The sequence below is a fragment of the Rhodovarius lipocyclicus genome (genome assembly GCF_009900765.1).
Lineage (GTDB): Bacteria > Pseudomonadota > Alphaproteobacteria > Acetobacterales > Acetobacteraceae > Rhodovarius > Rhodovarius lipocyclicus.
The window spans coordinates 1-56,105 of the sequence record NZ_JAAABL010000007.1 but is presented as its reverse complement, the minus strand read 5'-3'; the positions used below and the strand labels follow the sequence as shown (position 1 = coordinate 56,105).

The window sequence follows — 56,105 nt, the reverse complement described above, 5'->3', positions numbered from 1 at the left end:
CCTGGAGGCGACGGCATCCGGATGGTTCTCCCGCACCAGGCGCCGCCAGGTGGCGCGCGCCTGCGCGTCCGTCGCCTCCCGCCCGATGCCCAGCACCCGATAGGGGTCGGGGCCCGTGGGCATGGGGCGGGGGCGCTCGGCGGTGGTGTCGCGCGCGCGCATCCAGGCCGGCGCGTCCAGCCCGAAGCCGATCTGCACCCGTTGCAAGAAGGCGACCTCCCCATTCGTCAGCGGGCCGTCGGCGCGGGCGATGCTGAACAGCGCGGCCAGCACATCCTCCAGCATCTCCCGCCGGTCGGCGAAGGCCTGGCCCATGCGGTCGGCGAAGGGCTCGTAGCCCTCCGCATCCTCCCGCGCGCGGTCGAACAGTTGGGCCACCTCGGCCATGTTCTCGGGCGGGATGCGGAACTGGCGCTTGAAGGTGTCGATCTCGATCCGCTTCACCGGCCCGTCGCATTTCGCCAGCTTGGCCGAGAGCACCACCACCCCCACGGCGAACAGTTGCTCGCGGCTGCCCAGCATGGCCGCCAGCTGCGCCGGGTTCTGGCCCAGTCGCCCGGCCCCGCTGTCGGCCGCATGGCCCATCGCGGCCCCCACCAGCGCGCCGATCGGCCCGCCGGTCAGGAAGCCGGTGAAGCCCCCGATGATCTTGCCCCAGAAACTCAAACCCGAACCTTCCTTGCTGGCCCCGCAGTCTAGCATGGGCGCGCCCGATTGACGGCACACCCCTTGCGCGGGCGTCCACCAGCCTTCAAAGGCAAAGATGAGCGATGTGGCAGGCAAGACAATGGGCGCCGGCGTGAACAGCCTCGACAGGCAGCCGGAAATCGTCGTGACCCACCCGGGCGCGCCGGCGTGATCCGGCGGCTGCTGCCCGCTGTCGCCCTGCTGCTGGCGCTGGCCACCGGGGCGCTGCTGCTGCTGCCCGCCCGCATCGACTGGGACCGCTACCGCCCCGCCCTCGCCGAACACGCGGGTGAGCGCCTGGGCCGGCGCATCGCCATCAACGGCGCGCTGCGCCTGCGCTTCCTGCCGGAGACGGTGCTGGAAGCCGATGGCATCGAGGTCGGCCTTTCCGGCGACGAGGTGGAGCTGACGGCCGCCGCCCTGCGCCTGCGGCTCGACCCCTGGCACCTGCTGCTCGGCCGCATCTCGGTGCGGGAGGTGACGCTGGTCGGCGCCGATATCCGCCTGCCCTGGCCGCCCTCGCGCCTGCCCACCCTGCGCCCCCTCGGCAGCCTGACGGCCCTGGATGCCCGGCTGGAGGACAGCCGCGTCAGCATCTCCGGCGTCACGGTCGAGGGTGTCTCCGCCCGGCTGCTGGCCGGCGGGCCCACCGATGCGCTCTCGGCCGAGGGCCGCTTCGCCTGGCGCGGCCAGCCGGTGGCGTTCTCCGCCACGCTGGGCCGGGCGGGGGATGATGGGGTGGCGCCCTTCGACCTCTCCACCCAGCTTGGCGCCGCCCGGCTTTCCACCCGTGGCGTGCTGCTGGCCGAGGGAGGCTATGAAGGCCGGCTGGAGGCGAGCGGGCCGGACCTCTCGGCCCTGCTGCCCACGCCCCCCGGCGCCTTCACCGCCCAGGCCCGGCTGACCGCCACCGCCGAATTGCTGGCGGCGGACCAGCTGCAACTGGTGCTGGCCGGGCAGCAGGCGCGCGGCGGCATCTCCCTGCGCTACGCGCCCACGCTGCGGCTGGATGCCTCGTTGCTCGCCTCCAGCTATGAGCTGGATGCCTGGGAGCAGGCGTTCCGGCGCGGCGGGGGCACGGCGCTGCCGGTCTCCATCGACCTGTCGGCCGAATCGGCCACCCTGCGCGGCGTGCGGCTGCGGCAGCTGCGGGTGGGGGTGCAACTGGAACAGGGGCGCATCCTGGTGCCCGATGGCCGGGCCGAGCTGCCGGGCGACATGAAGATCGCCATCTCCGGCGCCGGCACCGCCGATGCCAGCGAATGGCGCATTTCCCTCGACGGCCCGCGCGCGGAGGCGCTGAACCCGCTGCTGCCGGCGCTCGGCATCGCCATCCCCGGGCTTTCCCTGCCGGAGGCCCCGCTGCGCGGCACGCTGCGCCTCTCCCTCGATGCCCGGCAGGCGGCGCTGAACGAGATGGCGCTGACGCTGGATGGCCAGCCCGTGCGCGGCGGGGCCACCTGGCGCTGGGGCGCGCGCCCCTTCCTGGGCGCGGGGCTGGAGCTGGGGCGGCTGGAGGTGGAGCGCTGGGCCGGTGGCCTTGCGGCCCTGCCGGTGCTGGACCTGGAGCTGCGCCTGTCCGCCGCCACCGCCCGCTGGGCCGGCCGCGAATTCGAGAATCTGAGCATCGATGGCTCCGCCACCGCGGGCCGGGTGTTGCTGCGCCGCCTGCGCGCCCGCCATGCCGGGGCGGAGATCACGGCGGCCGCCAACCTCACCCTCTCGCCCTTCCGCGTGCAGGAGGCGACGCTGGAGCTGGAAGGCGGGCAGTTGGCCGCCCTGCTGGGCACCGCCCCCGCCGCCCTGCCGCTGGGCAGCGCCCCGGTGCGGCTGCGCGCCAGCGTCTCGGGCCCGGTGGAGCAATTGGCCCTGCGCGCGGAGGCGGAGGTCGAGGATGCCCGCGCCGAGGCCCAGGCGACGCTGGACGCGCGCGAAAGCCGCGCCCAGGGCACCATGACCCTGCGCCACCCCGGCGCCGCGCGCTTCCTGGCCCCCTGGCTGACGCCCGCCATGGCCGAATGGATCAATGGCGGCAGCTTCGCGCTGATCGCCAATCTGGGGCTGCGGGGCGGCAATGTCTCGGCCGAGAGCATCGACATCGTGGCTGGCCAGCAGCGCGCGCGTGGCGCGCTGGGGCTGAACCTGGCGGGCGACCGCCCGCGCCTGACCGGCCAGCTGGCCGCCGAGACCCTGCGCCTGCCGGAGCGCACCAGCCTGCCTGACATCTCCGCCCTGCGGCTGCTGGATGCCGAGCTGGCCTGGCGGGCGGAGCGGCTGGAGATCGGCGCGCTGCCCGCCATCGCCGAGGCCCGGGGCGGGCTGCGCCTGGATGCCGGGCGCCTGGCACTGGAACTGGCCGAGGGGCAGTTGCAGGGCGGCGCCCTGCGCGGGCTGCTGGAGGTCGATCCCTCCGAGGGGCTGCCGCGCCTGAACCTGACGCTGAACCTGGAGGGCTTCGCCCTGTCATCCCCCCTGCCGCCCACGCCGCCGCATGTGCTGGCGGGCACGGCGGATATGGCGCTGCGGCTTTCGGCGCGCGGGGCCGCGTTGGCCGCCTGGCGGTCCAGCCTGCAGGGGGAGGGGCAGGTCTCGTTGCGCGACGGCGTGGCGGGCGGGCTGGACATGGCGGCGCTGGCCGCGGGCATCGCCCTGCCGGAAACCCTGGCGGCGCAGCGCGCCATCCAGGCCGCGCTGGCGGGCGGCACCACGCCGTTCCAGCGGCTGCTGCTGCCCTTCACGGTGCAGGCGGGGCAGTTCAGCCTGCGCGGCGCCAGCATCGCGACGGAGGCGGGCGAGGCCCGGCTGTCCGGCGGGTTCGACCTGCCGCGCGGCGTGGGCGAATTGCGGGTGACCATCCCGCCGCCGGAAGGGCCCGAGATCGGGCTGTGGTTCAACGGCCGCCCGGGCGCGATGCAGCGCCTGGCGGAAGCCGCGCGCTATCTGCGCTGGCGGATCGAAAGGGAGCAGTGAATGGCTGACCGGCAGGGCGCGCTGACGCGCGCGGCGGAATTCTTCGACAGCGGCGCCTTCAAGGAACGGCTCGCGGGGCTGATCGCCTACCGCTCCACCAGCCAGGACCCCGGCCACGAGGCCGATCTGCGCGCCTATCTGGAGGAAGGCCTGGCCCCCTGGGTGCGCGGCATGGGCTTCGAGGTGACGGTGCATGAGAACCCGGTCCCCGGCCTCGGCCCCATCCTGACCGGCCTGCGCATCGAGGACCCGGCGCGGCCCACCATCATCCTGTATGGCCATGGCGACACGGTGCGCGGCCTGGCGGACCAGTGGTCCGACGGGATCGACCCCTGGGCGCTGACCGAGATCGACGGCAAGTGGTACGGCCGTGGCAGCGCCGACAACAAGGGCCAGCACGTGCTGAACCTGACCGCGCTGGAGGCCGTGCTGGCCGAGCGCGACGGCAAGCTCGGCTTCAACATCAAGCTGATCGTGGAAACCGCCGAGGAGCGCGGCAGCGGCGGGCTGAAGCAGTTCGTGGCCTCCCACACCGATCTTCTGGCCGCCGACGCGCTGATCGCCAGCGACGGCCCGCGCGTGGTGCCGGAGGTGCCGACCATCACCACCGGCACGCGCGGCACCTATCACTTCGACCTGGTGGTGAAGCTGCGCCCGGGCGGCGTGCACAGCGGCCATTGGGGCGGGCTGACCACCGACCCCGCCATCATCCTGGCCCATGCGCTGGCCAGCATGATGGACCGCAACGGCAAGGTGCTGGTGCGCGGCTTCCTGCCGAAATCCGTGCCCAACTCCGTCCGCATGCTGCTGGCCGACTGCCCGCTGGGCGGCGGCGGAGAGGCCGCGACCATCGACGAGGGCTGGGGCGAGCCCGGCCTTTCCCCCGCCGAGAAGATCTATGGCTGGAACAGCCTGATCGTGCTGGCCATGATCAGCGGCCGGCCGGAAAACCCGGTGAACGCCGTGGCCCCCGACGCCAGCGCCCATTGCCAGATCCGCTACACGGTGGACAGCGACCCGGCCGTCTTCGCCCCCGCGCTGCGCCTCCATCTGGATGAGCACGGCTTCCAGATGGTGGCGATCGAGAACGCGGCGATCCGCATGCCCGCCAGCCGCACCGCGCCCGATAACCCCTGGGTGCAGTTCGCCCGCGCCAGCATGGAACAGACGCTGGGCAAGAAGGTGCAGATCATCCCCAACAGCTCCGGCGGGTTGCCCGGGGATGTGTTCGTGGACCATCTGGGCGTGCCGCTGGTGTGGATTCCGCACAGCTACAGCGGCTGCAAGCAGCACGGGCCGGATGAGCACGCGATCCCGGAGATCCTGCGGGAAGGGCTGCTGGCCTTTACCGGTATCTGGTGGGATGCGGGGGAGAAGTAAGGAAAAGGCCGAGGGGCGCCGCCCCTCGGGCTCCCCGCAAAGGGTTGTAGCAACCCTTTGAACCCATGAATTGGCGCCTTGCCTTGGCAGGTGGGGCGAAATTTTTATTATTAATATCAATAAGAAACGCCTTGGCAGGACCGGCGCCAAACTGAAGGGGGCCAGGGGCCTTTCGGCTCCTGGCGGGGGAGCGCGAGGGGGCGGCGCCCCCTCGCTGTGCCTTCACAGGATCTTCGCCTCAAACGGCGGCAGCAGGTCCGGCGCCTCGAATTCCAGCACCCACAGGTCCGGGTCGCGCTTCACCTGCCGCTCGACATAGGCATTGGCCACCTCTTCCTCGACCGCGCCGGGGCCGGTGCCTCTGATCCAGGCCGGCCGGCCCGCGCCGTCGCGGGTCTGGGACAGCACGGAGGCCCCGGCCTGGTTGCGCAGCACGCACAGGAAGCCGCCGCTGTCGGGGTCGCCGCGCCGCAGCTGCATGGCGGGGCGGCCGGAGGAGTTCGAGAGGCGCAGGGCCATGCTGGCCCAGATCTCGGCCTTCACTTTGGGTTCCATGCCGCCATTCTGCCCTGCCGGCCCCCCGGTTGCCAGCGGCGCCGCGCCGCGCCAGAAGAAGCCACCCACCGCCCGCGACGGAGACAGGCAGCACATGGACGCGAAGCAGCTCACGGAAGGCCAGCGGGCCTATGAGGCCAAGCGCGCGGCCAAGGCCGGCATGACGCTGGAAAAATGGCTGGCCGAGAAGGAACGCCGCGCCAAGGCCGAAGCCGAGGCCGCCGTGGTGAAGACCGAGGCGCCGAAGAAGCCCGGCTTCTTCGCGCGGCTGCTGGAAAAGGCGCAGAAGCCGCTCTAAACCTGCAGGAACCAGTCCAGGATCGCGGCGCTTTCCTCCATCGGGTAGTTGTGCCCGAGCCCGGCCGTGATGTGGCATTCCACCCGGGCCCCCACCTGGCGCAGCAGTTGCGCCGCGCTCAGCGCCACATCGGGCGGGAACATCCAGTCCCGCGCGCCGTGCAGGATGCGGATGGGCAGGCCCTGGGTGTGCTCGGGGTTCATGGCCATGGTCAGCACCGGGTGGAAATTGGCGGCCACTGGCGCCAGGTGGCTGAAGGCCGGCTCGGCGGACAGGCCCAGGGAATAGGTGAAGCTGCCGCCGTCGCTCATGCCCGTCAGCAGGCGGCGGGCGGGGTCGAGGTTCCAGCGCGCGGAAACCTCCGCGATCATGCGCGCGATGTTGGGCCCGTCCAGCTCCGGCTCCAGGATGGACCAGGTGGCGCCGAGGGCGGTGGGGGCCAGCACCGCCACGCCCTGGCCGCGGGCGGCGCGCACCCAGTTCCACAGGAAGCGGGCCCCATCCCCATGGCCCCCATGCAGCGCCACCACCAGCGGCCAGGGGCGGGCGGCGTCATAATATTCGGGCACGTACAAGGAACAGGCGCCGCGCGTGCCGGCGGGGGCGTCCAGATGCATCACGCCAACCCCGTCGCGCCCTGGCGGGGCTGAGGCCAGCCGGGCGGCCAGGGCCGCGTCGTCCCGCAGGGCGGGCTCCAGGAAATACCGGCTGATGGCGGGCAGGAAGGCCGCGAGGGGGTAGATCGCCTCCATGGCGCGGGGCAGAGCGCGCAGGGCCCGCCAGGCCTCGGGCATGGTGGTGGCTTCGGCGAGCGCGGCCTGGCCTTCGGCCATCGCGGTCGCGGCGCGTTCCAGGCAATCGCGCACCGGGGCCCAACGATCGGGCCAGGCGAAGGCGCGGGAGGCCGCCAGGGCCAGGGGCAGGGCGGCATCCGGTGCGGGGGGCGCGAATTCCGCCGGGTGCAGGTGGCGGGCCTGGGTGGTCATCGCCTCCATCGCCCGCAGGGTGGCCGTGGTCAGGGCCGCGATCATGCCGGCCGGCGTGCTGTCCTGGTCCGGCATGCGCGTGTCCCCCCGGGCGGCATTATGCGGCCCTGGTCAGGGGTGTTGCGCCAGGGAATTCAGCCGCTTGCAGAAGATGGTGGAATCGGCGAGGCGCCCGTCGGGGGTCAGGCTGTGGTCGGGCACGCGCCCCACCTCGGCCCAGCCGCAGCGGCGATAGAGCAGTTCGCCCGCGCTGCCCGTTTCGGTATCCAGCAGCAGCAGGGTGCGGCCGGCGGCCAGGGCCGCGTCCTCCGCCATGCGCAGCAGGCGCTGCCCCAGCCCCTGCCGCCGCAGGGCGGAATGCACCAGCATCTTGCCGATCTCCGCCCGGTGGGGCGCGTTGGGCTGGTGGGCCAGGGTCAGCACCACGGTGCCGGCCAGCCGCCCGGCGGCCTCGGCCACGAACAGCTGGCGGCTGCCATCGGCCAGGCCCGGCAGCTGCCCGCGCCAGAACCCCGCCGCCTGCTCCATCGACAGCCCCGCCAGGAAATTGACCGAGGCCCCGTGCTCCACCGCATCGACCAGGATGGCGGCGAGTTCCGGCAGCCGGGCCTCGGCCTCCGGCGCGGGCAGGGGGCGGAGAGTGATGGTCATGCCCGGTTTCCCTTGGCGCTGATGATGACGGCGTAGCGCACGGGCCGCGCCGAGGGGTTGTGGAACAGGATAGGGCGGTCGAGGCGCATCATCAGGCAGTCGCCGGTCTCCAGCCGGGTCAGGCTGTCGCCCAGCGTCACCTCCAGCGTGCCGTCCAGCACCCAGATGTGCTGGTCCAGCCCCTCCAGCCGGTGGTTGTCGAACGCCACGCTGCCGCCCGGGGGGAATTCGACCTCCACGATATCGACGGCGGCGCCGGTGCCGGGCGGCGAGACGGCGCGGCGCAGGTAATGGCTGGCCGGGTCGCGCCAGACCGGCTGGTCCGCGCGGCGGGCGAGGGGGTTGGGCGGCGTCTCCGCCCCCGCGAACAGGGTGGAGAGGGTGATCCCCAGCCCCGCGCAGACCTTATTCAGCAATTGCGCCGTGGGGCTCGATTCCCCGCGCTCGATGCGGGAGAGCATGGCGCGGCTCACCTCCGCCAGCTCGGCCAGCCTGTCCAAGGACAGGCCGCGCGCGCCGCGCAATTCCCGGATGCGGGCGCCGATCTGCTGGTCGATGCTCATATGCGCATCGTATATTCCACTATATTGGAGTCAAGCGCCCCCGGAAGGGGCCCTTACAGCATCCGCATCAGCGTCCCGTCCTTGCGGATCGCGTGGTGATAGATCGCGCCGCAGACATGCGCCGCCAGCAGGAAGGGCGTCAGCCAGCCCAGCACCTGGTGGATCGAGTGCAGCACCCCGGCCAGGCCTTCCCGCGCCTCCATGAATTTCGGCAGGTCGATGATGCCCCAGAAGGCCGTGTCCCCCTGCTGCGGAAAGCCATAGGCATTGGTGGTGAAGAACCCCAGCAGCGGCTGCAGGATCAGCACCACGTACAGCGCGTGATGCGTGGCCGTGGCCGCCACCCGCAGCGGGCGCGGCAGGCTTTCCGGCAGGGGCGGGGGCGGGTTGACCCGCCGCCAGCCCAGCCGCGCGACGGACAGCAGCAGAATGGTCAGCCCCGCACTTTCGTGCAGGGTGTAGAACAGGTTCTTCGCGTCATCCTTCAGATGCGGAATGACCAGCCCGGTGGCCAGGGCCAGGCCCATCAGCGGCACGGTCACCCAATGGAAGATCTTGGCGATGGACCCGTAGTCGCCATCTGGATGGGATATGGACATGAGGCGCTCCCCGTTTGTTCGCGCTGCACGCTGATTGGTCTGCTCACCCGGGCAAACGCTATCACGCGCTGGCCCGGCGCGAAGGAAAATCGTGGCGGATCAGCGCCCCCGCCTTGGTGGGGGACCCGCTGGCGCTGCTGGACCCGCTGCTGAAGGCCGGTGTGCCGGTGTGCATGGGCCTCGACCTGCCGTTGGGGGTGCCCCGCGCCTTCGCCCAAGGGCGGGCGGAGGCGGGGTTCGTGGAATTCCTGCGCGGCCTGGCGGCCCGCCCCGGCTTCTTCGCCGTGAACGACACCCTGGATACGGTCTGCCCCGACCGCCCCTTCTATCCCCAGCGCGGTATCAAGGGCATGACGCGGCTGGCCCACGCCCAGGCGCTGGGCTTCACGCAGGCCCGCGGCCTGAACCGCCTGTGCGACCTGGCGACCGCCGAGCGCCCCGCCGGCGCCCCGGTGTTCTGGACGCTGGGCGCCAACCAGTCCGGCAAGGCCGCCATCGCCGCCTGGCGGGATTGGCTGGCGCCCGCGCTGGCCGCTGGCGCGCCCTATCGCCTCTGGCCCTTCGCGGGGCCGCTGCACGGGCTGCTGGCCCCGGGTGCCGTGGCGCTGGCGGAGGTCTATCCGGCCGAGGCGCTGCGCCACCTCGGCCTGCGCATCCCCGGCAGCAAGCGTGCCCTGGCCCCGCGCCAGGCCCTGGCCCCCGCGCTGCTGGACTGCATGGCCCGCCTGCGCGCCACCCCCGAACCGGCCCTGCTGGCCGCCATCCGGGCCGGTTTCGGCGCCGACGCGGCCGGCGAGGACCGGCTGGATTGCGTGCTGGGCGTGCTGGACATGATCCTGGTGCTGGATGGCCACCGGGAGGACCGGGTGCCCCCCGACCCCTGGGTGCAAGGCTGGGAGGGTTGGGTGCTGGGGCAGCATGCCCTGCCCTTGGCTGCTCCCCTGGGCCTCGACGCGGCCCCCCCCGTGTGACAAGACGCGCCCATGCGCCGACCTTCGAGCAGCCTGGCGGGTTTCGCCCGCGTCCTTGTCGCCCATCGTGAACTCATCTTCCGCCTCGTGGTGCGGGAGGTGGGGAGCCGTTTCCGGGGCAGCACCTTGGGCCCGGCCTGGGCGGTGCTGACGCCGCTGCTGACGGCCGCCGTCTTCACCTTCGTGTTCAGCACCGTGTTCCAGTCCCGCTGGGGCGGTTCCACCGGGCGGTTCGATTTCGCGCTGCTGATGCTGTCGGGGCTGATCATCCACAACATCTTCTCGGAATCGGTGGGGCGCGCGCCCACCCTGCTGTTGGCTAATACCAGCTACGTCACCAAGGTGATCTTCCCCATCGAGATCCTGCCGGTGGTGGCCACCCTGTCCACGCTGGTGAATGCCGTGATCTCGGCCGCGATCGTGCTGGTGGGCGATGCGGCGTTCAACGGGCATGTCAGCGCCACGGCCTTCCTGTTCCCGGTGGTGCTGCTGCCCTTCCTGTTCTTCGTGGTGGGGCTGGGGCTGCTGCTGGCGGCCCTCGGCGTGTTCCTGCGGGACCTGACGCAGATCGTGACGCTGCTGATCACGCTGACCATGTTCCTCACCCCCATCTTCTACCCGCTGGAGGCGGTGCCCCCCGCCTTCCGCACCGCCATGCATTTCAACCCGCTGACCTTCATCGTGGGCCAGGTGCGGGCGGTGCTGGTGTTCGGGCAGTGGCCGAATTTCACCGGGCTCGCGCTGTATACCCTGGCGGCGCTGGCGGTGCTGGCCTTCTGCTACTGGGTGTTCCAGCGGCTGCGGCAGGGGTTCGCGGATGTCCTCTGAAATCGCTATCGAGGCCCGGGATCTTTCTAAGGCCTACCTGATCTACAATTCGCCGGCGGACCGGCTGAAGCAGGCCGTGGTGCCGCGGCTGCGCCGGCTGCTGCTGCCCCTGCTGCGCGCCGTCGGGCGGGGCAGGGGGGAGCGGCGCTACTTCCAGGAACACTGGGCCCTGCGCGCGCTGGATTTCGAGGTGAAGCGCGGCGAGACCGTCGGCATCATCGGCCGCAACGGCTCGGGCAAATCCACCCTGCTGCAGATCGTCTGCGGCACGCTGACCCCCAGCACCGGTGAGGCCCGCATCAACGGCCGGGTGGCGGCGCTGCTGGAACTGGGCTCCGGCTTCAACCCCGAATACACGGGGCGGGAGAACGTCTATCTCAACGCCTCCGTCCTCGGCCTGACGCGGGAGGAGACGGAGGCGCGGATGGCCTCCATCCTGGCCTTCGCCGATATCGGGGATTTCATCGACCAGCCGGTGAAGACCTATTCCTCCGGCATGGCGATGCGCCTGGCCTTCGCCGTGATCGCGCATGTGGATGCGGACATCCTGATCATCGACGAGGCGCTGGCCGTCGGCGACGCCTATTTCCAGCAGAAATGCTTCCGCTGGCTGCACCAGTTCCGGGAGAACGGGACCATCCTGTTCTGCGGCCATGACATGGCCGCCGTGGTGGGGCTGTGCGACCGCGCCATCTGGCTGGACAAGGGCGCGCTGCGCATGCAGGGCCCGGCCAAGCAGGTGGCGGAGGCCTATTCCAGCTTCATCGCGGTGGCGGCCATGGGGCTGAAGGACGACCAGGTGAAGCTGCTGGAAGGCGGCACCGTTGAGGCCGCCCCTGGGGCCGCCCCCTCGGCCCCGGCCGAGGGCTGGAACGCCATCCCGCCCAGCTCGGAATATGGCTCGGGCCTGGCGCGGATCACCCATGTCCGGCTGTCGGACGCCGATGGCAGGCAGCCCCTGCTGCTGCATGGCGGCGAGGAGCTGGTGCTGGAATTGCGGATCGAGGCGAAGGCCGATCTGGACCGCTGCGTGGCGGGCTTCATCATGAAGGACCGGCTGGGCCAGCCCATGCTGGGCGGCAACATGCAGGATGCGGCGCTGCTGCACGATTTCCGTATGGCGGCGGGCACGGTCGGCACGGCGCGGATGGGTTTCACCCTGCCGCATCTGGCCAGCGGGCCCTACATGTTCGCGCTCGCCTTCGCCTCCGGCACGCAGGACAACCATGTGCAGCACCATTGGGTGCATGATGGGCTGTCCGTCACGATCCAGAACCCGCGCAACTACGGCACGCAGCTGATCACCCTGCTGACCGAGGCGGCGCTGACGCCGCGCGACCCGCTGGCGGGGGGGTGATGCCGCGAGTCGCCGTCCTGCTGGCCACCTACAACGGCGCGGCCTGGCTGCCCGAGCAGCTGGAGAGCCTGGCGGCCCAGCAAGGGGTGGAATGGCGGCTGCTGTGGCGGGACGATGCCTCCCGCGACGCCAGCCGGCGGGTGCTGCAGGATTTCGCCGCCCGCCATCCGGGCCGGGTGGAGGAGCTGGGCGGGCCCGCCGGCCGGCTGGGCGCCACCGCCGGTTTTCTCGCGCTGCTGCGTGCGGCACCCGCCGCCGATGCCTACGCCTTCATGGACCAGGATGATGTCTGGCTGCCGGCCAAGCTGGCGCGCGGCCTGGCGCGGCTGGAAGCGGGGGCGGATGCCGTCTGCGGCCGGCTGTCCCTGGCCGATGGCGCCCTGCGGCCGCGGGGCCTGTCGGCCCTGCCGCGCATGGCGCCCGGCTTCGCCAGCCTGCTGGCGCATAATGTGGCGGCGGGCTGCACCATGATGCTGTCGCCCCGGGCCCGGGAATGGGCGCTGACCGCCCCCCCGCCGCCCGGCAGCCTGCATGATTGGTGGGCGGCGCTGCTGGTGACCGGCATGGGTGGGCGGCTGGATTTCGACCCGGAGCCGATGATCCGCTACCGGCTGCATGGCGGCAACAGCGTGGGCGGCGCGCCCGGGCTGCTGGAACGCGCCCGCCGCGCGCTGGGCCGGGGGGGCGCCGCCTGGTGGGCGATGCTGGAGGCGCATCTGGCGGCCCTGGCCCCACTGCCGCTGGCCCCCGGGCCCAGGGAGGTGGTGCGGCTGCTGGCCGGGCTGCGCGGCGCGGGGCCGCTCGCGCGGTTGCGTCTGCGGGCGCGGGCGGGGCTGCGGCACCATTCCCGCGCCGGGGATGCCTTGCTGACCGCCTGGCTGCTGAGGGGCTGACGCCTCCCCTGGTCTGGTCACTGCTCTGGCCCCTGGGCGGACCATGACCTATGATCCCGCCCCATGTCGCTGAAAAACCATCACCTGACCTGCCCGGTATGCGGCGGCACCTCCTTCACCGATCGCGCCGTTCTGTGGGATGGGCTGGCCGAGACCTGGGAGCTGTCCGCCGAGGAGCGGGCCTATGTGGACCGCCAGCAGGGGACCTGCTGCGACGATTGCGGCAGCAACCTGCGCTCCGCCGCCCTGGCGGAGGCCATCCTGGCCGCGCTGCGCGTGGGCGGCACCTTGCGGGACTTCGTGGCGGGACCGCGGGCCGCGGCGCTGGAGGTGCTGGAGATCAACGAGGCCGGCTCGCTCAGCCCCACCCTGGCGCGGCTGCCGCGCCACCGCCTGGGCGCCTACCCGGAGCTGGACATGCAGGCGATGCACCACCCCGATGCCAGCTTCGACCTGATCGTGCATTCCGACACGCTGGAGCATGTGCCGGACCCGCTGCTGGCGCTGCGGGAATGCCGGCGGGTGCTGCGCCCGGATGGCGTAATGTGCTTCACCGTGCCCACCATCGTCGGGCGGCTGACGCGCGACTGCGCCGGGCGCGCGCCCAGCTATCACGGCGGGCCCGAGGACAAGGGCGACGACCTGATGGTGCGCACCGAATTCGGCGCCGATGCCTGGAGCTGGCCGCTGAAGGCGGGCTTCGCCGCTGTCACGGTGACGGCGCTGGAATACCCGGCCGCGCTGGCATTGACCGCCTGGGTGGGGCGCCCCGTGGCGCCGGAACCCGCCCCACCGCCGCGCGGCCTGCTGGCCCGGCTGCTGGGGCGGTAACCCGCCCCCCTGGTTTCAGCCCAGCGCCGCCTTGATCGCGGCCAGGGCCTCGGCCAGCTTGTCGCCCTCCGGGCCGCCGGCCTGGGCCATGTCGGGTCGGCCGCCGCCGCCCTTGCCGCCCACCGCCGCCGCCGCCGCGCGCACCAGCGCGACCGCGTCGGCGCGGCCCTTCGCGGCCTCGGCCACGCCGGCTACGATGCTGGCCTTGCCGCCCTCATTGCTGACCAGCGCCACCACATCGGCGGTGCCGCCCTTCAGGATGGCTTCCGCGATGCCCTTCAGGTCGCGCGCCGGCGTATCGCCCAGGTCGCGCGCGGCCAGCTTCAGGCCGCCGATCTCCTCGATCTCGGCGGCGGCACCACCGGTGGCGAGCTTCTTGCGCAGCTCGGCCACGTCGCGTTCCAGCTTGCGCCGCTCCTCGACCATCGCGGCCACACGGGCCGGCAGGTCGGCCGGGCTCACCTTCAGGGCGGCGGCGGCTTCGCGCAGCAGGTGGGATTCGGCCTCGATGGCCGCCAGGGCGGCGGCACCCGTCACGGCCTCGATCCGGCGCACGCCGGCGGAAACCGCACTTTCGCCCACGATGCGCAGCACGCCGATATCGCCGGTGGCGCGCACATGGGTGCCGCCGCACAGTTCCAGCGAGTAGGCATGATCGCCGTCGCGGCCCATGCCGACCACGCGCACTTCCTCGCCATACTTCTCGCCGAACAGCGCCATGGCGCCCTCGGCCACCGCGGCCTCCGGCGTCATCAGGCGCGTCGTGACGGGGGAGTTCTCGCGGATGCGGGCATTCACCTCGGCCTCGACCCAGGCCAGATCCTCGGGCCCGATCGGCGTGGGCTGGCTGACGTCGAAGCGCAGGCGGTCCGGCGCGTTCAGGCTGCCCTTCTGGGCCACATGGTCGCCCATGCGGCGGCGCAGGGCCTCATGCAGCAGGTGGGTGGCGCTGTGATGGGCGCGGATGGCGGAACGGCGCGCATGGTCCACCTCGGCCTTCACGGCCTGGCCGGGGCGGGCGGTGCCGGCCTCGACCACGCCCAGATGCACGAACAGGCCGAGCTTCTTCTGCGTGTCGCGCACCACGATGCGCAGCCCCTCCGGGCCGGTGATGATGCCGGTATCGCCCACCTGGCCGCCGCTTTCGGCGTAGAAGGGCGTTTGGTTCAGCACCACCGCCACCTCGGTGTCGGGCAGGGCGGCGTCGGTCACGGCGCCATTGGCGACCACGGCCTGGATCTCGCCCTCGGCGGTCTCGGTGGCGTAGCCCAGGAACTCGGTGGCCCCGATCTTTTCTTTCAGGTCGAACCACAGCGCCTCGGTCGCGGCCTCACCCGAGCCGGCCCAGGCGGCGCGCGCGCGCTGGCGCTGCTCGGCCATGGCGGCGTTGAAGCCGTCGGTGTCCACCGTGCGCCCTTCGGAGCGCAGGGCATCCTGCGTCAGGTCCAGTGGGAAGCCGTAGGTGTCGTACAGGCGGAAGGCGACCGCGCCCGGCAGGGGCTGGCCCTCGCCCAGCTTGTCCGTCTCCTCGGCCAGCAGGCCCAGGCCGCGTTCCAGCAGGCCACGGAACTTCTGTTCCTCCAGCCGCAGCGTCTCGGTGATCAGCGCCGCCGCGCGGCCGAGCTCCGGATAGGCCACGCCCATCTGGCGCTCCAGCGCGGGGAACAGCCGGTACAGCAGCGGCTCCTTCGCGCCCATCATCTGGGCGTGGCGCATGGCGCGGCGCAGGATGCGGCGCAGCACGTAGCCGCGCCCCTCATTGCTGGGCAGCACGCCGTCGGCGATCAGGAAGGAACCGGCGCGCAGATGGTCCGCCACCACGCGGTGGCTGACGCGGAAGGGGCCGTCCGGGTCCTGGCCGGTGGCCTCGGCCGAGGCCAGGATCAGCGCGCGCAGCGTGTCGGTGTCGTAGTTGTCGTGCTTGCCCTGCAGGATGGCGGCGAAGCGTTCCAGCCCCATGCCGGTGTCGATGGAGGGGCGGGGCAGCGGGTTCCGCGTGCCGGCCGGCTCCTCCAGATACTGCATGAACACCAGGTTCCAGATCTCGATGAAGCGATCGCCGTCCTCATCCGGGGAACCCGGCGGGCCGCCCGGGATCTTGTCCCCGTGGTCGAAGAAGATTTCCGAGCACGGGCCGCAGGGGCCGGTGTCGCCCATGCGCCAGAAATTGTCGCTGGTGGCGATGCGGATGATGCGGCTGTCCGGCAGGCCCGCGATCTTGCGCCACAGCGCGGCCGCTTCCTCATCCTCATGGTAGACCGTGACCAGCAGCTTGTCCTTCGGCAGGGCGAAGTCGCTGGTCAGCAAGGTCCAGGCATGGGTGATCGCCTGTTCCTTGAAATAGTCGCCAAAGGAGAAATTCCCCAGCATTTCAAAGAAAGTGTGGTGGCGGGCGGTGTAGCCCACATTGTCCAGGTCATTGTGCTTGCCGCCGGCGCGCACGCATTTCTGCGCCGTGGTGGCCCGCACATAGTCCCGCTTCTCCTGCCCGGTGAAGACGTTCTTGAACTGCACCATGCCGCTGTTGGCGAACATCAGCGTGGGGTCGTTGCGGGGCACCAGCGGCGAGGATTCCACCACCTGATGCCCATTGCGCGCGAAATAGTTCAGGAAGGTGGCGCGGATATCGTTGCTGCTGGTCACGCGGAAACCTCGGGAGGGAAACGGGGGAAGATGAGTGTCTTTAACCCGGAAGTGGCGGCGGCGGAATGTGCTGCGCCAGCCAACCCGCGGCCGAGGCCAGATGCAGCCCCATCCAGCCCCACCAGGTGGCGGTGAAGACGATCAGCACCGGCTCCAGCGGCCGGGCCAGTTGCAGCACCAGCCCCAGCAGGAACAGCCCGCCCCAGTAGAAGACGGCGGCACTGGGCCCGCCGAGGGCGAGCCAGGCCTCCTGGCCCAGCGGCGTCATCAGGAAATCGGCCGCCGTGCCGGGCAGCCCGGCCCAGGCCGCGGCATAGGTCAGCGGCAGCACCAGCAAAGCCGCCAGGCTGATCCACCACCAGGCGGTGGGGCGGCCGAAAATCGGGTCCCGGCCGCGCCCGGCCTCCATCGCGCCATCCTGCCAGGCCGAAAGCTCGATGGCGGACATGGCGTGTTTCGGGCGCTCGCCGCGCCGGCCCATCTCATAGGCGCGCGCCGCCGCCCCGATGGGGATGCCCGGGGGGGTGTCATCGCTGGGCCGGGTGTGCTGGGCGGGGGCCATGGTGCGGAGTGCGGTCTCGGGGACAGGCGGGAAGTCTGCCACGGCCACGGGCCGCGGTGCGAGATTTTCCGCCGCATCAACCAGCGGTGGTGTCACCGCCGGCACCGGCATGGGCGTCGGGACCGGCAGGCGCGAGGGGCCGGGCACCGGAATGTGCAGGCGCGGGGTGGTCAGCACGCGCTGGGCCTCGCGGCCCGCGCGGCGGGGCTTCTCGGGGGCGGGCGTGCGGGGGGCGCTGGCCGGGGCCGCACGCGGCTTGGGCGGACCGAAGCCCATGCGCATCCGCCACAGGCTGCGCTCCTCCGCCTCCTCGTCCTCATCCTGGACATTCAGCACAGTCAGATGCGGAGGCGGCATGGAGGAACTCTCAAGACTTCGTGTGGTGTAGCAGGGGCTTCAACGCGCCGCATCCCCGGAGAGGCTATAGCTTCTCCGCCGCGAACGCCTCGACCAGTTCGCGGATGCGCTGCGGGTCGCTCTGTTCCATCACGCGCCTGGCCAGCCGGGCGCAATCGTCGATGGTCAGCGCCCGCACAGCCTGCTTCACGCGCGGGATGGAGCCCGCGTTCATCGACAGGCTGCGCAGGCCGAGGCCCATCAGCAACGGCACCAGCTTGGGGTTGCCCGCCATCTCCCCGCACACGCTGACCGGCATGCGCATGCGCAGCGCGGCCTCTGTGGCGAACTGCACCAGCCGCAGCACGGCCGGGTGCAGCGGGTCGTACAGGTGGGAGACCTCGGTCTCCGCCCGGTCCACCGCCAGCGTGTACATCGCCAGGTCATTGGTGCCGATGGAGAAGAAATCGGCCTCCAGCGCGATGGCGTCGGCGGCCAGCGCCGCCCCCGGGGTCTCGATCATTACGCCCAGCGGCGGCAGCTTCTCGGGCAGGGCCTCACCCCGGCGGCGCAGGCGCTTGGCCACGCGCTCATAGATCTCGCGCGCCTGGGCCACTTCCTGCGGGATGGTCACCATGGGCAGCATCACCCGCACCGGGCCGCGGATGGCCACGCGCAGGATGGCGGCGAATTGCTCCTCCAGCAGCTCCGGCCGCTTCAGCAGCAGCCGCAGGCCCCGCAGGCCCAGCGCGGGGTTGGGCCCGCTCGGCGCCGGCACGCCTTCGCCCAGCGCCTCCATGTCCTTCTCGCCGCCCCAGTCCAGCACGCGGATGGTCACGGAATCCCCGCCCATCGCCTCGACGATGGAGCGGTAGGCGTCGAACTGCGCGTTCTCGTCCGGCAGGGAATCGCGGTTCAGGAACAGGAATTCGCTGCGCAGCAGCCCGATGCCCTGCGCGCCCGCCTGGGCGATCAGCGGCAGCTCGGCCGGGATTTCCAGGTTGGCCTGCAGCTCCACCACCTCGCCGTCGGTGGTCTCCGCCGGCAGGCGGCGCAGCTTGGACAGCTTGGCGCGTTCGCGGGCATAGGCCGCGACCTTGTCCTTGGCCGAGGCCAAGGTGGCCTCACCGGGGTGCAGCGCGATGTTGCCCGCGCCGCCGTCCAGCACCGCGAAGTCGCCGCGCTTGGCGGCCTCCGTCAGGCCGGCGCAGCCGACGATGGAGGGAATGCCCAGCGCGCGCAGCATGATGGCCGTGTGGCCATCCGCGCCGCCATCATCGGTGGCGACACCCGCGATGCGCGCGGGGTCCAGCAGGGCGGCGTCGGCGGGCGTCAGTTCCTCGGCCACCAGGATGGCGCCCTGCGGCACCTCCTTGAAGGAGCGGAAGGGCGTGGCCGTCAGGTGGCGGATCAGGCGGCGGGCGATCTCGCGCACCTCTCCCGCGCGGCGCAGCAGGCCGGATTTGTCGTCATCCTTGGCGTTCAGGATGATGGCCGCGATGTCCTCCGACTCGTCCAGCACGGCGGTCTCGGCCGACAGCAGCGCTTCCCCGATCCGCTTCTTCGCGCCGCGCAGCAGCCGGGAATTGCCCAGCATCATCACATAGGCGTCGAGCAGCGGGGCGAGTTCGCCCTGCGCTTCCTCGGGCAGGATGGCCAGGCGGGTCTTGAGCTTGGTGACCTGCTTGCGGGCGGTGGCGGCGGCGGCGTTCAGGCGTTCGCGCTCGGCCTCCACCTGCTCGGCCGCGATGGCGCGGCGGGGGGCCTCGGTGGTGGGCTCGGTCGTGTCGTAGATGATGCCGATGGCGATGCCCGGGGCCACCGGGATGCCGCGGTACAGCGCCTCCTTGGGGGGCTGCCCCAGGGCCTCGCCGGGGGGCTTCTTCGCGGGCTTCGCCTTGGCGGGCGGCTCGGCCGGCTTCGGCGCGGGCTTGGCCTCGGCCTTGGCGGGCTCGGCGGGTTTGGCGGCCGGCTTGGCCTCGGCTTTCGCCTCCGCCTTCTGGGGTGCGGCCTCGGCGGGCTTCACCGCCGGCTTGGGATCGGCCTTCGCCTCGGCCTTGGCGGCGGCCGCCTTCGGCTCCGGCTTGGGCTCACTCTTCATGGAAGCCGGCCTCGACCAGCCCGGCCACGGCTTCCAGCGCTTCCTTGGCGTCCCAGCCCTCGGCGGTGATCTCCACCTCGGTGCCCTTGCCCGCGCCCAGCATCATCAACCCCATGATGGAGCAGGCGGGCACGACCTCACCGCCATGCAGCACGTGCATGCAGGCGGAGAATCGCTCCGCCTCGCCGACCAGCTTGGCGGCGGCGCGGGCATGCAGCCCGCGGGAATTCACGATCTGGACCTTGCGCCTGAGCACATGAGCCCCCGGGATTTCAGGACAACCGCAGTCCTGCACCGACAATATGGCGTCACTGGGGACGCTGTTCATATCCTGGTCCATTTTTTTGTTTCCCCTCAGCCGCCCTGACAGGCGGTCTTGCCCGGCACATCCCCCCCGGCCGTGATGTATTTCCGGCCGGCTTGCGCCGCGTGGTCGATCGCTTCGGACAATGGCTCGGTTCCGCGCACCTTGGCCAGCTTTACCAGCATGGGCAGGTTCGCGCCGGCCAGCACCTTCACCTTCCCGTTCGCCAGCGACAGCGCCAGGTTGGAAGGGGTGCCCCCCAGGATATCGGTGATCAGCACCACGCCATCTCCGTCATCGACCGAGCCGATGCAGTCCCGGATATGGGTTCGCTGATCCTCCATGTCATCGTCCGGGCCGATGCACACGGTCGCCACCCCGCGCTGGGGGCCCACCACATGCTCCATGGCCAGGCGCAGCTCCTCTGCGAGCCGCCCGTGGGTGACGAGAACAAGACCGATCATGGAGTGCCGACGCTGACGCAGGGGGGGAAGTCGCTCATAGCTTTGCCATGGTGAGGGGCGACCGTTGCGGGGCGCCCCCAGGGGGGTTGAGGGGGGGAGGTGATTCCGGGCTGGCGGGGGAGCCATCCGGCGAAGGCAGTGGGCGCGCGGCTGTAGCCTCTGGCGCGGCCTGGGGCAATTCCCGCCCAGGACTTGTCGGCATATGGGGATGATCGGGCGCCATGTATTCCTTCGCCGGGTATTCCCGATGCGTCAGGTTGACACGCCAGCCATGTTCCCCGGCCATGAGATGCAGATGCGCCGCCAGTTTTTCCGCGACCGCGACCGAGCGATGCTTGCCGCCGGTGCAGCCCATGGCGATGGTCAAGTACTTTTTGCCTTCCAGAACATAACGCGGCAGCAACGGGTCCAGTAGCGCGGTCAGGTTGCGCCAGAAGCCGGGGAAGGCCGGGTCGGCCTCCACATGGGCGGCCACGCGCGGGTCCTGGCCGGTCAGGGGCTTCAGCGCCGGCACGTAATGCGGGTTGGCCAGGAAGCGCAGGTCGAAGACCAGGTCGGCTTCGCGCGGCAACCCCTTGGGAAAGGCGAAGGACATCACGGTGATGGACAGGCCCGGCGCGCCATCGGGGCGGAAGCGTTCCTCCATGCGCTGGCGCAACTCGGGCAGTGGCAGGTCGGAGGTATCGACCAGCAGGTCCGCCGCCTCCCGCAAGGGGGCCATCAGCGCGATCTCCCGCGCGATGCCATCCTGCACCCGGGTGCCCAGCAGGCCGCCCGGCGCCAGCGGATGGCGGCGGCGGGTCTCGGAATAGCGGCGCAGCAGCACGATGTCCTCGGCCGCCGCGAACAGCAACGTCACGTCCAGGTCGGGGCGCAGGCGCAGGCGTTCGACCACATTCAGCAGTGCCCCGGGCTCGAAGCCGCGGCTGCGGGTGTCCACGCCGACCGCGATCGGCAGCGCGCCATCGCCCAGCACCGATTCGAGCATGGCCAGCGGCGGGTTATCCACCGTCTCGAAGGCCATGTCCTCCAGCATGTTCAGGATGGAACCGCGCCCAGCCCCGGCCAGCCCGGTGACGATCACGACAGGGCGCTGGCCGCTCATGGTTTGAGGAAGCCCGCGCGCTGGCGCAGCATGCCGCGCGCCGTGGCCAGGGCCCAGGCGGCCTTCTGGGGGGCGGCGGCGTCGGTGGCGTCCAGCGCCAGGCGGGGCAGGGCGATGCCCAGCGCCCGCCACTCGGCCGGCGCCGGCAGGCGGGGGATGGCCGCCTGGGGCATCAGTTCCGCAACCAATGCGAGAGGAGCCCCGGTGTGGGGCAGCCCCTCATACAGGCCGAGGCCCCGCACCTCCATCAGCCCAGCGCCCTCGGGCGGGGGGGCGGCGTGCAGGGCACCGGCGGCGGCGGTCAGCACCACCTGGTCATCGGCCACGAGGGACCAGCCTATGCCCATCAGACGCAGGGCCAGTGCGGATTTGCCGGAACCCGGCGGGCCGAGCAGCAGCAGCGCCGCGCCATCGAGGGCGACACAGCTCGCGTGCAGACGCATGGGGTTGAATCCGGGAGGTGCATCATTCGGGGCGGAAATATGGCGCAAATGAGGTAAGGAAGGAAGCGTCCCGCTACTCAACCCATGCGTGCGCTGTTTCTGGTTGTTGCAACGCAATCTTCCCCCCATCGGGGGCTTGGCCCGGCGCCGTGGTGCTGGCATCCCCAAAGGCATGTCCATCACCCGCTCCGACATCCAGGCCGCGCACACGCGCATCCGCGCCGACATCCGCACCACCCCGGTGCTGGACCTGCCCGAGGGCGTGTTCGGCCCCGCGCTGAACCTGAAGCTGGAACTGACGCAGGTGACCGGCAGCTTCAAGCCGCGCGGCGCCTTCAACCGGCTGCGCATGGCCGCCGACCTGTCGCGGGGGGTGGTCGCGGCCTCGGGCGGGAATCATGGCGCGGCGGTGGCCTATGCCGCCCAGGCGCTGGGCGTGCGGGCGGATATCTTCGTGCCGGAGGTCTCGGCCCCCGCCAAGCAGGCGCGCATCCGTGCCTATGGCGCCAACCTCGTGGTGGGCGGCGCGCGCTATGCCGATGCGCTGGCCGCCAGCCAGGCGCACCAGGCCACGACCGGCGCGCTGGAGGTCCATGCCTATGACCAGCCCGAGGTCCTGGCCGGCCAGGGCACCGTGGCGCTGGAATGGGAAGCCCAGGCCCCCCGCCTGACGCATCTGCTGGTGGCGGTGGGCGGCGGTGGCCTGATCGGCGGCATGGCCGCCTGGCACGCCGGCTGCGCGACGGAGGTGGTGGCGGTGGAACCCGAGACCAGCTGCGCCCTGCACGCGGCGCTGGCCGCCGGGCACCCGGTGGAGGTCCCTGTCTCCGGCATCGCGGCCGACAGCCTGGGGGCGAAGCAGGTGGGCGCCGCGATGTTCCCGATCGCGCGGCAGAATATCCGCACCAGCGTGCTGGTCAGCGACGAGGCCATCCGCGCGGCGCAGGCCAGGCTGTGGGAGGCATGCCGGATCCTGGCGGAACCGGGCGGCGTGACCGCGCTGGCCGCGCTGCTGAGCGGGGCCTGGGTGCCGCCGCGCGGGGCCAGGGTGGGGGTGCTGGTGTGCGGGGGGAATACCGAGCTGGGGTAGGACAGGCCAGGAGGGGCGCCGCCCCTCCCGGACCCTCCCCGCTGGGAAGATAAGATCTCCCCAGGCCCCTGCGAATAGTTTTAAATTATTGATATTATTATATAGTATTCATGGAATTGGGGCTGCCCCAAACTGACGGAAAGTAATGGGGGAGCTTGAGGGGGAAAGTCATTTCCCCCTCAACGGGAGCACGAGGGCAGCGCCCTCGTTTCACCCCCTCGGCACGAAGAACGGCGTCGTTTCCAGTTCCGGTTCGTCGAAGGCTTCCAGCTCCGCGCGCAGCTTCGGAAAATCCTCCCGGAACAACCCGCGCAGGATGGCCAGTGCCACCCGTTCCCCCGCGATCGCCACGGCCGGGATATCGCTGGCGATGCCGCCGAAGCTGGCATGCGCGCCGTAGTTCAGAAGGTGGATGTGCTTCATTTCCGGCGGCGCGGTCAGGCCGCGCGGCAGCAGTTCGAAGCCGGCGCCGAGATAGGGGAAGGCCGCCAGGTCATGCCGCACCAGTTCGGGCGGCGGCACGTAGCGGTCGCCCCAGCGGGCGATGTGGGGGGCGAAATCCGCCAGCTCCGGCACTTGGTCCATGTCCACCAGGAAGCCGGTGCCGACGATCAGGAAATCATGCGCGCGCTCGGTGCCATCGGCGAAGCGCATGACGACCTTGTCGCCCTCACGCCGCACGGATTGCGTGGGCATGCCCAGGTGGATGTCCACGCCCAGGCGCAGCACGCGGTGCACCGTCTCATGCGGCGGGGGCGCCTGCAGGTCCTGGATATAGGTCATGACCGCCCAGCGGTCCTCGTCCGGCAGGTCGCCCCAGCCGTAGTGATAGGGCAGGCCGGTGCCGCGGCCCTTGTTGATCTGCGGCAGCTGGGCGCGGCGGACATACACATCCGCGCTGGCGGCGCCGTGGAGCATGGCGACCGCGGCGTTGTCGAGTGCCGAGGGCCCCGCGCCGATCACGGCCAGCGACTTGCCGCGCAGGCGCTCGAAATCGATCAGGTCATTGGTGTGGGCGGCCAGGCCGGGGCGCAGATCCCCGGGCACGAAGCTGGGCCAGAACATGCCGCCCACGGCGCCGCGCCCGGTGGCCATCACCACGCGGCGGGCCAGGATGGGCTCACCCGTATCGGTCACGACGCGCAGCAGGCCGTCGGCGGGCTGCACGGCGCGCATGGTCACGCCATGGCGGATCGGCAGGCGCAGCGTCTTCTGCAGCCAGCCCAGGTAATCCTGCCAGTCCTGGTTCGGGATCTTGTACAGCGCGTGCCAGGCATCGAGGCCGAAGCGCGCCTCATGCCAGGCGCGATAGGTCAGGCTGGGGATGCCGAAGCAGGGGCCCGTCAGGTTTTTCGGGCTGCGCAGCGTCTCCATCCGGGCATAGGTGCACCAGGGGCCTTCCTGGCCGGGGGCGGCCGCCTCCAGCACCTCGATGTTGCGGATGCCCTTCAGGATCAGCGCGCCGGCGGCGGCGATGCCGTTCATGCCGGCACCGATGACGACCACGTCGCGCACGCCCTGGCGGCGCGGCACCCAGTTCTTGGCGGGGAGGTTCAGCACCTCCATGTCCCGCTGCACCTGTTGTTCCAGCGCGGCCAGGCCGCCTTGCGAGCTATGGTTCATGGTGCGTTGCAATATCCATGACATGTCAGCCCTTGTCCACGCGGCTGATTCCATGACGCAGCTGTTGATCCAGCGCGGGCAGGTCGAGGCCATCCAGCAGCGGGTTGCGGTCCAGCCCGCCGCCGGTGGCCGCCGCCAGGGCGGCCGAGCACGCGGCGGTGACCGGCATGGGTACGCCCTGGGCCGCGGCCAGCCGCAGATAGAAGACGAGGCCGAAGGGCACGTCCTCCGTCACATAGCGGTTGCCGAGGTCGGTGGGGCCCAGCACCGCGCCGCGCCCGGCGGCGATGGCCGCCGCCATCTCATGCAGGGGCGCCAGCGGCACGCCATTGGCCCGTTGCAGCAGCGTGGCGAGCGAAGGCACCGACAGGCCGAAACTGGCGGCCAGCGCGGCGCGCTCGGCATCCATCGCCTCCATCAGGCGGCAGGCGGCCTCGGTCATCATCTCGTATTGCGGCCAGGCCTCGCGCTTTTCGATGCGCGTCAGGTTGGTCAGGGCCAGCACGCCATGGATGATGGGGTTGGAGCCGACGAGCGCCACCGCCAGCGCATCGCGGGCGGGGATGTAGCGGTTGCCGAACAGGGTTTCGGCCAGGGCCGCCAGCTCGGGCGCGCGGCCGGCGGGGATGGCGGCGATCTCGATCTCGCTGCGGATCATCGCGATGCGCACGCGGGCGGGGCCGGTGCGCCGCCCGCCCAGCGGCGTGGTGCCGAGGCCGCCCACCGGCGCGCGGGCCGGGCCATGGCGGGCCATCAGTGCCTCGAAGGCCAGGGGCGCGAGGGAGGCGGCGGGCGAGATCAGCAGCGGCACGCCGGGCGGCAGGGCTTCGGCGATGCGCGGCAGCAGGGTGGGGAAGGCATAGGCGGGTACGATCAGCACCGCGGCCTCGGCCCCCGCCAGCGCGTCCGCCAGGCCGGCCGCCACGCGCAGCGGGAACACGCCGGTCAGCAGGCCCTCGGCCTCGATCGCATCGGTCATTCCCGCCGTGCCGGCGCCCGAGGGCGACCAGATCGTCACCGCATGCCCGCGAGAGGCCGCCAAGGCCGCCACGCCCGGGCCCACGGCGCCCGCCCCCAGCACTGTCAGCCTCATGAACCGCCCCTTCTGCCTGTGGCGTGAGCATCGGCGCCCGGGCCGCGCCCTGTCCAGCCGGACGGAAGCTCTTTCGCCACTCTGGCGGGCGCGACAGAATGCGCCATCCGCAGGAGCACCCCATGCCCGACACCACCCGCCGCGTGCTGCTTTCGGCGCTTGCCGCAGCCCCTGTTCCGGCCATGGCCCAGACCGCCCTGCCGGCGGGCTGGCCCGACCATTCCATCCGCATGATCGTGCCGGCGGCCGGTGGCGGCGGCACGGCCGACACCATCGCCCGTATCCTGGCGCAGGAGTTGGATAAGCGCCTGCCGCAGCGCACCGTGGTGGACAACCGCGCGGGGGCCAACGGCAATGTCGGCGCCACCGCCGCCGCCCGCGCCGCCCCCGATGGCTACACCATGCTGTATGGCTGGGCCGGCACCCTGGCGACCAACCCGGCCATGTACCGCGACCTGCCCTTCGACCCGCTGCGGGATTTCGAGCCGGTGATCCTGATCGGGAATGTGCCCAACATCCTGGTGGTGAACCGCGACCTGGGCATCCATACGATGGCGGAGTTCACCGCCTATGCCCGCGCGCATCCCGGGGCGCTGTCCTTCGGGTCCTCGGGCAATGGCAGTTCCATGCACCTGGCCGGCGAGATGTACCGCCAGGCCACCGGCACCGACATGGTGCATGTGCCCTACAACGCCGTGGCGCAGGGGGTGAACGACCTGATCGCGGGCCGCATCCAGGTGATGTTCAACCTGATCACCGGCGTGCAGAATCAGGTGAAGGCCGGCATGCTGACGCCCATCGCGGTGCTGAGCGACCGCCGCGCCGCCGCCCTGCCGGATGTGCCCACCGCCGCCGAGGCCGGGATGCCGGGCCTGGAATTCGGCACCTGGTTCTGCCTGATGTTCCCGCGCGGCACGCCGCAGCCGATCGTGCAGGCGATGAACCGGCTGGTGAACGAGATCCTGCAGGACCGTGACGCGCAGCAGCGGCTGGCGGCGCAGGGGCTCGATATCCTGGGCGGTACGCCGCAGCGGCTGACGGAATTCCTGACCAGCGAGATCCGCCGCCATGGGGAGCTGGTGCGGGCTTCGGGCGCCAGCATGAACTGAGGCCGGGGCGCCCCTTATTGAATTGTCACCTGCATCACGGAGTTGTTGTTTCGAGCTTTATTCTTTGACATCCTTCGTTGCCGGGGCGGTTTCGTGGCTTCAGGAGAGAAACGATGAAGGTCATGGCCTTTGGTTCCTGCATGTCGAACCTGACAGCGGCCAACCTCGACGCCTATTTCGGTTATCAGCAGACCCATAACGTCGCGCATAACCGCAGCGATCACTTCCTGAAGACTTTCGTCGACCGCACCCACCAGAACATCCCGCTGGAATGGGTCGAGAGCGTGCTGGAATACGACCCGGAGAATGAGGCCAACACGCGGGAAGCGAAGCGCTTTCTGCGCAACCAGCACGCCGAGCACATCGGCTTTCATGACCATGAGGCGAAGCAGCGCCCGGGCAAGACCTTCTTCGACGACCTGGAGGAGTATGAGATCGACGTCATCCTCATGGACAATTTCATGGATGTGGCGGCGAACCAGCTGCGCATCTATCGCTGGCTGCGGGAACGCCAGCCCCGGGCGAAGTTCTTCTTCCTGCCCTTCCACAGCTGCACCAGCCTGAACGCGCCGGGCCGCTACCTGCGCATCCGGGGCTTCTATGAACAGTTCAGCGCGCTGGCGGCGGATGAGGACATCCATAGTCATGCACCCGCTCGACCTGCCGCCGGAGGAGACGGAGGGCGAGGGCGACTGGCCGCATTTCAAGCCGAAGGTCTACACGGCCATGGCGGGCTATATCCACCTGCACAACCTGGCCCCCCTGCCCAGGCCCGGCATGCCCTATGTGCTGCCCGAACCCGTGCATGTGGACCAGAACCGGTTGCAGGAGCTGGTTTAGGTCCAATCGACAATCAAGTTGCGGGTGCGTCTGGCGGTGCTTCTCCACGCTGGCCGCATCCCGAACCCGCATGCCGATGCGGCCTAGGGCAGTGTCACCCGCAAGATCGTCCCGGTCTCGCTTTCGGTGATGAAGGCCTCGCCGTCCTTCAGCGCCAGGTTGGTGGTGTTCCAGCCGGCCGCGCTGGCGATGCGCAGTTCGGGCTCGGCGCGGGCGGACAGGCGCCACACCGTGCCGAAGCCCGCATGGGCCACATACAGCCGCCCCTGCTCATCCAGCGCCATGCCGTCCGGCCCCGACACGCCGCCATGCAGATGCGCGAAGATGCCCGCCTTGGTCACCGAGCCATCCTTGTGCAGCGGCAGGCGCCACACCTGGTTGGCGCGCGTGACCGCCACCAGCACATAGGACAGGTCGGGCGCCACCACGATGCCGTTGGGGCTGGGGATGGTGTCGATCAGCGTGTCCAGCCGGCCGTCGGGGCGCAGGCGATAGACGCGGCCCGTGGGGTCATGCAGGCCGGTCTGGCCCTGGTCGGTGAAGAAGATGCTGCCGTCGCTGCCGAAGGTCAGGTCGTTCACGCCCTTGAAGCCCTCGCTGCGCGCCGATTCCAGCAGCGGGGTGATGGAGCCCGTATCGGCGTCCAGCTGCAGCAGCCCGTGGCGGTAGTCGGTGATGACGTAATGGCCTTCGGGCGCGCGCTTCAGCCCGTTGGGCCAGCCATCGTACTGCACCACCAGCTCCCACTCGCCCTGGGGCGAGATGCGGAAGATCCGCCCGAAGGGGATGTCGGTGACCAGCAGGTTGCCGTCCTCGTCGAAGCAGGGGCCTTCCAGGAAGGAATCGACCGGGTGCCCGCCGCGGTTCCAGTTGGCCCAGGCGCTGGGCACCAGCTTGCGGAATTCGTCCGGCAGGCGGGTCCAGGCGGCGGTCTCGACGCGGGTGGGCGGGGCGAAAAAGCTCATGCAGGCTACCTGTTTGTGGGGAGCGGGCGCTTGGGGTGCGCGCCATTCCATTGCAGTCTCGCGCCAGTATCACTGCTCGCATAGGGGGAGCATCCATGCCCACGGGTTTCGCCATCCATCAGCGCAGCCGCGCCGTCTCGCCGCAGATCGTGGAGGCCTTCCGCCCCCTGCCGGTGGCCAATATCAGCGACTGCATGTCGCGCATCCTGGCCGGCGGCCCGCGCATCCGCCCCATGCACAAGGGCGGCGTGATGTGCGGCCCGGCCCTGACCATCAAGACCCGCCCCGGCGACAACCTGATGATCCACAAGGCCATCCAGCTGGCGGTGGCCGGCGACGTGCTGGTGGTGGATGGCGGCGGCGATCTGACCAACGCCCTGATCGGGGAGCTGATGGCCAACCAGATGATCGTGCGCAAGCTGGGTGGCATCGTGCTGAACGGCGCCATCCGCGACGCGGGCTGGATCGCGGCGCATGACTTCCCGGTCTATGCCGCCGGCGTCACCCATCGCGGCCCCTACAAGGATGGCCCGGGCGAGATCAACGGCACCATCGCCATCGACGGCATGGTGATCGAGCCGGGCGACCTGGTGATCGGCGATGAGGACGGCTTCCTGGCCGTGCCCTTCGCCCAAGCGGAGAAGGTGCTGGCCGACACCCAGGCGAAGAACGCCGCCGAGGAGAAGCAGATGGCCGCCATCCTGTCCGGCAGCTACACGGCCCCCTGGGTGGATGAGACGCTGAAGCGCCTGGGCTGCGAGGGGCTGTAGCCCCCTCAGCCTTTCCCCTGGCCCGCCCAGGCCAGGGCGAACACCCGCAGGTGGCTGGCCAGCGGCTGGTCGGGGTCGGCCCGGGTCGCGTCCTGGGTGGCGACCAGCCCGGCCAGGCTCTGCCCCTGCTGGCTGGCCGCCTGTTCCAGCACGGACCAGAAGGCCGGCTCCAGCGCCACCGAAGTGCGGTGGCCGTTCAGCGACAGGCTGCGCTTCTGCAGGTGCGGCGTCACCCGGTGGGGCCCAGCATCTGGTCGGGGCGCACCCACTGGTCGAATTCCTCGGCCGTCAGATAGCCCAGGCGCAGGGCCGCGTCCTTCAGCGTCAGCCCTTCGGCCAGCGCCAGCTTGCCGATCTTCACCGCCTTGTCGTAGCCGATATGCGGGTTCAGCGCGGTCACCAGCATCAGCGACTTGCCCAGGTTCTCCGCGATGCGCGGCAGGTTGGGGGCCAGCTTGGCCACCATGTGCTCGGCGAAGCTTTCCATCGCGTCCGCCAGCAGGGCGATGGATTGCAGCGTGGCCTGGATGATGACGGGCTTGAACACGTTCAGCTCCAGGTGGCCCTGGGCGCCGGCCACCGTGATGGTGGTGTGGTTGCCCATCACCTGGGCGGCCACCATGGTCAGTGCCTCGGCCTGGGTGGGGTTGGTCTTGCCGGGCATGATGCTGCTGGACAGGCCATCGGCGGGGATGACCAGTTCCGCGAGGCCCGAGCTCGGCCCGCTGCCCAGCAGCCGGATGTCGTTGCCCAGCTTGTTCAGCGACACCGCCAGCACGTTCAGCACGCCCGAAAGCTCCACGAACACGTCATGGGCGGACATGCCCTCACCAGGCAGGTCATTGGCGGTGAAGGGCAGTTTCAGGCGCTGGGCCAGTTCCGCCGCGAAGCCGGGCGCGAATTGCGGATGGGTGTTCAGCCCCGTCCCCGCCGCCGTGCCGCCCTGCGGCAGCACCAGCAGGCGCGGCAGGGTGCCGTTCACCCGGGCCTCCGCCTGCTTCACCTGCCGGGCCCAGACGGCGAATTCCATCCCCAGGCTGACCGGCACCGCATCCATCATATGGGTGCGCCCGAGCTTCACGATCGGCGCCCATTCCTGGGCCCGGGCCTCCAGCGCCGCATGCAGGGTCGTGAGCGCGGGCAGCAGCCGGGTCGTCACCGCCTCGGCGGCCGCGATGTGCATCACGGCCGGGAAACTGTCGTTGGAGGATTGGCCCCGGTTCACGTGATCATTGGGATGCACGGGCGCGCGGGTGCCCAGCGGCTGGCCCAGCAGCTCATTCGCGCGGTTCGAGATCACCTCATTCGCGTTCATGTTGGTCTGGGTGCCGCTGCCGGTCTGCCAGACGGGCAGGGGGAAATCGGCGTCGCGCTCGCCGCGGATGATCTCCTCCGCGGCCTGGGCGATGGCGCCGGCGATATCGGCGGGCAGCAGGCCGAGCGCGGCATTGGCCCGGGCGGCGGCCCATTTCTGCAGGCCGACGGCGCGGATCAGGATGGGCGGGAAACGCTCCGTGCCGATGCGGAACAGGCGGCGCGCGCGCTCCGTCTGCGGGCCCCAGTAGCGGCCCTCCTCGATCTCGATACTGCCGAGGCTATCGGTTTCCGTGCGCGGCATGGGGCGGGTGCACCTTCATCCAGTGGCGCGCGATCTGTTCGCGCGTGGCGACCCATACATCGGGGCAGGCGGCCACATGATCAAGGAAGCGCGCCAGCGCCGCCGCCCGCCCGGGCCGGCCCACGATGCGCGCGTGCAGGCCGACGGACATCATGCGCCCGCCCTCCTGCCGCAGCACCTCCAGCGCGTCGGTCAGGTATTGCTCGAAGCCCCCGGGCGCGGTGAAGCCCGGCGGCACGCCGAACTTCATGTCGTTGGCGTCCAGCGTATAGGGGATGATCAGCTGCGGCTTGCCCCCGGCATCGACGTAATAGGGCAGGTCGTCGTCATAGGCGTCGCAATCGTACAGGAAGCCCCCATGCTCCGCGACCAGGCGGCGGGTGTTGGGGCTCATGCGGCCGGTGTACCAGCCGACCGGGGCGCGGCCGGTCAGCTGCGCGATGGTGTCGTAGCAGCGGGCGACCTCCGCGCGCTCCACCTCCTCCGGCACATTGTGATAGTCGATCCAGCGCCAGGCGTGGCTCGCCACCTCATGGCCCTGCTCCACGAAGGCACGGGCGACATCGGGGTTCAGCTCCAGCGCGCGGCCGACGCCATAGACGGTGAATGTCAGGCCCCGCGCGGCGAACTGGCGCATCACGCGCCACACCCCGGCCCGGGCGCCGTAGTCGAACTGGCTTTCCATGCCGCGGTTGCGCTCGCCGATGATGGGCGTGCCGCCGGGCACCTCGTTCAGATAGATCTCGCTGCCGGCATCGCCGTTCAGCACGGTGTTCTCGCCGCCTTCCTCGTAATTCAGCACGAAGGAGAGCGCGACCCGCGCGCCGCCCGGCCATTGCGGGTCCGGCGGGTTGGCGCCGTAGCCCTTGAAGTCGCGCGGGTAGTAGCTTTTCGGGTCGGGGATCATGGCGTGATTTGGCCAGGGCGCGCCGCGCCGGTCAACGCGGCGCCGGCAGCCCATGCACCAGGGACTGGACGAAGCCGATCTTGCCCACCACCACCGGCGACAGCACGAAGGGGTAGAGGTCCGCCACGCCCATGCTGCGGTTCAGGCTGTTCACCGCGACCGTCAGCGGCACCCAGGCCGCCATCAGCTCCTCGATGCGGGTGCTGGCATAGGGGTCGAAGGCGACTTGGGCCGTCAGCCCGCCGGCCGTGTCCGCGCGGGGCCGGATGCCGAGGCCGAGCGCGGCCGCCATCTCCAGCGTGTCCACGATGTGCAGGTAATGCGCCCAGGTCTCGGCGAAATCCTCCCACGGGTGGCAGGCGGCATAGGTGCTGACGAAATGCTGCTGCCAGTCGGCGGGCGGGCCCTGTTCGTAGTTGCGTTGCAGCGCCTGGCCGTAATCCTGGCTGTCATCGCCGAAGACGGCGCGGCAGGCGTCCAGCCGCCCGCCGTCGCGCACCAGCCGGTCCCAGAAATAATGGCCGGATTCATGCCGGAAATGGCCCAGCAGGGTGCGGTAGGGCTCGTTCATGCTGGTGCGGCGGCGGGCGCGCTCGGCGTCGTCGGCCTCGGCGAGCGCGATGGTGATCAGCCCGTCATCGTGGCTGGTCATCACCCGCTCTGCGGCGTTGGGGGTGTCGGCCAGGATGTCGAAGGCCAGGCCGTTCTCCGGCGCCTCCGCCCGGGTCCGCATCGGCAGGCCCAGCCGCACGAAGCTGTAGAAGGCGCGGTGCTGCGCCACCTCGATCTTGCGCCACAAGGCCAGGTTGTTGGCGTCCGACAGGTCCGGGATGGTGCGGTTGTGCCGGCAGGCGAGGCACAGCGCCTCCCCGCCCTCGGCCGCGACCATCCAGTTGCAGCCCTCCAGCCCCGCATTGGCGCAGAAGCGCAGCGGGCGGCCGGGGTCGGCGGCGGGGCGGAACAGGCCGGTGGTGCCCTCGGCCTCCAGGGCTGACAGCACGTTGGCTTCCGGCAGGTAGCCGAGCGTGGCGCCGCAATTCTCGCAGCGGGTGTTCTCGAAATAGAGAACCTGGCCGCAATGCTGGCAGGAAAACAGGCGCATGGGGGAAAGGCATCCGGACTGGGTACGGAGCCGGAACGCCCGAGGGATGCGGAGGTTGCGCGCCCCGCCGCATGGGGTGCCAGGAGCCTTGCGGCTCCTGGCGGGGAACACTCAGTTCTTGGCCTTGTCGACCAGGGCGTTCTTGCTGATCCAGGGCATCATGGCGCGCAGCTTGGCGCCCACTTCCTCGATCGGGTGCTCGGCCAGCTTGCGGCGGGTCGCCTTAAAGGAGGCCTGGTTGACCTTGTTCTCCAGCATCCAGTCGCGGGTGAAGCGGCCCATCTGGATGTCCTCCAGCACCTTCTTCATCTCGGCCTTGGTCTCGGAGGTGACGATGCGCGGGCCCGTCACGTACTCGCCATACTCGGCCGTGTTGCTGATGGAGTAGTTCATGTTCGCGATGCCGCCCTCATAGATGAGGTCGACGATCAGCTTCACCTCGTGCAGGCACTCGAAATACGCCATCTCGGGGGCGTAGCCGGCCTCGCACAGGGTCTCGAAGCCCGCCTTGATCAGCTCGACCAGGCCACCGCACAGCACGGCCTGCTCACCGAACAGGTCGGTCTCGCACTCTTCCTTGAAGGTCGTCTCGATGATGCCGGCGCGGCCGCCGCCGACGGCGGAAGCATAGGACAGCGCGATCTCCAGCGCATTGCCCGACGGGTTCTGGTGCACGGCCACCAGGCACGGCACGCCGCCGCCCTTCAGGTATTCGCCGCGCACGGTGTGGCCGGGGCCCTTCGGCGCGATCATGAACACGTCGATGTCGGCGCGGGGCTCGATCAGGTTGAAGTGCACGTTCAGGCCATGGGCGAAGGCGAGCGCCGCACCCGGCTTCATGTTGGCGTGCAGGTGATCGCGGTACAGGTCGCCCTGCAGCTCGTCCGGCGTCAGCACCATCACCACATCGGCCCACTTCGCCGCGTCGGCGGGGGTCATCACCTTGAAGCCGGCGGCCTCGGCCTTCTTCCAGGAGGCGCCGGGGCGGGCACCGATGGCCACTTCGGTGGCGCCGCTGTCGCGGATGTTCTGGGCATGGGCGTGGCCCTGGCTGCCGAAGCCTACGATCACGACCTTCTTGGCCTTGATCAGGTTCACGTCCGCGTCGCGGTCGTAGTAAACGCGCATGTCTTTCTCCAATTTTCTATATTGTGCAATATATGCCCAATATAAGTATAATTTATATCCTGCATAGATATAAAATCAAATCAATTGTAAGTCCAACAAAGCCATAAATCATAACATAAACACTAATGGTGTGATAGAATGAAAATAAATCCCCCCATGGTCTAATAGATTTGGAAATTTTCTTTCCAAGAAGAAAGAATTTACTCAAAAAATTATCGTCAGAATCGGAGTCGACAAAATTAATTGCAGATTCAACTCCAGAATCAGATTTGGCTATGAATTCAAATTCATTAGAAATTCCCATCGACTCCAATTTTTTTAAGGCGGCTTTGTAATAAATAAAATTACGCTCTCTCTTCTCAAGTATATGCAACATTACCGCTGAAATATATGAGTTAAAATGATTTATAAATGATGATATGCATATTAAAGATATGTGTAGATAAAAGCCAGATGTCTCCTTTAGGACAAAAAGTAAGGTGGCAATTACTACGGAAGTGCCCGCCACGGATGCGCTGGTTATGTTTCCAAGAATACTGTCGTATTGCCGAACATAATTCCCATATTCTGCGGCAAACTTAATATGAAATTCCACTACATCCTTGGCGGAGAAATTCTGAGCGTTCTCAATGTCTTCTTCTGGCAAATGTTCCATGTGCCTATGCGGCGATGTGCCGCGTTCCCCGTGCGATGGCCACCGCCCCGGTGCGGCAAATCTCCGCAAGCCCGAGCGGGCGCATCAGCGCGCAGAAGGCGTCGATCTTCTCGGCATTGCCGGTCATCTCGAACACGAAGCTCTCGGTGGTGGCGTCCACCACCCGGGCGCGGAAGGCATCGGCCAGCCGCAGCGCCTCCACCCGGTGGTCGCCCTGGCCCACGACCTTGATCAGCGCCAGTTCGCGCATCAGGTGCGGGCCTTCCAGCGTCAGGTCGCTCACCTGGTGCACCGGCACCAGGCGGTCGAGCTGCGCCTTGATCTGCTCGATCACCATCTCCGTGCCGGAGGTGACGACGGTGATGCGGGAAATCCGCCCCGTCTCGTCCACCGGCGCCACGGTCAGGCTGTCGATGTTGTAGCCGCGGCCGGAGAACAGGCCGATCACGCGGGCGAGCACGCCCGCCTCGTTCTCCACCAGCACCGCGATGGTGGCGGAGCGTTGATTCATATCGGACATTGTTCTTACACCAACACCTTGCCTTCATCGGTCACGGAGCGCGCGTTGCCCTCCTGATCGGGGCCCAGGATCATGTCGTTGTGGGCCGCCCCCGACGGGATCATCGGGAAGCAGTTCTCGTCCTTCGCCACCATGATGTCGGCGATGACCGGGCCCGGATGGGCGATCATCTCCCGGATCACGTCATCCAGCTGGTCGGCGTTCTCGGCGCGCAGGCCCTTGGCATGGAAGCTTTCGGCCAGCTTCACGAAATCGGGCAGGGCGGCGGAATAGCTTTCGGAATACCGGCCGCCATGCAGCAGTTCCTGCCACTGGCGCACCATGCCCATGTATTCGTTGTTCAGGATGAACACCTTCACCGGCAGGCGGTACTGCGCCAGCGTGCCCATCTCCTGGATGTTCATCAGGATGCTGGCCTCGCCCGCGATGTCGATGCACAGCGCGTCGGGGTGGGCGATCTGCGCGCCCATGGCGGCCGGCAGGCCATAGCCCATGGTGCCGAGCCCGCCCGAGGTCAGCCAATGGTTCGGCTTGTCGAAGCCGAAATACTGGGCGGCCCACATCTGGTGCTGCCCCACCTCGGTGGAGATGATGGTGTCGCGCCCGGTTTCGCGCGTGATCTCGAACAGGCGCTTCACCGCGTGCTGCGGCTTGATGATCGGGCCCTGCTGCTTGTAGGCGAGGCAGTTGGTGGCGCGCCATTCGTTGATCCGCTGCCACCAGCCGGCCAGGGCTTTCTTGTCCTGCTGGGTGCTGTCGGCCTTCCAGGCCTCGATCAGGGCGGCCAGCACGCGGCCGGCATCGCCCACGATCGCCACATCCACCTTCACGTTCTTGTTGATGGAGGACGGGTCGATATCGGCGTGGATCTTCTTGGAACCCGGGCTGAACGCATCCAGCCGGCCGGTCACGCGGTCATCGAAGCGCGCGCCGATGTTCAGCATCACGTCGCAGCCATGCATGGCCAGGTTCGCCTCCACCGTGCCGTGCATGCCCAGCATGCCTAGGAAGTGCGGGTCGCTGGCCGGGAAGGCGCCGAGCCCCATCAGCGTGTTGGTGCAGGGCATGTTGGCCATGTGGGTGAACTCACCCAGCAGGCGCGAGGCCTCGGGCCCCGCGTTGATCACGCCGCCGCCGGCGTAGATCACGGGGCGCTTGGCACCCTTCAGAAGCTTCACCGCCTCCTGGATGCGCGCCGCGTCGGGCTCCACCTGCGGGCGGTAGCTGCGATGGGGCGTGGAGGGGGGCGGCGCGTCCGTATAGGGCGCGGGCTTGATCAGGATGTCCTTCGGCAGGTCGATCACGACCGGGCCGGGCCGGCCGGACTTCGCCACATGGAAGGCCTCATGCACCACGCGGGCCAAATCCTCGCTCTTTTTCACCAGGTAGTTGTGCTTGGTGGCGGGGCGGGTGATGCCGGTGGTGTCGGCCTCCTGGAAGGCATCATTGCCGATCAGGTGCGTGGGCACCTGGCCGGTCAGGCAGATGATGGGGATGCTGTCCATCAGCGCGTCCACCAGACCGGTGACGGCGTTGGTCGCACCGGGGCCGGAGGTGACCAGCACCACGCCCACCTTGCCGGTGGAGCGGGCATAGCCCTCCGCGGCGTGCACCGCGGCCTGCTCATGCCGGACCAGGATGTGGCGGATGGCGTTCTGCTGGAACAGCGCGTCGTAGATCGGGAGTACGGAACCGCCGGGATAGCCGAAGATCACCTCTACGCCCTGCTCCTTCAGCGCGCGAAGGATGACCTCGGCACCCGGACGCAGATCCGTGGTGGCAGGCGCAGGGGTGGTGATGGCGGACATGGTTTTCCCGTGGTTGGCGTTTACCCGGCCTACCTATGCCTGCCGCGATGCAGCGTCAACCGCGTTGCGCACGAAAGTGACCAATTTTTCCTGTTCACTTTCCGAAAATTGCGCAAGACCCGCGAAACGCGCATGGATCATATGCAAGGCGCTGGGGGCCACCAGCGCCTGGTGCCGGAACCAGGTCGCCTGCCGCTTGGTGTACTGCCCGGTGTTGAGGATGGCGCGTTCCCGGGCCTGGGCGGGAGTCATTTCTCCGAGAAGCATCGCCCGCAGCTCCGGCACGCCATGGGCGCGCATGGCGGGCAAAGCGGGGTCCAGGGGCAGCAGGGCGCGCACCTCCTCGATCGCGCCACCGGCCAGCATAGCGTCGAAGCGGGCGGCGATGGCCGCGCGCAGGGCCTCGCGCGGCGGGTCCAGCAGGATGGCGCTGAAATCCCAGGGGGCGGGGGGCAGCACCGGGGCCTCGCGCTGCCAGGCGGCCAGGCCCCGGCCGGTGGCGATCTGGATCTCCAGCGCGCGGGTCACGCGCTGGCTGTCGCCGGGGCGCAGTTTCGCGGCGGTCTCGGGGTCCAGCAGGGCGTGCAGGGCCTCGGGGCCGCGTTCGGCCAGCAGGGCGCGGGCCTCGGCGCGGGCGGGCTCGGGCACCTCCGACAGGGCGGAGAGGCCCTGGGTCAGCGCGCGCAGATACATCCCCGTGCCGCCGCACAGGATGGGCAGGCGGGCCTGGGCCATCTCGGCCAGCGCGGCTTCCCGCCACCAGGCCACATCGGCGGCCTGGGCCGGGTCGCGCACGCCATACAGGCGGTGCGGGGCCCGGGCGGTGTCCTCCGGCCCCGGCTGGGCCGTGATGACGGCCATGCCGGCATAGCATTGCATGGCATCGGCATTGATGACCGTGCCGCCCAGCATCTCGGCCAGTTCCAGCGCCAGCGCCGATTTGCCGCTGGTGGTCGGGCCACAGACGATCAAGGCAGGCGGGTTGCGCGCTTCGGCCGGCTTCTGCATGGTCCGCCCGCCATGCCGCATATCCTCACGCTTGTCGCGCCCCCTGGCGCGCTTTCCGCCCACCTGCTGCCGGGAATCCGCCAGGCCCTGGCCACGCTCGGCGCCGATTGCGGCACGCCCGACTGGCTGGCCGAGGCCGAGGCGGTGGACATCCCCTTCGACAACCTGGCCAATGAGCCCGCCATGGCCGCCGCCCGCCGGGTGCTGGCGGAGGCCCCGGTGGACGTGATCGCCCAGCCCGTCGAAGGCCGCCGCAAGAAGCTGCTGCTGGCCGACATGGACAGCACCATCGTCACCAGCGAAACGCTCGACGAACTGGCCGCCGAGGCCGGGCTGAAGGACCGCATCGCGGCCATCACCGCGCGGGCCATGAATGGCGAGCTGGACTTCAAGGCCGCCCTGCGGGAACGCGTGTCGATGCTGAAGGGGCTGGAGGAAGCGGCCCTGGAACGCACCTGGGCCACCACGGAGCTGATGCCCGGCGCCCGCCCCCTGCTGGCCACCATGCGCGCCGGCGGGGCGCACACCGCGCTGGTCTCGGGCGGTTTCACCTTCTTCACCGGCCGCGTCGCCAAGCTGGTGGGGTTCCATGAGCACCACTCCAACACGCTGGGCATCGCGGACGGCACCCTGACCGGCGCGGTGGAGGAACCCATCCTGGACAAGGACGCGAAGCTGGCCACGCTGAAGCGCCTGGCCGCCGCCCGCGGCCTGGCCCTGACGGAGACCCTGACGGTGGGCGACGGCGCCAACGACCTGCCCATGCTGCTGGCGGCGGGGCTGGGCATCGCCTATCACGCCAAGCCCAGCGTGCAGGCCCAGGCGCGCTTCCGCCTGAACCACGTGGATCTGCGCGGGCTGCTGTTCGCGCAGGGCTACCGCGCCAGCGAGATCCTGCCGGGCTGATCAACCCGGCAGGCTATAGCCCCGCCACTGCTTCTTCATCTCCGCCTTCCACAGCTTGCCGGTGGCGGTCAGCGGCAGGGATTCCACGAATTCCACCGCGTCCGGCACCCACCATTTGGCCACCTGGCCGTCATAGATGCGCAGGATGTCCTGGGCATCGGGCGTGCAGCCCGGCTTGGGCACCACCAGCAGCAGCGGGCGTTCGTCCCATTTCGGGTGATGCACCGGGATGACGGCGGCCAGCGCCACATCCGGGTGCCGCAGCGCCAGGTTCTCCAGCGTGATGGAGCTGATCCACTCGCCGCCGGATTTGATCACGTCCTTGGCGCGGTCCACGATCTCGATGCAGCCCAGCGGGTCCACCGTGACCACATCGCCCGTGCGCATCCAGCCATCGGGGGTAAAGGCGTGGTCGTGGGCGCGGTTGAAATAGCCGCTGGCGACCCAGTGGCCCTGCACCTGCATCTCGCCGAAGGCGCGGTCGTCATGCGCGATGGGCTGGCCCGCATCGTCCAGCACCCGGTAATCCACGCCGAAATGCGGCCGGCCCTGCTTGCGGGAGTAGTGCAGGAACTCCTCCTGCGACCAATGGGCGTTTTCCGCCTTGCGGGAATTGGTGGAGCCGAGCGGGCTGATCTCCGTCATGCCCCAGGCATGCAGGATGGAGACGCCGTATTCCTTCAGGAACGCCTCCGTCACGGCCACCGGCAGGGCGGTGCCGCCGACCACCAGGCGCGGCGGGTGGGCGAAGCGGCGGTGGGGCTCGGCCTCCAGCCATTGCAGCAGGGCGGTCCAGATGGTGGGCACGCCGGCGCTGAAGGTCACGCCCTCGGCCTCGAACAGGCTGTGCAGGCTGACGGGGTCCAGCTTCGGCCCCGGCAGCACGAGCCCGCTGCCCGCCATCGGCGCGGAGTAGGGCAGGCCCCAGGCGTTCACATGGAACATCGGCACCACGGGCATCACCGTATCCAGCGCCCGCAGCGCGAAGACATCGGGCTGAATCGCCGCCATGGCGTGCAGCACGGTGGAGCGGTGGGAGTATAGCACCCCCTTCGGCTCGCCGGTGGTGCCGGAGGTATAGCACAGCGCGCTGGCCGAGCGTTCATCCAGCAGAGGCCAGTCGTAGCCGGTGCTCTCGCCCGCGATCAGCTGATCGTAGCTGAGGACGGGGACGGAGAGGGCAGGGGGGGCCGCCTCGGGATGCCCCTCGCCCAGCACCACCACGGCGCGCAGGCTGGCGGGCAGGCGGTCCGCCACCTTCTCCAGCACCGGCAGCAGGGAGGCATCGACGAACAGCGCCACATCCTGCGCATCGTTCAGGATGAAGGCGACCTGTTCGGGGAACAGGCGCGGGTTCACCGTGTGCAGCACCGCCCCGCTGCCCGAGACGGCATAGTACAGTTCCAGATGCGGTAGGGTGTTCCAGGCCAGGGTGGCCACGCGCTCCGTCCGCCGCACCCCCAGCCGGTGCAGCCCATGGGCCAGCTGGGCGGCGCGCGCCGCCACCTCCGGGTAGCTGCTGCGGGTCATGCGCCCGTTGGCGTCCACGCTGGCGATGCGCGCCCCCTGGTGGTGGCGCGCCGCATGGCGCAGGATGGATGAGATGAGCAGCGGATGCTCCTGCATCAGGCCCTGCATAATTTCCTCCCTGGTTTTTGTTGGGAGGAACTATCGGGACTTCCATCCCGGGAATGCAAGCCGCAACCCGCCCGCCCCACGGGCGTTACGCCCCCGCACCCCTCACGGAGACGACATCATGGGCTTTCTGGCGCGCACGGCGATCACCGCCTTCGCCTTTTGGTGCGCGGATGCGCTGCTGGATGATCTGAGCTTCAGCGGCCCGTTCAGCCTGTTCTTGGCCGCGATCGTGTTCGGGGTGGTGAACGCGCTGATCCGCCCGGTGCTGTTGCTGCTCTCCCTGCCCTTCACGATCGTGACGCTGGGCTTCTTCATCCTGGTGGTGAACGCGGCGATGCTGGGGCTGACCTCGGCGCTGATCCCGGGGATGAAGATCGACGGCTTCGGGGCGGCCTTCTGGGGCGCGCTGATCGTCTCCATCGTGTCCTGGCTGGTGAACCGCAGCATCGGCGACGGTTCGCCGCGATAGGGCCTACACCGCCGCTGCCAGGCGCCCCTGGTCCAGCTGCTGCCGGTCGAATTCCTCGGCGCTGACGGGGCGGCCATACATGTAGCCCTGGGCCTCGTGGCAGCCTTCCTGGCGCAGGGCTTCGGCCTGGGCCTCGGTCTCCACCCCCTCGCCCACCAGCTCAACCCCCACGGCGCGGGCCATGCTCACCACGGCGCGGACCAGGGCGCGGGCCTCCCCGTCATCGGCCAGGTCCTTCACGAAGCTGCGGTCGATCTTGATGCGGTCGAATTCCAGCTGCCGCAGATGCGACAGGCTGGAGAAGCCGGTGCCGAAATCATCTAGCGCGATCTTCACCCCGCTGCGCCGCAGGCGGCGGATATTGGCCTTCACATTGTCCACATCCTGCAGGATGGCGGTCTCGGTCATCTCGATTTCGAGCTGGGCGGGGTCCATCCCCGTCTCGCGCAGGATGCGCTCCACGGTCTGGGCGAAGCGCGGTTCCCGCAACTGCACGGCGGAGGCATTGACGGCCACCCGCAGCGCGGGGCGGGCGGCGCCGAAGCGGCAGGCCTCCGCCAGGACGAATTCGCCCAGCGGCAGGATCAGCCCGGTATCCTCGGCCAGCGGAATGAAATCGCTGGGCATGTGGCGGTTGCCCTGCGCGTCCTCCCAGCGGACCAGCGCCTCGGCCCCCATCACGCGGCCCGTCTCCAGCAGCACCTGGGGCTGATAGACCAGCCGGAATTCATGGTGCTTCAGCCCTTCGTGCAGGGCGGCTTCCATCGCGCGGCGGCGGCGCTGGGCCTCATTCATCGCGGGTTCGAAGAAGCGCCAGATCCCCCGGCCCTCGGCCTTGGCGGCATAGAGCGCCACATCGCCTTCCTGCTGCAGCATGCCGGGCTCATGCGAGCCGTCGCTGACCGCGATGCCCACCGAGACGCCGATCTCCACATGCTTGCCCTCCAGCTCCACCGGCAGGGCGATGGCGCCGATCACGCGCCGGGCCAGCATCTCCGCTTCCTCGGGCCGTTCCAGTGTCGGCATCAGGATGGAGAATTCGTCCCCGCCCAGCCGGCCCACCGTGTCCGAGCCGCGGACGCAGAGCTGCAGGCGCTCCGCGACCCGGCGCAGCAGCTGGTCCCCGGCGGCATGGCCCAGCGTGTCGTTCACTTCCTTGAAGCGGTCCAGGTCCAGGCAGAGCAGGGCGATGGTGCGGCCATCGCGCGCGGCGGCCACCAGGGCCTGATGCAGCCGGTCCTGGAACAGGGAGCGGTTAGGCAGCCGGGTCAGCGGGTCGAAATTGGCCATCCAGGTCAGGCGTTCGGTCAGGCGCTCGCGCTCGGCCAGGTTTTCCCGGAAGCGTTCCACGGCCAGGCGCAGGTCGCGCAATTCCTGGATGGCGGGCATGCCGAAATGGGAAAGGCTGACCGCCGGCCGGCCTTCGCCCAGTTCCCGCAGTGCCTGGCTGAGCGTGCGCAGGCGCTGGGCCAGCCGGGTGCCCAGGAAGGCCACGGCCGGGATCAGCAGGAACAGCACGAACAGCACCGACAGCACGATGCCCCCCACGGCCAGGTTGCCGGGGCGGTCCACCTCCGCCTGCGGCCACAGCACCAGCACGCCCAGGTCGCTGCCGGGGATGTTCAGATGGCGGTAGAGGGTGATGAGCCGTTCGCCCGCCAGCATCATGTGCAGCGGCCCGGGCTGGCTGGGGCCATGCCACTGCCGGAACAGGGAATCGGGGTTCACGGTGATGGTGCCCGCCAGCAATTCGTCGCTGGACACCAGCAGCAGGTCACGGCGCAGCAGGCGGGAGATATCGGCCACGAAGGCCGCGTTCACGGGCCGGATGAGGGAGATCCAGCCGACATGCTCGCCTGCGTGGATCACGGGCGCGTTGCCGGCCAGCATCAAGCTGCCGGGGGTGCGCGGGTCATGAATGATGCGGGTGAAGGCGTTGGCGTCGGCCTCCCCCACCGCCGCGGGCGCGCTGACCAGATCCACCCGGAAACGGCCGCGCGCAGCCTCTCCCATGGTGCTGGCCAGCACCGATCCGTTGCGCAGGACCACCTCCAGCTGCTCGATATCGGTGCCCACGCTGGTCATGTTGCGGCGGGCGCGTTCCAGCAGGGTATCCGCCGCGGCATGGTCCTGATCGGCCAGGGCCTGGGCCAGGGTGCGGCGGTCGGCGGCCACGGAGGCATGCACGGCCAGGGTCTCGGATATTTCATCCAGCAGGGCCAGCACGCTGTCGGCGTCGTGGCTGAGATTGGCACGGGCTTCCTGCAGGGCGTTGCGCTGCACGAAGCCGGCGCTGAGCGTGCCGGCCATCAAGGCGGCCAGCAGCGGCGGCAGTAGCCCGCCCAGCAGCAGGGCCGTGCGCAGCCGCACTCCCGGGAACGCTCCACGCAGCCAGTGCCGGAAACGCCTCATCATCCGTGTTCTGGCGACGGAGCGCCAGAAGGGGGCGTCCCTAGGCATAGGCGGGGCTCATGCTTCTCGCTCCGGGTCAGCGCGTGACATTAGACTAAAGAATCGCAACGGAACGTGAATGAAGCATCACACGGGTCGATGAAGCAGCAAAACTATGCGTGATGGATGACATTCCCCTCCTCGACCCCGCCGCCCCGGGCGGTGCGTGGGGCTAGACAGGGGGGCGGAAAGGGTCTAGAGCGGCGCCCCGCCGGGAATAACCCCGGCGCCCCACCAGTGACACCACTGGGGAACGCGGGAGATAAGGCCGGCTCCGTAAGGATCTGGCCCTTGTCGCATGCACCGCGGGCCTCTGAGGACCATTGTCCCGGGTTACAGAGGATAGATTTATGGCCAAGAAGATTGTTGGCTACATCAAGCTGCAGATTCCCGCCGGCAAGGCGAACCCCTCGCCGCCGGTCGGCCCCGCGCTGGGTCAGCGCGGCCTGAACATCATGCAGTTCGTGAAGGAATTCAACGCGGCGACGCAGCAGATGGAGCCGGGCACCCCGACCCCTGTCGTCATCACGGCCTTCTCCGACCGCACCTTCTCCTTCATCACCAAGACCCCGCCCAACACCTACTTCCTGCTGAAGGCGGCGAAGATCGACAAGGGCAGCGTGACCCCCGGCAAGGGCGCCAATGTGGGCCGCGTGACCAAGTCCCAGCTGGCCGAGATCGCCAAGGTGAAGATGAAGGACATGAACTGCACGGACATCGAGTCCGCCGTGCGCCAGCTGGCCGGGTCCGCCCGCGCCATGGGCGTGTCCGTGGTGGAGGGCTGAGATCATGGCAAAGCTGACGAAGCGCGCGAAGGCCCTGGCCGCGACCGTGGACGAGAGCAAGCTGTACGGCCTGAATGAGGCGATCGACCTGGTGAAGGCGAACGCGAAGGCCAAGTTCGACGAGACGATCGAGATCTCGATGAACCTGGGCGTGGACCCCCGCCATGCGGACCAGATGGTGCGCGGCGTGGTGGGCCTGCCGAACGGCACCGGCAAGACCGTGCGCGTGGGCGTGTTCGCCCGCGGCCCGAAGGCCGAGGAAGCCAAGGCCGCCGGCGCCGACGTGGTGGGCGCCGAGGAACTGGCCGCCGCCGTGCAGGAAGGCAAGATCGACTTCGATCGCTGCATTGCGACCCCGGACATGATGGCCCTGGTCGGCCGCCTGGGTAAGATCCTGGGCCCGCGCAACCTGATGCCGAACCCCCGCCTGGGCACCGTGACGATGGACGTCAAGGGCGCCGTGACGGCGGCCAAGGCCGGCCAGGTGGAGTTCCGCGCCGAGAAGGCCGGCATCGTGCATGCCGGCATCGGCAAGGCCTCCTTCCCCGCCGACAAGCTGCTGGAAAACGCGAAGTCCTTCATCGACGCGATCCAGAAGGCCCGTCCGGCCGGTGCCAAGGGCACCTATGTGAAGAAGGTCGCGGTGTCCTCCACCCAGGGCGCCGGCGTGAAGGTGGACGTGGCGTCCATCTCCGCCTGAAGAAATGCGAGCCACCCTTCCGGGTGGCCGAGCAGGGGGCTGGCTTGCCAGCCCCCGAACCTGTCTGAGATCGCATGTGGGGTTCGCCCCTTGAAGGATGGTTTCCATCCGCAGGCGGGAGGCGGGGCGCAGGAACGGGCCGGGTAACACCGGCTTGGCTTGGGTTCCGGCTTTTTACTGAGACAGGCGAACCATGGGCCGTGATGGGTTCTCCATCCCGGCCCGCGTGTGAACCGGCCGGTTCACCGCGGTGCGCCCCGTGAAAAGGGCGGGCCCGGTGCCCCGGCCACCATCGGAGACGACACGTGGATAGGACGGAAAAGCGCGAATTCGTCGCGTCGCTCGCCGCGATCTTCGCGGACACGTCCTTCGTTCTGGTGGCCCGCAACGACGGTCTGACGGTTCAGGCCGTCGACAAGTTGCGGCGCCAGATGAAGGACGCGGGCGCGACGTACAAGGTCGCGAAGAACCGCCTGGCCGTGCGCGCCCTGGATGGCACCCGTTTCCAGGCCATTTCGCCTCTGCTGAAGGGTCCGACCGCGCTCGCGTGGTCGACGGACCCCGTGGCGGTGGCGAAGACGGCCGTGGAGTTCGCCAAGGGTAACGACAAGTTCGTGATCCTCGGCGGGGCGCTGGGCGCCCAGAGCCTGACGCTGGATGGCGTCAAGGCCCTGGCCGAACTGCCCTCGCTGGAAACGCTGCGCGCGCAGCTGCTGGGTCTCATCCAGACCCCGGCGTCGCGCATCGCCTCGGTGCTGCAGGCACCGGGCGGGCAGCTGGCACGGGTGTTCAAGGCTTACGCCGACAAGGACGCCGCATAGTCCGGAACTGCTGTTACACCCGGGCGTCATGTTTTCGCGGCCCGGGTTGTCAAACCCAAGTCAAGCCCTTATCTGAAGGAACATTATCATGGCCGATCTCGCAAAGCTGGTGGACGAGCTGTCCAGCCTGACCGTTCTTGAGGCTGCCGAGCTGTCGAAGCTGCTCGAGGAGAAGTGGGGCGTTTCCGCCGCCGCTCCCGTTGCCGTGGCTGCCGCCCCGGCCGCTGGCGCCGCCGCCCCGGCTGCCGAAGCGCAGACCGAGTTCACGGTTATCCTGGCCGACGCTGGCGACAAGAAGATCAACGTCATCAAGGAAATCCGCACGATCACGGGCCTGGGCCTGAAGGAAGCCAAGGACCTGGTCGAGGGCGCGCCCAAGACCGTGAAGGAGTCGGTGTCCAAGGACGAAGCCGACAAGATCAAGAAGGTGCTGGAAGAGAACGGCGCCAAGGTCGAGGTCAAGTGATCCCGCGGCCCGGCCTTCGGGCCGGGCCGGACTATACTTTACGGGGAGCGGGCGAGGACCAGAGGGTCCTCGTCCCTCTCTGCGTTTCAGGGGGCCTTCGGGCCTGACGTGTCATCAGCCCTACCGGGCTGATCATTTGAGGAAGCTGGACAGGCATGAACGCTATCTCCAAGCCGTTCAAGGGCAGCAAGCGCATCCGTCGTAGCTTTGGGCGCCTGCCCGAAGTCGCGCCGATGCCCAACCTGATCGACGTGCAGCGCTCCTCCTATGCGCAGTTCCTGCAAATGGACACGCCGCCGGACAAGCGCACGCCGACCGGTCTGCAGGAAGTGTTCAAATCCGTGTTTCCCATCGATGATTTCGGTGGCCGTGGCCGGCTGGAATTCGTCCAGTACGAGCTGGAGGAGCCGAAATACGATGTTGAGGAATGCATTCAGCGCGGCCTGACCTTCGCCGCCCCGCTGAAGCTGCGTCTGCGCCTGATCGTGTGGGATATCGACGAGGACACGGGCAGCCGCTCCGTCCGCGATATCAAGGAGCAGGACGTCTACATGGGCGACATGCCCCTGATGACGGACAACGGCACCTTCATCGTGAACGGCACCGAGCGCGTCATCGTCAGCCAGATGCACCGCAGCCCGGGCGTGTTCTTCGACCACGACAAGGGCAAGACGCACAGCAGCGGCAAGTACCTGTTCGCCGCGCGCGTGATCCCGTATCGCGGTTCCTGGCTCGACTTCGAGTTCGATGCCAAGGACATCTGCTATGTCCGCATCGACCGCAAGCGCAAGCTGCCGGCCAGCACCCTGCTGCTGGCGCTGGACAGCGCGGCCACCGTGGCCAAGCGCGCCCAGGCCGCCGCCGAGGGCCGTGACCTGGAGCCGGGCGAGATCCGCGGCATGGACGCCGAGGAGATCCTGAACGCCTTCTACGGCCAGGTCGCCTTCACGCGCACCCCCAAGGGCTGGGCCCGTCCCTTCGACCCCGAGGCGTTCCGCGGCATCAAGCTGCAGGAAGCGCTGGTGGACGCGAAGACGGGTGCCATCGTGGCCGACAAGGACACGAAGATGACCCCCCGCGCCGCCCGCAAGATCGCCGAGGGCGGCACCACCGAGGTGCTGGTCGGCCGCGCTGACCTGCTGGGCCGTTTCCTGGCCGAGGACCTGGTGAACCTGGAGACGGGCGAGCTGTGGGGCGAGGCCGGCGAGGAGCTGACCGAGGCCCGGCTGGCGACCATCGAGGAAGCGGGCATCGACACGCTGCCGACGCTGGCTATCGACCAGTCCGTGGGCCCCTGGCTGCGCAACACCCTGATGGTGGACAAGAACACCAGCCGCGACGACGCGCTGATGGACATCTACCGCGTGATGCGCCCCGGTGAGCCGCCGACGCCCGAGACCGCCGAGGCGCTGTTCAAGGGCCTGTTCTTCGACCAGGAGCGCTACGACCTGTCGGCCGTGGGCCGCGTGAAGATGAACATGCGCCTGGGCTTCAGCAACGAGGAGGTGCTCGACACCATCCGTGTGCTGCGCAAGGACGACATCCTGACGACCCTGCGCATCCTGCTGGAACTGAAGGACGGCAAGGGTTCGGTCGACGACATCGACAACCTCGGCAACCGGCGTGTGCGCTCGGTCGGCGAGCTGATGGAGAACCAGTACCGCCTGGGCCTGCTGCGCATGGAGCGCGCGATCAAGGAGCGCATGGGGTCGGTCGATATCGACACCGTGATGCCGCATGACCTGATCAACGCGAAGCCGGCGGCCGCCGCCGTGCGCGAGTTCTTCGGCTCCTCGCAGCTGTCCCAGTTCATGGACCAGACCAACCCGCTGTCCGAAGTGACGCACAAGCGCCGCCTCTCGGCGCTTGGCCCTGGCGGTCTGACCCGTGAGCGCGCCGGCTTCGAGGTGCGTGACGTGCACCCGACCCATTACGGCCGCATCTGCCCGATCGAGACGCCGGAAGGCCCGAACATCGGCCTGATCAACAGCCTGGCCACCTTCGCCCGGGTGAACAAGTACGGCTTCATCGAGACGCCGTACCGCCTGGTGAAGGACGGCAAGATCGTCGGCGAGCCGCGCTACCTCTCCGCCATGGAGGAGGAGAAGCTGATCGTCGCCCAGGCCGATGCCGAGGTCGACGCGGCCACGGGCGAGTTCAAGTCCGAGCTGGTCTCCGTGCGTCAGTCGGGCGATTTCCGCCTGGTGCCGCCGGAGCAGGTGACCGCCATCGACGTGTCGCCGAAGCAGCTGGTCTCCGTCGCCGCCGCGCTGATCCCGTTCCTGGAGAACGACGACGCCAACCGCGCGCTGATGGGCTCCAACATGCAGCGCCAGGCGGTGCCGCTGGTCAAGTCCGACGCGCCGCTGGTCGGCACGGGCATGGAAGCCGCCGTGGCCCAGGATTCGGGCGCCGCGATCTCGGCCAAGCGCGAAGGCGTGGTGGACCAGATCGACGGTGCGCGCATCGTGGTGCGCGCGACGGGCAATGATGGCCAGACCATCGGCGTGGACATCTATCGCCTGCGCAAGTTCCAGCGATCCAACCAGTCCACCTGCATCAACCAGCGCCCGCTGGTGAAGGTGGGCGACCGGGTTTCGCCGGGCGACATCATCGCCGACGGTCCGAGCACGGAGCTGGGCGAGCTGGCCCTGGGCCGGAACGTGCTGGTCGCGTTCATGCCCTGGAATGGCTACAACTTCGAGGACTCCATCCTCATCAGCGAGCGCATCGCGCGCGACGACGTGTTCACCTCGATCCACATCGAGGAGTTCGAGGTCAGCGCCCGCGACACCAAGCTGGGCCAGGAGGAAATCACCCGCGACATCCCGAACGTCGGTGAGGAAGCCCTGCGCAACCTCGACGAGGCGGGCATCGTCTATGTGGGTGCCGAGGTGCAGCCGGGCGACATTCTGGTCGGCAAGGTGACGCCGAAGGGCGAAAGCCCGATGACGCCGGAGGAAAAGCTCCTCCGCGCCATCTTCGGCGAGAAGGCGTCCGACGTGCGCGACAGTTCCCTGCGGCTGCCCCCGGGCACCACGGGCACCATCGTGGACGTGCGCGTGTTCAACCGCCGCGGCGTCGACAAGGACGAGCGCGCCATGGCGATCGAGCGCGCCGAGGTGGAGCGCCTGGCCAAGGACCGCGACGACGAGAAGGCGATCCTGGAGCGCAACTTCTTCGGCCGCCTGCGGGAGCGCCTGCTGAACCGCAAGGCGTCCGGCGGCTTCAAGGCCGTGAAGCCCGGCACGCCGCTGACCGACGACATCCTGGAGCAGTTCGCCCCCGCGACCTGGCGCCAGATCGGCGTGCAGGACGACGCGGTGATGGCCGAGATCGAGGCCATGAAGCGCGAGTTCGACGCCGCGGTCGAGAAGCTGCAGAAGCGCTTCGAGAGCAAGGTGGAGAAGCTGCAGCGCGGCGACGAGCTGCCCCCGGGCGTGATGAAGCAGGTCAAGGTGTTCGTGGCGGTGAAGCGCAAGCTGCAGCCGGGCGACAAGATGGCCGGCCGTCACGGCAACAAGGGTGTGGTGTCCCGCGTCGTGCCCGTGGAGGACATGCCGTTCCTGGAGGATGGCACCTCGATGGACCTGGTGCTGAACCCGCTGGGCGTGCCGTCGCGCATGAACATCGGCCAGATCCTGGAAACCCATCTGGGCTGGGCCTGCGCGAATCTCGGCAAGCAGGTCGGTGAGCTGGTGGAGGAATACCGCCGCCACTCCGGCGTGCGTGAGGAACTGCTGGCCAAGCTGAAGGACGTGTACGGCGACGAGATCTTCGAGCGCGACATCGCGCCGATGAGCGAGGAGCAGCTGTTCGAGCTGGGCGACAACCTGAAAAAGGGTATCCCCATCGCGACGCCGGTCTTCGACGGCGCGCGCATCAGCGACATCGAGGGCATGCTGGAGAAGGCGGGGCTGCACAAGTCCGGCCAGATGCAGCTGACCGATGGCCGCACGGGTGAGCCGTTCGAGCGCAAGACCACGGTCGGCTACATCTACATGCTGAAGCTGCACCACCTGGTCGACGACAAGATCCACGCCCGCTCGATCGGCCCCTACTCGCTCGTCACCCAGCAGCCGCTGGGCGGCAAGGCGCAGTTCGGTGGCCAGCGCTTCGGCGAAATGGAGGTCTGGGCCCTCGAAGCCTATGGCGCCGCCTACACCCTGCAGGAAATGCTGACGGTGAAGTCGGACGACGTGGCCGGCCGTACGAAGGTCTATGAGGCCATCGTGCGCGACCAGGACAGCTTCGAGGCCGGCATTCCGGAAAGCTTCAACGTGCTGGTCAAGGAGCTGAAGAGCCTGGGCCTGAACGTCGAGCTCGAGCCGCGCAACGATTGATGATGAGTGGCCGGCGCCCCGGGCGCCGGTCCCGACTACCCCTTTCACCGCCCTTTCGCCGCCCTCGGGGCGCCACCACCAGGGGCAGGATGGAGACGAGAGCGACATGAATGAGCTGATGAAGATTCTGGGCCAGACGGGCCAGTCTGTGACCTTCGATCAGATCAAGATCACCATCGCTTCTCCCGAGCAGGTGCGCAGCTGGTCCTACGGCGAGATCAAGAAGCCGGAGACCATCAACTACCGCACCTTCAAGCCGGAGCGGGACGGGCTGTTCTGCGCCCGTATCTTCGGCCCGATCAAGGACTACGAGTGCCTGTGCGGCAAGTACAAGCGCATGAAGTTCCGCGGCATCGTGTGCGAGAAGTGCGGCGTGGAAGTGACGCTGGCCAAGGTCCGGCGTGAGCGCATGGGCCATATCGAGCTGGCCTCCCCCGTCGCGCATATCTGGTTCCTGAAGTCCCTGCCGTCCCGCGTCGGCCTGATGGTCGACATGACGCTGAAGGACCTGGAGAAGGTCCTGTACTTCGAGTCCTATGTGGTGCTCGAGCCGGGCCTGACGGACCTCAAGCTGCATCAGCTGCTGAACGAGGACCAGTTCCAGCAGAAGCTGGACGAGTTCGGCGAGGACAGCTTCAGCGTCGGCATCGGCGCCGAGGCCGTGAAGCAGATCCTGACCGGCAACGACCTGGACAAGGACGCGACCCGGCTGCGCGCCGAGCTGAAGGAGACGACCTCCGAGGCCAAGCGCAAGAAGCTGGTGAAGCGCCTGAAGCTGATCGAGGCCTTCCTCGAGAGCGGTTCGCGCCCCGAGTGGATGATCATGGACGTGGTGCCCGTGATCCCGCCCGAGCTGCGCCCGCTGGTGCCGCTGGACGGCGGCCGCTTCGCGACGTCCGACCTGAACGACCTGTACCGCCGCGTCATCAACCGCAACAACCGCCTGAAGCGGCTGATCGAGCTGCGCGCGCCCGACATCATCGTGCGCAACGAAAAGCGCATGCTGCAGGAAGCGGTGGACGCGCTGTTCGACAACGGCCGCCGCGGCCGCGCCATCACGGGTGCCAACAAGCGCCCGCTGAAGTCGCTGTCCGACATGCTGAAGGGCAAGCAGGGTCGCTTCCGGCAGAACCTGCTGGGCAAGCGCGTTGACTACTCCGGCCGTTCGGTCATCGTGGTCGGGCCCGAGATGAAGCTGCACCAGTGCGGCCTGCCCAAGAAGATGGCGCTGGAGCTGTTCAAGCCCTTCATCTACTCGAAGCTCGAGAAGTACGGCCACGCCACCACCATCAAGGCCGCGAAGCGGATGGTGGAGAAGGAGCGTCCCGAGGTGTGGGACATCCTGGAAGAGGTGATCCGCGAGCATCCGGTGATGCTGAACCGCGCGCCGACGCTGCACCGCCTGGGCATCCAGGCCTTCGAGCCGACGCTGGTCGAGGGCAAGGCGATCCAGCTGCACCCGCTGGTCTGCACCGCCTTCAACGCGGACTTCGACGGCGACCAGATGGCCGTGCACGTTCCCCTGAGCCTCGAGGCCCAGCTGGAAGCGCGCGTGCTGATGATGTCCACCAACAACATCCTCAGCCCCGCGAACGGCAAGCCGATCATCGTGCCGTCGCAGGACATCGTGCTCGGCCTGTACTTCCTCAGCATCGACACGCCCGAATACAATGTGGCGAAGCAGCGGATCGAGGAAGTGCGCGCGCTGGTGGCTTCCGCCCAGGCCAAGGGCGGCAAGAACCTGACCGAGTCCGAGGCCGAGGCGCTGAACTATCGCCCGCACATCTATCGTGGCCTGGGTGAGGTGGAGCAGGCGCTGGCCGCCGGCGTCATCCGCGTCCACACCGCGATCCATGTCCGCGTGCCGGCCCCCCGCATGGTGGGCGACAGCACGACGGAAACCGTGGTGACCACGCCGGGCCGCCTGATGATGGGCGCCCTGCTGCCCAAGGATCCGCGCACGCCCTTCAGCCTGGTGAACCGGCTGCTGACGAAGAAGAACATCTCCGACGTCATCGACATGGTCTACCGCCATTGCGGCCAGAAGGAGTCGGTGATCTTCGCCGACCGCCTGATGGGCCTGGGCTTCAAGCAGGCCGCCCGCGCCGGCATTTCCTTCGGCAAGGACGACATGATGATCCCGCCCGAGAAGGCGGAGCTGATCGCGAAGACCAAGTCCGAGGTGAAGGAGTTCGAGCAGCAGTACCTCGATGGCCTGATCACGGCCGGCGAGCGCTACAACAAGGTGGTTGACGCCTGGTCGCGCTGCACGGACGCGGTTGCCGCCGCCATGATGAAGGAGATCTCCCGTCAGGAGGTGGGCAAGACCACCAACTCGATCTGGATGATGTCCCACTCCGGTGCGCGTGGTTCGCCGGCGCAGATGCGCCAGCTGGCCGGCATGCGCGGCCTGATGGCCAAGCCCTCGGGCGAGATCATCGAGCAGCCGATCATCTCGAACTTCAAGGAAGGCCTGACCGTGCTGGAGTACTTCAACTCCACCCACGGCGCCCGCAAGGGCCTGGCCGACACGGCGCTCAAGACCGCGAACTCCGGCTACCTCACCCGCCGTCTGGTGGACGTGGCGCAGGACAGCATCATCGTCATCCCCGATTGCGGCACCGAGAAGGGCATCACTGTCCGCGCCGTGATGGATGGCGGCGAGGTGGTCAGCCCGCTCTCCGAACGCATCCTGGGCCGCACCGTGCAGCGGGACATCATCGACCCGGTGACGGGCGACGTGATCCTGGCGCGCGGCGACCTGGTCGAGGAAGCCGATGCCGAGCGCGTCGAGAAGGCCGGTGTCGAGGAAGTCTATATCCGCTCGGTGCTGACCTGCGATGCGCGGACCGGCGTGTGCGGCAAGTGCTATGGCCGTGACCTGGCGCGCGGCACGCCCGTCAACGCCGGTGAGGCGGTGGGCGTGATCGCGGCCCAGTCGATCGGTGAGCCGGGCACGCAGCTGACCATGCGCACCTTCCACATCGGTGGCGCGGCGCAGCGCGGTGCCGAGCAGTCCGCGGTGGAAGCCACGGCCGACACCATCGCCAAGGTGTTCAACCTGAACATCGTGGTGAACAGCTCCGGCGCGCCCGTGGTCATGAGCCGCAATTGCGAAATCGCGCTGATCGACTCCAACGGCCGTGAGCGCGCGCGCTTCCGCGTGCCGTATGGCGCGAAGATGCTGGTGAAGGATGGTGACCATGTCACGCGCGGCCAGAAGATGGCCGAGTGGGACCCGTTCACCCTTCCGATCCTGACGGAAACGTCCGGTACCGTGGAATACGCCGACCTGATCGAAGGCGTGACCATGGTGGAGCGGACCGACGACGTGACCGGCATGTCCAGCAAGGTGGTGGTGGACTACAAGTCCAACGCCAAGGGCGCCGACCTGCGTCCGCGCCTGCTGCTGAAGGACAGCAACGGCACGCTGCTGAAGCGCATGACCGGTGGCGACGCCATCTACTTCCTGACGCCGGACACGGTGCTGTCCGCCGACAATGGCATGCAGGTCTCGGCTGGTGACGTGGTGGCCCGTCTGCCGCGCGAATCCTCCAAGACGCGTGACATCACCGGCGGTCTGCCGCGCGTGGCCGAGCTGTTCGAGGCCCGGCGCCCGAAGGACGCCGCCATCATCAGCGATGTCGATGGGCGGGTGGAGTTCGGCAAGGACTACAAGGCCAAGCGCCGCATCATCGTGAAGGCGGATGCGGTGGGCGACGAGCCGCCGATCGAGCGCGAATACCTGGTGCCGAAGGGCAAGCACGTGTCCGTGCAGGAAGGCGACTATGTCCGTGCCGGCGACCCGCTGGTGGACGGCCCCCGCGTTCCGCACGACATCCTGCGCGTGCTGGGTGTGGAGGCGCTGGCCAACTACCTGGTCAACGAGATCCAGGACGTCTACCGGCTGCAGGGCGTGAAGATCAACGACAAGCATATTGAAGTGATCGTCCGCCAGATGCTGCAGAAGGTGGAAATCCTGGATCCGGGTGACACCACCTATCTGATCGGTGAGCAGGTCGACCGCATCGCGTTCGAGATCGAGAACGAGAAGCGGATCGAGGTGAAGGAACGCCCGGCCCGCGCCGAGCCGGTGCTGCAGGGCATCACCAAGGCCTCGCTGCAGACCGAGTCGTTCATCTCGGCGGCCTCCTTCCAGGAGACGACGCGCGTGCTGACCGAGGCCGCTACGGCGGGCAAGGTGGACGTGCTGCAGGGCCTGAAGGAGAACGTGATCGTCGGCCGCCTGATCCCGGCCGGCACGGGCTCCGTGATGAACCGTCTGCGGGCCCTGGCGGCCCAGCGCGACAAGGGGCAGCTGACGCCGTCCCAGCCCGCGATGAACCAGACGGCGATTCCGGCGCCGGAGTCGCCCGCGGCAGCGGAGTAAGGGGAGGGGGATTTTTCCCCCTTTTCCAAGGGTTTCGCCTATGGCGGCGCAGCAATTCCAAGGCTGCGCCGCCATATGTGTTTTTACGGGGAAGCTTCGCTTGACTCCTGGGCCCCGGCCCCGTAGTTAGCGGCCCTCGGCCAAGCTGAACCGAAAGGTTTGGGCTTGGGGTGTTTTTCAATCGCTGCGCCGCCGGCGCCGCCTCTCAGGATTTGAGGGGCTGAGGCCGGTGGCGGGTCGAATGCCCCGTTGGGAGCGCACTGGCGCGACCTGGCGGGGTGATCGGCTTTCTGGAGACCTGAAGGGGCGTCATGCCGACGATCAACCAGCTCATCGCGGGTGCGCGAGAGCCCCGCGCAAGCCGGAACAAGGTTCCCGCGCTGCAGGGCTGCCCGCAAAAGCGCGGCGTTTGCACGCGCGTTTATACGACGACGCCGAAGAAGCCGAACTCGGCTCTTCGTAAGGTCGCGAAGGTGCGCCTGACCAACGGCTTCGAAGTGGTGAGCTACATCCCCGGCGAAGGCCATAACCTTCAGGAACACTCCGTGGTGCTGATCCGCGGCGGCCGCGTGAAGGACCTTCCGGGCGTCCGTTACCACATCCTCCGCGGCGTGCTCGACACGCAGGGTCTGCCGAAGCGGCGCAAGCGGCGCTCGCTGTACGGCGCCAAGCGGCCGAAGTAAGGAGTTCGAGCGATGTCGCGTCGCCATAGCGCCGAAAAGCGCGAAGTTCTGCCGGACCCCAAGTTCGGTGATGTCGTGCTCAGCCGTTTCATGAACGTGCTGATGTATGATGGTAAGAAGAGCACCGCCGAAGGGATCGTTTACAGCGCCCTCGATGGTCTCAAGAAGCGGATGGGCCAGAACGCCGATCCCCTGCGCCTGTTCCATGAGGCGCTGGACAATGTGAAGCCGGCCGTCGAGGTGCGTTCGCGCCGCGTGGGTGGTGCCACCTACCAGGTTCCCGTCGAGGTTCGTACGGACCGTCGTCAGGCGCTCGCGATCCGCTGGATCATCGACAGCGCCCGGAAGCGTGGTGAGAACACGATGGAAGAGCGCCTTTCGGCAGAGCTCCTGGACGCGGCCAACAACCGCGGCACGGCTGTGAAGAAGCGCGAAGATACGCACCGGATGGCGGAGGCTAACAAGGCCTTCAGCCACTACCGCTGGTAAGACACGAGAGCTGACGGAACACGACGATGGCCAAGGCGAAATTCGAGCGGAACAAGCCGCACTGCAACATCGGGACGATCGGCCATGTGGATCATGGCAAGACGTCCCTGACGGCCGCGATCACCAAGGTGCTGGCGAAGTCCGGTGGTGCGTCCTTCACGGCGTATGACCAGATCGACAAGGCTCCCGAGGAGCGCGCTC

General features: G+C 69.0%; 51 protein-coding genes (1 of these 51 running past the window's edge). 23 read left to right on the top strand and 28 right to left on the bottom strand.

The window, feature by feature from the left end; translation table 11 throughout:
• Positions 1-666, bottom strand: partial view of a TerB family tellurite resistance protein gene (locus tag GT007_RS08745; RefSeq protein ID WP_160121226.1) — the 5' portion only. 93 nt of this gene lie to the left of the window's left edge; only the first 666 of its 759 coding nucleotides appear in the window; its start codon is at positions 664-666; the stop codon falls past the left edge of the window.
• A 189-nt stretch (positions 667-855) separates the two neighbouring features.
• Between GT007_RS08745 and GT007_RS08740 the strand changes: the two genes are divergently transcribed.
• On the top strand, positions 856-3,657 hold the full coding sequence (locus GT007_RS08740; protein ID WP_160121225.1) for an AsmA family protein: 2,802 nt from the start codon (positions 856-858) through the stop codon (positions 3,655-3,657).
• Entirely contained in the window at positions 3,658-5,037 is a 1,380-nt protein-coding gene (locus tag GT007_RS08735) for a M20/M25/M40 family metallo-hydrolase (protein WP_160121224.1), read from the top strand.
• A 222-nt stretch (positions 5,038-5,259) separates the two neighbouring features.
• Here the strand turns inward: GT007_RS08735 and GT007_RS08730 are convergent, their stop codons facing one another.
• The gene (locus GT007_RS08730; RefSeq protein ID WP_160121223.1) at positions 5,260-5,592 is read right to left on the bottom strand and encodes a DUF1491 family protein; all 333 of its coding nucleotides are present in this window, start codon (positions 5,590-5,592) and stop codon (positions 5,260-5,262) included.
• 94 nt (positions 5,593-5,686) lie between these two features.
• Here GT007_RS08730 and GT007_RS08725 point away from each other — a divergent pair, with 94 nt between their 5' ends.
• Positions 5,687-5,890: a hypothetical protein gene (locus tag GT007_RS08725; RefSeq protein ID WP_160121222.1), complete on the top strand. Its 204-nt coding sequence runs from the start codon at positions 5,687-5,689 to the stop codon at positions 5,888-5,890.
• Here GT007_RS08725 and GT007_RS08720 read toward each other — a convergent pair.
• Genes GT007_RS08720 through GT007_RS08705 form a run of 4 tightly spaced genes read right to left on the bottom strand, consistent with a single transcriptional unit; the run spans position 5,887 to position 8,689 of the window.
• On the bottom strand, positions 5,887-6,951 hold the full coding sequence (locus tag GT007_RS08720) for an alpha/beta hydrolase (protein WP_160121221.1): 1,065 nt from the start codon (positions 6,949-6,951) through the stop codon (positions 5,887-5,889). The genes GT007_RS08725 and GT007_RS08720 overlap by 4 nt on opposite strands.
• A 36-nt stretch (positions 6,952-6,987) precedes the next feature.
• A complete protein-coding gene (locus tag GT007_RS08715) occupies positions 6,988-7,527 on the bottom strand; it encodes a GNAT family N-acetyltransferase (RefSeq protein WP_160121220.1) in 540 nt (179 codons plus the stop codon).
• Complete coding sequence (locus GT007_RS08710) at positions 7,524-8,090, bottom strand: helix-turn-helix domain-containing protein (RefSeq protein ID WP_160121219.1); 567 nt, start codon at positions 8,088-8,090, stop codon at positions 7,524-7,526. Before GT007_RS08710 ends, GT007_RS08715 begins: the two co-directional genes overlap by 4 nt.
• Before the next feature lie 53 nt (positions 8,091-8,143).
• Positions 8,144-8,689 carry a cytochrome b gene (locus GT007_RS08705; protein WP_160121218.1) on the bottom strand — a complete coding sequence of 182 codons (546 nt, stop codon included), beginning with the start codon at positions 8,687-8,689 and terminating at the stop codon, positions 8,144-8,146.
• Between the two features lie 116 nt (positions 8,690-8,805).
• Here GT007_RS08705 and GT007_RS08700 point away from each other — a divergent pair, with 116 nt between their 5' ends.
• The 5 genes from GT007_RS08700 (at position 8,806) to GT007_RS08680 (ending at position 13,569) form a co-directional block, all read left to right on the top strand.
• Complete coding sequence (locus tag GT007_RS08700) at positions 8,806-9,660, top strand: hypothetical protein (RefSeq protein ID WP_236571565.1); 855 nt, start codon at positions 8,806-8,808, stop codon at positions 9,658-9,660.
• A gap of 12 nt (positions 9,661-9,672) precedes the next feature.
• A complete protein-coding gene (locus tag GT007_RS08695) occupies positions 9,673-10,488 on the top strand; it encodes an ABC transporter permease (protein WP_160121216.1) in 816 nt (271 codons plus the stop codon).
• Positions 10,478-11,845: an ABC transporter ATP-binding protein gene (locus tag GT007_RS08690; protein WP_160121215.1), complete on the top strand. Its 1,368-nt coding sequence runs from the start codon at positions 10,478-10,480 to the stop codon at positions 11,843-11,845. Before GT007_RS08695 ends, GT007_RS08690 begins: the two co-directional genes overlap by 11 nt.
• The gene (locus GT007_RS08685; RefSeq protein WP_160121214.1) at positions 11,845-12,738 is read left to right on the top strand and encodes a glycosyltransferase; all 894 of its coding nucleotides are present in this window, start codon (positions 11,845-11,847) and stop codon (positions 12,736-12,738) included. Before GT007_RS08690 ends, GT007_RS08685 begins: the two co-directional genes overlap by 1 nt.
• A 63-nt stretch (positions 12,739-12,801) precedes the next feature.
• Positions 12,802-13,569 carry a class I SAM-dependent methyltransferase gene (locus GT007_RS08680; RefSeq protein ID WP_160121213.1) on the top strand — a complete coding sequence of 256 codons (768 nt, stop codon included), beginning with the start codon at positions 12,802-12,804 and terminating at the stop codon, positions 13,567-13,569.
• A gap of 15 nt (positions 13,570-13,584) precedes the next feature.
• Here GT007_RS08680 and alaS read toward each other — a convergent pair whose 3' ends face one another.
• The 7 genes from alaS to GT007_RS08645 all read right to left on the bottom strand — a co-directional run bounded on the left by alaS (position 13,585) and on the right by GT007_RS08645 (position 21,527).
• Entirely contained in the window at positions 13,585-16,212 is a 2,628-nt protein-coding gene (gene alaS, locus GT007_RS08675) for an alanine--tRNA ligase (protein WP_160121212.1), read from the bottom strand.
• 40 nt (positions 16,213-16,252) lie between these two features.
• Entirely contained in the window at positions 16,253-17,131 is an 879-nt protein-coding gene (locus GT007_RS08670) for a hypothetical protein (RefSeq protein ID WP_160121211.1), read from the bottom strand.
• A 64-nt stretch (positions 17,132-17,195) separates the two neighbouring features.
• Positions 17,196-19,211, bottom strand: coding sequence for a phosphoenolpyruvate--protein phosphotransferase (ptsP, locus tag GT007_RS08665; RefSeq protein WP_160121210.1), 2,016 nt, complete (start codon positions 19,209-19,211; stop codon positions 17,196-17,198).
• Positions 19,201-19,551, bottom strand: a complete 351-nt coding sequence (locus GT007_RS08660) for an HPr family phosphocarrier protein (RefSeq protein ID WP_408015537.1) — start codon at positions 19,549-19,551, stop codon at positions 19,201-19,203. The genes ptsP and GT007_RS08660 overlap by 11 nt, the downstream gene beginning before the upstream one ends.
• Before the next feature lie 14 nt (positions 19,552-19,565).
• Positions 19,566-19,979, bottom strand: coding sequence for a PTS sugar transporter subunit IIA (locus GT007_RS08655; protein WP_160121208.1), 414 nt, complete (start codon positions 19,977-19,979; stop codon positions 19,566-19,568).
• A gap of 34 nt (positions 19,980-20,013) precedes the next feature.
• Positions 20,014-21,084 (bottom strand): RNase adapter RapZ, encoded by a 1,071-nt coding sequence (gene rapZ / locus GT007_RS08650; RefSeq protein WP_160121207.1) that lies wholly within the window; start codon positions 21,082-21,084, stop codon positions 20,014-20,016.
• Complete coding sequence (locus GT007_RS08645; RefSeq protein ID WP_160121206.1) at positions 21,081-21,527, bottom strand: HPr kinase/phosphorylase; 447 nt, start codon at positions 21,525-21,527, stop codon at positions 21,081-21,083. The genes rapZ and GT007_RS08645 overlap by 4 nt, the downstream gene beginning before the upstream one ends.
• Positions 21,528-21,699: 172 nt before the next feature.
• Between GT007_RS08645 and GT007_RS08640 the strand changes: the two genes are divergently transcribed.
• Positions 21,700-22,617 carry a threonine/serine dehydratase gene (locus GT007_RS08640; protein ID WP_160121205.1) on the top strand — a complete coding sequence of 306 codons (918 nt, stop codon included), beginning with the start codon at positions 21,700-21,702 and terminating at the stop codon, positions 22,615-22,617.
• A gap of 210 nt (positions 22,618-22,827) precedes the next feature.
• On the opposite strand, the gene GT007_RS08635 is transcribed toward GT007_RS08640, so the two are convergent.
• Together GT007_RS08635 and GT007_RS08630 are read right to left on the bottom strand one after the other, a co-directional pair.
• Positions 22,828-24,240 carry an NAD(P)-binding domain-containing protein gene (locus GT007_RS08635; protein WP_160121204.1) on the bottom strand — a complete coding sequence of 471 codons (1,413 nt, stop codon included), beginning with the start codon at positions 24,238-24,240 and terminating at the stop codon, positions 22,828-22,830.
• 25 nt (positions 24,241-24,265) lie between these two features.
• A complete protein-coding gene (locus GT007_RS08630; RefSeq protein ID WP_160121203.1) occupies positions 24,266-25,333 on the bottom strand; it encodes an NAD/NADP-dependent octopine/nopaline dehydrogenase family protein in 1,068 nt (355 codons plus the stop codon).
• Between the two features lie 122 nt (positions 25,334-25,455).
• Between GT007_RS08630 and GT007_RS08625 the strand changes: the two genes are divergently transcribed.
• Positions 25,456-26,442, top strand: coding sequence for a Bug family tripartite tricarboxylate transporter substrate binding protein (locus GT007_RS08625; RefSeq protein WP_160121202.1), 987 nt, complete (start codon positions 25,456-25,458; stop codon positions 26,440-26,442).
• Between the two features lie 14 nt (positions 26,443-26,456).
• Here GT007_RS08625 and GT007_RS08620 read toward each other — a convergent pair whose 3' ends face one another.
• Entirely contained in the window at positions 26,457-27,083 is a 627-nt protein-coding gene (locus tag GT007_RS08620) for a hypothetical protein (protein ID WP_160121201.1), read from the bottom strand.
• 4 nt (positions 27,084-27,087) lie between these two features.
• On the opposite strand from GT007_RS08620, the gene GT007_RS08615 reads away from it, so the two are divergent.
• Positions 27,088-27,282 (top strand): hypothetical protein, encoded by a 195-nt coding sequence (locus GT007_RS08615; RefSeq protein WP_160121200.1) that lies wholly within the window; start codon positions 27,088-27,090, stop codon positions 27,280-27,282.
• Between the two features lie 83 nt (positions 27,283-27,365).
• Here the strand turns inward: GT007_RS08615 and GT007_RS08610 are convergent, their stop codons facing one another.
• On the bottom strand, positions 27,366-28,247 hold the full coding sequence (locus GT007_RS08610) for an SMP-30/gluconolactonase/LRE family protein (protein ID WP_160121199.1): 882 nt from the start codon (positions 28,245-28,247) through the stop codon (positions 27,366-27,368).
• A gap of 95 nt (positions 28,248-28,342) precedes the next feature.
• On the opposite strand from GT007_RS08610, the gene GT007_RS08605 reads away from it, so the two are divergent.
• Positions 28,343-29,017 (top strand): RraA family protein, encoded by a 675-nt coding sequence (locus GT007_RS08605; protein WP_160121198.1) that lies wholly within the window; start codon positions 28,343-28,345, stop codon positions 29,015-29,017.
• A gap of 5 nt (positions 29,018-29,022) precedes the next feature.
• Here the strand turns inward: GT007_RS08605 and GT007_RS08600 are convergent, their stop codons facing one another.
• The 9 genes from GT007_RS08600 to miaA form a co-directional block, all read right to left on the bottom strand.
• Positions 29,023-29,250 carry a ribbon-helix-helix domain-containing protein gene (locus tag GT007_RS08600; RefSeq protein ID WP_160121197.1) on the bottom strand — a complete coding sequence of 76 codons (228 nt, stop codon included), beginning with the start codon at positions 29,248-29,250 and terminating at the stop codon, positions 29,023-29,025.
• Positions 29,247-30,635 carry a class II fumarate hydratase gene (locus GT007_RS08595; protein WP_160121196.1) on the bottom strand — a complete coding sequence of 463 codons (1,389 nt, stop codon included), beginning with the start codon at positions 30,633-30,635 and terminating at the stop codon, positions 29,247-29,249. Before GT007_RS08595 ends, GT007_RS08600 begins: the two co-directional genes overlap by 4 nt.
• Positions 30,613-31,542 (bottom strand): allantoinase PuuE, encoded by a 930-nt coding sequence (puuE, locus tag GT007_RS08590; protein ID WP_160121195.1) that lies wholly within the window; start codon positions 31,540-31,542, stop codon positions 30,613-30,615. The genes GT007_RS08595 and puuE overlap by 23 nt, the downstream gene beginning before the upstream one ends.
• Positions 31,543-31,573: 31 nt before the next feature.
• The gene (locus GT007_RS08585) at positions 31,574-32,644 is read right to left on the bottom strand and encodes a zinc-binding metallopeptidase family protein (protein WP_160121194.1); all 1,071 of its coding nucleotides are present in this window, start codon (positions 32,642-32,644) and stop codon (positions 31,574-31,576) included.
• Between the two features lie 111 nt (positions 32,645-32,755).
• Positions 32,756-33,772: a ketol-acid reductoisomerase gene (gene ilvC, locus GT007_RS08580; protein ID WP_160121193.1), complete on the bottom strand. Its 1,017-nt coding sequence runs from the start codon at positions 33,770-33,772 to the stop codon at positions 32,756-32,758.
• Positions 33,773-33,824: 52 nt separating this feature from the next.
• Entirely contained in the window at positions 33,825-34,427 is a 603-nt protein-coding gene (locus GT007_RS08575) for a hypothetical protein (RefSeq protein WP_160121192.1), read from the bottom strand.
• A gap of 4 nt (positions 34,428-34,431) precedes the next feature.
• A complete protein-coding gene (gene ilvN / locus GT007_RS08570) occupies positions 34,432-34,947 on the bottom strand; it encodes an acetolactate synthase small subunit (RefSeq protein ID WP_160121191.1) in 516 nt (171 codons plus the stop codon).
• 5 nt (positions 34,948-34,952) lie between these two features.
• Positions 34,953-36,755: an acetolactate synthase 3 large subunit gene (locus tag GT007_RS08565; RefSeq protein WP_160121190.1), complete on the bottom strand. Its 1,803-nt coding sequence runs from the start codon at positions 36,753-36,755 to the stop codon at positions 34,953-34,955.
• A 33-nt stretch (positions 36,756-36,788) separates the two neighbouring features.
• Positions 36,789-37,763 carry a tRNA (adenosine(37)-N6)-dimethylallyltransferase MiaA gene (gene miaA, locus GT007_RS08560; protein ID WP_160121189.1) on the bottom strand — a complete coding sequence of 325 codons (975 nt, stop codon included), beginning with the start codon at positions 37,761-37,763 and terminating at the stop codon, positions 36,789-36,791.
• A gap of 12 nt (positions 37,764-37,775) precedes the next feature.
• Between miaA and serB the strand changes: the two genes are divergently transcribed.
• Positions 37,776-38,669 carry a phosphoserine phosphatase SerB gene (serB, locus tag GT007_RS08555; RefSeq protein ID WP_160121188.1) on the top strand — a complete coding sequence of 298 codons (894 nt, stop codon included), beginning with the start codon at positions 37,776-37,778 and terminating at the stop codon, positions 38,667-38,669.
• Here the strand turns inward: serB and GT007_RS08550 are convergent, their stop codons facing one another.
• Positions 38,670-40,295, bottom strand: coding sequence for a long-chain fatty acid--CoA ligase (locus tag GT007_RS08550; protein WP_201451837.1), 1,626 nt, complete (start codon positions 40,293-40,295; stop codon positions 38,670-38,672).
• A 130-nt stretch (positions 40,296-40,425) separates the two neighbouring features.
• Here GT007_RS08550 and GT007_RS08545 point away from each other — a divergent pair, with 130 nt between their 5' ends.
• A complete protein-coding gene (locus tag GT007_RS08545; protein ID WP_160121186.1) occupies positions 40,426-40,776 on the top strand; it encodes a phage holin family protein in 351 nt (116 codons plus the stop codon).
• Positions 40,777-40,779: 3 nt separating this feature from the next.
• Here the strand turns inward: GT007_RS08545 and GT007_RS08540 are convergent, their stop codons facing one another.
• A complete protein-coding gene (locus GT007_RS08540; RefSeq protein WP_160121185.1) occupies positions 40,780-43,146 on the bottom strand; it encodes a putative bifunctional diguanylate cyclase/phosphodiesterase in 2,367 nt (788 codons plus the stop codon).
• 431 nt (positions 43,147-43,577) lie between these two features.
• Between GT007_RS08540 and rplK the strand changes: the two genes are divergently transcribed.
• The 9 genes from rplK to GT007_RS08495 form a co-directional block, all read left to right on the top strand.
• Positions 43,578-44,012 carry a 50S ribosomal protein L11 gene (gene rplK, locus GT007_RS08535; RefSeq protein ID WP_160121184.1) on the top strand — a complete coding sequence of 145 codons (435 nt, stop codon included), beginning with the start codon at positions 43,578-43,580 and terminating at the stop codon, positions 44,010-44,012.
• A gap of 4 nt (positions 44,013-44,016) precedes the next feature.
• The gene (gene rplA / locus GT007_RS08530; protein ID WP_160121183.1) at positions 44,017-44,712 is read left to right on the top strand and encodes a 50S ribosomal protein L1; all 696 of its coding nucleotides are present in this window, start codon (positions 44,017-44,019) and stop codon (positions 44,710-44,712) included.
• 305 nt (positions 44,713-45,017) lie between these two features.
• Entirely contained in the window at positions 45,018-45,533 is a 516-nt protein-coding gene (gene rplJ, locus GT007_RS08525; protein ID WP_160121182.1) for a 50S ribosomal protein L10, read from the top strand.
• Between the two features lie 88 nt (positions 45,534-45,621).
• On the top strand, positions 45,622-45,999 hold the full coding sequence (gene rplL, locus GT007_RS08520) for a 50S ribosomal protein L7/L12 (protein ID WP_160121181.1): 378 nt from the start codon (positions 45,622-45,624) through the stop codon (positions 45,997-45,999).
• Between the two features lie 155 nt (positions 46,000-46,154).
• Positions 46,155-50,342 (top strand): DNA-directed RNA polymerase subunit beta, encoded by a 4,188-nt coding sequence (gene rpoB, locus GT007_RS08515; RefSeq protein WP_160121180.1) that lies wholly within the window; start codon positions 46,155-46,157, stop codon positions 50,340-50,342.
• A 106-nt stretch (positions 50,343-50,448) separates the two neighbouring features.
• On the top strand, positions 50,449-54,732 hold the full coding sequence (gene rpoC / locus GT007_RS08510; protein WP_160121179.1) for a DNA-directed RNA polymerase subunit beta': 4,284 nt from the start codon (positions 50,449-50,451) through the stop codon (positions 54,730-54,732).
• A gap of 311 nt (positions 54,733-55,043) precedes the next feature.
• The gene (gene rpsL / locus GT007_RS08505) at positions 55,044-55,415 is read left to right on the top strand and encodes a 30S ribosomal protein S12 (RefSeq protein ID WP_160121178.1); all 372 of its coding nucleotides are present in this window, start codon (positions 55,044-55,046) and stop codon (positions 55,413-55,415) included.
• 12 nt (positions 55,416-55,427) lie between these two features.
• A complete protein-coding gene (rpsG, locus tag GT007_RS08500; protein ID WP_160121177.1) occupies positions 55,428-55,904 on the top strand; it encodes a 30S ribosomal protein S7 in 477 nt (158 codons plus the stop codon).
• A 26-nt stretch (positions 55,905-55,930) separates the two neighbouring features.
• Positions 55,931-56,105, top strand: a 175-nt coding sequence (locus tag GT007_RS08495) for a GTP-binding protein (protein WP_236571573.1), incomplete at its 3' end; no start/stop codon positions are given.

What these genes read in the sequence shown, in the direction of transcription:
- GT007_RS08615 (WP_160121200.1), top strand. Translation starts at nt 27,088, where the DNA reads ATGCACCCGCTCGACCTGCCGCCGGAGGAGACGGAGGGCGAGGGCGAC.
- GT007_RS08655 (WP_160121208.1), bottom strand. Translation starts at nt 19,979, where the DNA reads ATGATCGGTCTTGTTCTCGTCACCCACGGGCGGCTCGCAGAGGAGCTG.
- GT007_RS08585 (WP_160121194.1), bottom strand. Translation starts at nt 32,644, where the DNA reads ATGCGCCTGTTTTCCTGCCAGCATTGCGGCCAGGTTCTCTATTTCGAG.
- GT007_RS08660 (WP_408015537.1), bottom strand. Translation starts at nt 19,551, where the DNA reads ATGGACCAGGATATGAACAGCGTCCCCAGTGACGCCATATTGTCGGTG.
- GT007_RS08630 (WP_160121203.1), bottom strand. Translation starts at nt 25,333, where the DNA reads ATGAGGCTGACAGTGCTGGGGGCGGGCGCCGTGGGCCCGGGCGTGGCG.
- GT007_RS08720 (WP_160121221.1), bottom strand. Translation starts at nt 6,951, where the DNA reads ATGCCGGACCAGGACAGCACGCCGGCCGGCATGATCGCGGCCCTGACC.
- puuE (WP_160121195.1), bottom strand. Translation starts at nt 31,542, where the DNA reads ATGATCCCCGACCCGAAAAGCTACTACCCGCGCGACTTCAAGGGCTAC.
- rplL (WP_160121181.1), top strand. Translation starts at nt 45,622, where the DNA reads ATGGCCGATCTCGCAAAGCTGGTGGACGAGCTGTCCAGCCTGACCGTT.
- ilvN (WP_160121191.1), bottom strand. Translation starts at nt 34,947, where the DNA reads ATGTCCGATATGAATCAACGCTCCGCCACCATCGCGGTGCTGGTGGAG.
- GT007_RS08730 (WP_160121223.1), bottom strand. Translation starts at nt 5,592, where the DNA reads ATGGAACCCAAAGTGAAGGCCGAGATCTGGGCCAGCATGGCCCTGCGC.
- GT007_RS08565 (WP_160121190.1), bottom strand. Translation starts at nt 36,755, where the DNA reads ATGTCCGCCATCACCACCCCTGCGCCTGCCACCACGGATCTGCGTCCG.
- ilvC (WP_160121193.1), bottom strand. Translation starts at nt 33,772, where the DNA reads ATGCGCGTTTACTACGACCGCGACGCGGACGTGAACCTGATCAAGGCC.
- rapZ (WP_160121207.1), bottom strand. Translation starts at nt 21,084, where the DNA reads ATGAGCGGCCAGCGCCCTGTCGTGATCGTCACCGGGCTGGCCGGGGCT.
- GT007_RS08645 (WP_160121206.1), bottom strand. Translation starts at nt 21,527, where the DNA reads ATGCGTCTGCACGCGAGCTGTGTCGCCCTCGATGGCGCGGCGCTGCTG.
- rpoB (WP_160121180.1), top strand. Translation starts at nt 46,155, where the DNA reads ATGAACGCTATCTCCAAGCCGTTCAAGGGCAGCAAGCGCATCCGTCGT.
- GT007_RS08550 (WP_201451837.1), bottom strand. Translation starts at nt 40,295, where the DNA reads ATGCAGGAGCATCCGCTGCTCATCTCATCCATCCTGCGCCATGCGGCG.
- GT007_RS08725 (WP_160121222.1), top strand. Translation starts at nt 5,687, where the DNA reads ATGGACGCGAAGCAGCTCACGGAAGGCCAGCGGGCCTATGAGGCCAAG.
- GT007_RS08620 (WP_160121201.1), bottom strand. Translation starts at nt 27,083, where the DNA reads ATGGATGTCCTCATCCGCCGCCAGCGCGCTGAACTGTTCATAGAAGCC.
- GT007_RS08595 (WP_160121196.1), bottom strand. Translation starts at nt 30,635, where the DNA reads ATGCCGCGCACGGAAACCGATAGCCTCGGCAGTATCGAGATCGAGGAG.
- GT007_RS08680 (WP_160121213.1), top strand. Translation starts at nt 12,802, where the DNA reads ATGTCGCTGAAAAACCATCACCTGACCTGCCCGGTATGCGGCGGCACC.
- rplK (WP_160121184.1), top strand. Translation starts at nt 43,578, where the DNA reads ATGGCCAAGAAGATTGTTGGCTACATCAAGCTGCAGATTCCCGCCGGC.
- rpsG (WP_160121177.1), top strand. Translation starts at nt 55,428, where the DNA reads ATGTCGCGTCGCCATAGCGCCGAAAAGCGCGAAGTTCTGCCGGACCCC.
- rplA (WP_160121183.1), top strand. Translation starts at nt 44,017, where the DNA reads ATGGCAAAGCTGACGAAGCGCGCGAAGGCCCTGGCCGCGACCGTGGAC.
- miaA (WP_160121189.1), bottom strand. Translation starts at nt 37,763, where the DNA reads ATGCAGAAGCCGGCCGAAGCGCGCAACCCGCCTGCCTTGATCGTCTGT.
- GT007_RS08705 (WP_160121218.1), bottom strand. Translation starts at nt 8,689, where the DNA reads ATGTCCATATCCCATCCAGATGGCGACTACGGGTCCATCGCCAAGATC.
- GT007_RS08610 (WP_160121199.1), bottom strand. Translation starts at nt 28,247, where the DNA reads ATGAGCTTTTTCGCCCCGCCCACCCGCGTCGAGACCGCCGCCTGGACC.
- rpsL (WP_160121178.1), top strand. Translation starts at nt 55,044, where the DNA reads ATGCCGACGATCAACCAGCTCATCGCGGGTGCGCGAGAGCCCCGCGCA.
- GT007_RS08735 (WP_160121224.1), top strand. Translation starts at nt 3,658, where the DNA reads ATGGCTGACCGGCAGGGCGCGCTGACGCGCGCGGCGGAATTCTTCGAC.
- GT007_RS08640 (WP_160121205.1), top strand. Translation starts at nt 21,700, where the DNA reads ATGTCCATCACCCGCTCCGACATCCAGGCCGCGCACACGCGCATCCGC.
- GT007_RS08575 (WP_160121192.1), bottom strand. Translation starts at nt 34,427, where the DNA reads ATGGAACATTTGCCAGAAGAAGACATTGAGAACGCTCAGAATTTCTCC.
- serB (WP_160121188.1), top strand. Translation starts at nt 37,776, where the DNA reads ATGCCGCATATCCTCACGCTTGTCGCGCCCCCTGGCGCGCTTTCCGCC.
- GT007_RS08710 (WP_160121219.1), bottom strand. Translation starts at nt 8,090, where the DNA reads ATGAGCATCGACCAGCAGATCGGCGCCCGCATCCGGGAATTGCGCGGC.
- GT007_RS08715 (WP_160121220.1), bottom strand. Translation starts at nt 7,527, where the DNA reads ATGACCATCACTCTCCGCCCCCTGCCCGCGCCGGAGGCCGAGGCCCGG.
- GT007_RS08670 (WP_160121211.1), bottom strand. Translation starts at nt 17,131, where the DNA reads ATGCCGCCTCCGCATCTGACTGTGCTGAATGTCCAGGATGAGGACGAG.
- GT007_RS08695 (WP_160121216.1), top strand. Translation starts at nt 9,673, where the DNA reads ATGCGCCGACCTTCGAGCAGCCTGGCGGGTTTCGCCCGCGTCCTTGTC.
- GT007_RS08685 (WP_160121214.1), top strand. Translation starts at nt 11,845, where the DNA reads ATGCCGCGAGTCGCCGTCCTGCTGGCCACCTACAACGGCGCGGCCTGG.
- GT007_RS08545 (WP_160121186.1), top strand. Translation starts at nt 40,426, where the DNA reads ATGGGCTTTCTGGCGCGCACGGCGATCACCGCCTTCGCCTTTTGGTGC.
- GT007_RS08605 (WP_160121198.1), top strand. Translation starts at nt 28,343, where the DNA reads ATGCCCACGGGTTTCGCCATCCATCAGCGCAGCCGCGCCGTCTCGCCG.
- GT007_RS08690 (WP_160121215.1), top strand. Translation starts at nt 10,478, where the DNA reads ATGTCCTCTGAAATCGCTATCGAGGCCCGGGATCTTTCTAAGGCCTAC.
- GT007_RS08625 (WP_160121202.1), top strand. Translation starts at nt 25,456, where the DNA reads ATGCCCGACACCACCCGCCGCGTGCTGCTTTCGGCGCTTGCCGCAGCC.
- ptsP (WP_160121210.1), bottom strand. Translation starts at nt 19,211, where the DNA reads ATGAAGAGTGAGCCCAAGCCGGAGCCGAAGGCGGCCGCCGCCAAGGCC.
- rpoC (WP_160121179.1), top strand. Translation starts at nt 50,449, where the DNA reads ATGAATGAGCTGATGAAGATTCTGGGCCAGACGGGCCAGTCTGTGACC.
- GT007_RS08635 (WP_160121204.1), bottom strand. Translation starts at nt 24,240, where the DNA reads ATGAACCATAGCTCGCAAGGCGGCCTGGCCGCGCTGGAACAACAGGTG.